Annotated in this window: 51 protein-coding genes, 1 tRNA gene and 2 pseudogenes (1 of these 54 running past the window's edge); 28 read left to right on the top strand and 26 right to left on the bottom strand. The window is 47.2% G+C overall.

Annotated features, from left to right (window positions below):
- Positions 1-997 carry the 5' portion of a polysaccharide pyruvyl transferase CsaB gene (gene csaB / locus AC5JR3_RS19155; protein ID WP_495848158.1) on the bottom strand. It extends 50 nt beyond the left edge of the window, so only the first 997 of its 1047 coding nucleotides appear in the window; its start codon is at positions 995-997; the stop codon falls past the left edge of the window.
- Between the two features lie 250 nt (positions 998-1247).
- Between csaB and AC5JR3_RS19150 the strand changes: the two genes are divergently transcribed.
- From AC5JR3_RS19150 to AC5JR3_RS19140, 3 genes are all read left to right on the top strand, one after another.
- Positions 1248-1601, top strand: coding sequence for a DUF2499 domain-containing protein (locus AC5JR3_RS19150; protein ID WP_495848157.1), 354 nt, complete (start codon positions 1248-1250; stop codon positions 1599-1601).
- Positions 1601-1900: a DUF3593 domain-containing protein gene (locus AC5JR3_RS19145; protein ID WP_495848156.1), complete on the top strand. Its 300-nt coding sequence runs from the start codon at positions 1601-1603 to the stop codon at positions 1898-1900. Before AC5JR3_RS19150 ends, AC5JR3_RS19145 begins: the two co-directional genes overlap by 1 nt.
- Before the next feature lie 132 nt (positions 1901-2032).
- Positions 2033-3190 (top strand): protein kinase domain-containing protein, encoded by a 1158-nt coding sequence (locus AC5JR3_RS19140; RefSeq protein ID WP_495848155.1) that lies wholly within the window; start codon positions 2033-2035, stop codon positions 3188-3190.
- Between the two features lie 223 nt (positions 3191-3413).
- On the opposite strand, the gene AC5JR3_RS19135 is transcribed toward AC5JR3_RS19140, so the two are convergent.
- Complete coding sequence (locus AC5JR3_RS19135) at positions 3414-6971, bottom strand: DNA polymerase III subunit alpha (protein ID WP_495848154.1); 3558 nt, start codon at positions 6969-6971, stop codon at positions 3414-3416.
- Between the two features lie 220 nt (positions 6972-7191).
- Between AC5JR3_RS19135 and AC5JR3_RS19130 the strand changes: the two genes are divergently transcribed.
- The gene (locus AC5JR3_RS19130; protein WP_495848153.1) at positions 7192-8076 is read left to right on the top strand and encodes a hypothetical protein; all 885 of its coding nucleotides are present in this window, start codon (positions 7192-7194) and stop codon (positions 8074-8076) included.
- A gap of 106 nt (positions 8077-8182) precedes the next feature.
- Here the strand turns inward: AC5JR3_RS19130 and AC5JR3_RS19125 are convergent, their stop codons facing one another.
- Together AC5JR3_RS19125 and recQ are read right to left on the bottom strand one after the other, a co-directional pair.
- On the bottom strand, positions 8183-8758 hold the full coding sequence (locus AC5JR3_RS19125; RefSeq protein WP_495848152.1) for an acyl carrier protein phosphodiesterase: 576 nt from the start codon (positions 8756-8758) through the stop codon (positions 8183-8185).
- 124 nt (positions 8759-8882) lie between these two features.
- Positions 8883-11012, bottom strand: coding sequence for a DNA helicase RecQ (recQ, locus tag AC5JR3_RS19120; RefSeq protein WP_495848151.1), 2130 nt, complete (start codon positions 11010-11012; stop codon positions 8883-8885).
- Positions 11013-11228: 216 nt separating this feature from the next.
- Between recQ and AC5JR3_RS19115 the strand changes: the two genes are divergently transcribed.
- The gene (locus tag AC5JR3_RS19115; protein ID WP_495848150.1) at positions 11229-11612 is read left to right on the top strand and encodes a hypothetical protein; all 384 of its coding nucleotides are present in this window, start codon (positions 11229-11231) and stop codon (positions 11610-11612) included.
- A gap of 144 nt (positions 11613-11756) precedes the next feature.
- On the top strand, positions 11757-12041 hold the full coding sequence (locus AC5JR3_RS19110; RefSeq protein WP_495848149.1) for a DUF427 domain-containing protein: 285 nt from the start codon (positions 11757-11759) through the stop codon (positions 12039-12041).
- 252 nt (positions 12042-12293) lie between these two features.
- On the opposite strand, the gene AC5JR3_RS19105 is transcribed toward AC5JR3_RS19110, so the two are convergent.
- The 4 genes from AC5JR3_RS19105 to AC5JR3_RS19090 form a co-directional block, all read right to left on the bottom strand.
- A complete protein-coding gene (locus tag AC5JR3_RS19105; protein ID WP_495848148.1) occupies positions 12294-12647 on the bottom strand; it encodes a hypothetical protein in 354 nt (117 codons plus the stop codon).
- A gap of 49 nt (positions 12648-12696) precedes the next feature.
- The gene (locus AC5JR3_RS19100) at positions 12697-13506 is read right to left on the bottom strand and encodes a hypothetical protein (protein ID WP_495848147.1); all 810 of its coding nucleotides are present in this window, start codon (positions 13504-13506) and stop codon (positions 12697-12699) included.
- A gap of 132 nt (positions 13507-13638) precedes the next feature.
- Positions 13639-14931 (bottom strand): DUF389 domain-containing protein, encoded by a 1293-nt coding sequence (locus tag AC5JR3_RS19095; RefSeq protein ID WP_495848145.1) that lies wholly within the window; start codon positions 14929-14931, stop codon positions 13639-13641.
- 170 nt (positions 14932-15101) lie between these two features.
- Positions 15102-16010 (bottom strand): metallophosphoesterase, encoded by a 909-nt coding sequence (locus AC5JR3_RS19090; RefSeq protein WP_495848144.1) that lies wholly within the window; start codon positions 16008-16010, stop codon positions 15102-15104.
- 146 nt (positions 16011-16156) lie between these two features.
- On the opposite strand from AC5JR3_RS19090, the gene AC5JR3_RS19085 reads away from it, so the two are divergent.
- Positions 16157-16939 (top strand): SDR family oxidoreductase, encoded by a 783-nt coding sequence (locus AC5JR3_RS19085; protein WP_495848143.1) that lies wholly within the window; start codon positions 16157-16159, stop codon positions 16937-16939.
- A gap of 22 nt (positions 16940-16961) precedes the next feature.
- Positions 16962-18185: a cation:proton antiporter domain-containing protein gene (locus AC5JR3_RS19080; RefSeq protein ID WP_495848142.1), complete on the top strand. Its 1224-nt coding sequence runs from the start codon at positions 16962-16964 to the stop codon at positions 18183-18185.
- 118 nt (positions 18186-18303) lie between these two features.
- On the opposite strand, the gene AC5JR3_RS19075 is transcribed toward AC5JR3_RS19080, so the two are convergent.
- Positions 18304-19044 (bottom strand): sulfite exporter TauE/SafE family protein, encoded by a 741-nt coding sequence (locus tag AC5JR3_RS19075; protein WP_495848141.1) that lies wholly within the window; start codon positions 19042-19044, stop codon positions 18304-18306.
- A gap of 119 nt (positions 19045-19163) precedes the next feature.
- Here AC5JR3_RS19075 and AC5JR3_RS19070 point away from each other — a divergent pair, with 119 nt between their 5' ends.
- On the top strand, positions 19164-19637 hold the full coding sequence (locus AC5JR3_RS19070) for a TspO/MBR family protein (RefSeq protein WP_495848140.1): 474 nt from the start codon (positions 19164-19166) through the stop codon (positions 19635-19637).
- Between the two features lie 65 nt (positions 19638-19702).
- Here the strand turns inward: AC5JR3_RS19070 and AC5JR3_RS19065 are convergent, their stop codons facing one another.
- Positions 19703-20515, bottom strand: coding sequence for an ABC transporter ATP-binding protein (locus AC5JR3_RS19065; RefSeq protein WP_495848257.1), 813 nt, complete (start codon positions 20513-20515; stop codon positions 19703-19705).
- 37 nt (positions 20516-20552) lie between these two features.
- A complete protein-coding gene (locus AC5JR3_RS19060; RefSeq protein WP_495848139.1) occupies positions 20553-21665 on the bottom strand; it encodes a branched-chain amino acid ABC transporter permease in 1113 nt (370 codons plus the stop codon).
- 276 nt (positions 21666-21941) lie between these two features.
- Between AC5JR3_RS19060 and AC5JR3_RS19055 the strand changes: the two genes are divergently transcribed.
- From AC5JR3_RS19055 to AC5JR3_RS19045, 3 genes are all read left to right on the top strand, one after another.
- The gene (locus AC5JR3_RS19055; protein ID WP_495848138.1) at positions 21942-22169 is read left to right on the top strand and encodes a hypothetical protein; all 228 of its coding nucleotides are present in this window, start codon (positions 21942-21944) and stop codon (positions 22167-22169) included.
- Positions 22170-22217: 48 nt separating this feature from the next.
- Complete coding sequence (locus AC5JR3_RS19050; protein ID WP_495848137.1) at positions 22218-22472, top strand: cytotoxic translational repressor of toxin-antitoxin stability system; 255 nt, start codon at positions 22218-22220, stop codon at positions 22470-22472.
- Between the two features lie 177 nt (positions 22473-22649).
- Entirely contained in the window at positions 22650-24236 is a 1587-nt protein-coding gene (locus AC5JR3_RS19045) for a glucose-6-phosphate isomerase (RefSeq protein WP_495848136.1), read from the top strand.
- Positions 24237-24302: 66 nt separating this feature from the next.
- Here the strand turns inward: AC5JR3_RS19045 and AC5JR3_RS19040 are convergent, their stop codons facing one another.
- Positions 24303-24467 carry a hypothetical protein gene (locus AC5JR3_RS19040; RefSeq protein ID WP_495848135.1) on the bottom strand — a complete coding sequence of 55 codons (165 nt, stop codon included), beginning with the start codon at positions 24465-24467 and terminating at the stop codon, positions 24303-24305.
- 132 nt (positions 24468-24599) lie between these two features.
- Here AC5JR3_RS19040 and AC5JR3_RS19035 point away from each other — a divergent pair, with 132 nt between their 5' ends.
- From AC5JR3_RS19035 to AC5JR3_RS19020, 4 genes and pseudogenes are all read left to right on the top strand, one after another.
- The gene (locus AC5JR3_RS19035) at positions 24600-25097 is read left to right on the top strand and encodes a cupin domain-containing protein (protein WP_495848134.1); all 498 of its coding nucleotides are present in this window, start codon (positions 24600-24602) and stop codon (positions 25095-25097) included.
- Between the two features lie 220 nt (positions 25098-25317).
- Positions 25318-25473, top strand: a pseudogene (locus tag AC5JR3_RS19030) (RRXRR domain-containing protein); the annotation flags it as partial.
- Positions 25474-25590: 117 nt separating this feature from the next.
- A pseudogene (locus AC5JR3_RS19025) lies at positions 25591-25914 on the top strand (RNA-guided endonuclease IscB); the annotation flags it as partial.
- Positions 25915-26150: 236 nt separating this feature from the next.
- Entirely contained in the window at positions 26151-26840 is a 690-nt protein-coding gene (locus AC5JR3_RS19020; protein ID WP_495848133.1) for a response regulator transcription factor, read from the top strand.
- An 11-nt stretch (positions 26841-26851) separates the two neighbouring features.
- Here AC5JR3_RS19020 and AC5JR3_RS19015 read toward each other — a convergent pair whose 3' ends face one another.
- Positions 26852-27343, bottom strand: coding sequence for a low molecular weight protein-tyrosine-phosphatase (locus AC5JR3_RS19015; protein WP_495848132.1), 492 nt, complete (start codon positions 27341-27343; stop codon positions 26852-26854).
- A 275-nt stretch (positions 27344-27618) separates the two neighbouring features.
- On the opposite strand from AC5JR3_RS19015, the gene AC5JR3_RS19010 reads away from it, so the two are divergent.
- Positions 27619-29007 carry an SGNH/GDSL hydrolase family protein gene (locus AC5JR3_RS19010; protein WP_495848131.1) on the top strand — a complete coding sequence of 463 codons (1389 nt, stop codon included), beginning with the start codon at positions 27619-27621 and terminating at the stop codon, positions 29005-29007.
- A gap of 87 nt (positions 29008-29094) precedes the next feature.
- On the opposite strand, the gene AC5JR3_RS19005 is transcribed toward AC5JR3_RS19010, so the two are convergent.
- From AC5JR3_RS19005 to murC, 3 genes are all read right to left on the bottom strand, one after another.
- Entirely contained in the window at positions 29095-29439 is a 345-nt protein-coding gene (locus AC5JR3_RS19005; protein ID WP_495848130.1) for a YbaB/EbfC family nucleoid-associated protein, read from the bottom strand.
- Positions 29440-29652: 213 nt separating this feature from the next.
- Entirely contained in the window at positions 29653-30642 is a 990-nt protein-coding gene (murB, locus tag AC5JR3_RS19000) for a UDP-N-acetylmuramate dehydrogenase (protein WP_495848129.1), read from the bottom strand.
- 103 nt (positions 30643-30745) lie between these two features.
- A complete protein-coding gene (murC, locus tag AC5JR3_RS18995; RefSeq protein ID WP_495848128.1) occupies positions 30746-32257 on the bottom strand; it encodes a UDP-N-acetylmuramate--L-alanine ligase in 1512 nt (503 codons plus the stop codon).
- An 852-nt stretch (positions 32258-33109) separates the two neighbouring features.
- On the opposite strand from murC, the gene AC5JR3_RS18990 reads away from it, so the two are divergent.
- On the top strand, positions 33110-33403 hold the full coding sequence (locus tag AC5JR3_RS18990; protein WP_495848127.1) for a hypothetical protein: 294 nt from the start codon (positions 33110-33112) through the stop codon (positions 33401-33403).
- Positions 33404-33615: 212 nt separating this feature from the next.
- Here the strand turns inward: AC5JR3_RS18990 and AC5JR3_RS18985 are convergent, their stop codons facing one another.
- Entirely contained in the window at positions 33616-34923 is a 1308-nt protein-coding gene (locus tag AC5JR3_RS18985; RefSeq protein ID WP_495848126.1) for a hemolysin family protein, read from the bottom strand.
- Positions 34924-35204: 281 nt separating this feature from the next.
- Between AC5JR3_RS18985 and mfd the strand changes: the two genes are divergently transcribed.
- Positions 35205-38708, top strand: coding sequence for a transcription-repair coupling factor (gene mfd, locus AC5JR3_RS18980; RefSeq protein WP_495848125.1), 3504 nt, complete (start codon positions 35205-35207; stop codon positions 38706-38708).
- Here the strand turns inward: mfd and AC5JR3_RS18975 are convergent.
- The 4 genes from AC5JR3_RS18975 to AC5JR3_RS18960 form a co-directional block, all read right to left on the bottom strand.
- Positions 38705-38914, bottom strand: a complete 210-nt coding sequence (locus tag AC5JR3_RS18975) for an LbetaH domain-containing protein (protein WP_495848124.1) — start codon at positions 38912-38914, stop codon at positions 38705-38707. The genes mfd and AC5JR3_RS18975 overlap by 4 nt on opposite strands.
- A 124-nt stretch (positions 38915-39038) precedes the next feature.
- The gene (locus AC5JR3_RS18970) at positions 39039-40109 is read right to left on the bottom strand and encodes a molybdopterin-dependent oxidoreductase (protein ID WP_495848123.1); all 1071 of its coding nucleotides are present in this window, start codon (positions 40107-40109) and stop codon (positions 39039-39041) included.
- 261 nt (positions 40110-40370) lie between these two features.
- Positions 40371-40955 carry a thioredoxin family protein gene (locus AC5JR3_RS18965; RefSeq protein ID WP_495848122.1) on the bottom strand — a complete coding sequence of 195 codons (585 nt, stop codon included), beginning with the start codon at positions 40953-40955 and terminating at the stop codon, positions 40371-40373.
- A gap of 169 nt (positions 40956-41124) precedes the next feature.
- Positions 41125-41919, bottom strand: a complete 795-nt coding sequence (locus AC5JR3_RS18960; protein ID WP_495848121.1) for a methyltransferase domain-containing protein — start codon at positions 41917-41919, stop codon at positions 41125-41127.
- 405 nt (positions 41920-42324) lie between these two features.
- Between AC5JR3_RS18960 and AC5JR3_RS18955 the strand changes: the two genes are divergently transcribed.
- A complete protein-coding gene (locus AC5JR3_RS18955; protein WP_495848120.1) occupies positions 42325-42666 on the top strand; it encodes a DUF760 domain-containing protein in 342 nt (113 codons plus the stop codon).
- A 45-nt stretch (positions 42667-42711) separates the two neighbouring features.
- Complete coding sequence (gene mutY, locus AC5JR3_RS18950) at positions 42712-43794, top strand: A/G-specific adenine glycosylase (RefSeq protein WP_495848119.1); 1083 nt, start codon at positions 42712-42714, stop codon at positions 43792-43794.
- 30 nt (positions 43795-43824) lie between these two features.
- On the opposite strand, the gene AC5JR3_RS18945 is transcribed toward mutY, so the two are convergent.
- A complete protein-coding gene (locus AC5JR3_RS18945; protein WP_495848256.1) occupies positions 43825-45036 on the bottom strand; it encodes a histidine kinase in 1212 nt (403 codons plus the stop codon).
- Positions 45037-45373: 337 nt separating this feature from the next.
- Between AC5JR3_RS18945 and AC5JR3_RS18940 the strand changes: the two genes are divergently transcribed.
- Entirely contained in the window at positions 45374-46963 is a 1590-nt protein-coding gene (locus AC5JR3_RS18940) for a glycoside hydrolase family 57 protein (protein WP_495848118.1), read from the top strand.
- Between the two features lie 177 nt (positions 46964-47140).
- Here the strand turns inward: AC5JR3_RS18940 and AC5JR3_RS18935 are convergent, their stop codons facing one another.
- A complete protein-coding gene (locus AC5JR3_RS18935) occupies positions 47141-48361 on the bottom strand; it encodes a family 10 glycosylhydrolase (protein ID WP_495848117.1) in 1221 nt (406 codons plus the stop codon).
- Positions 48362-48684: 323 nt separating this feature from the next.
- Positions 48685-48756: transfer RNA gene (locus AC5JR3_RS18930), tRNA-Gly, on the bottom strand.
- Positions 48757-49347: 591 nt separating this feature from the next.
- On the opposite strand from AC5JR3_RS18930, the gene AC5JR3_RS18925 reads away from it, so the two are divergent.
- Positions 49348-50223: an Npun_R2479 family HD domain-containing metalloprotein gene (locus AC5JR3_RS18925; protein ID WP_495848116.1), complete on the top strand. Its 876-nt coding sequence runs from the start codon at positions 49348-49350 to the stop codon at positions 50221-50223.
- A gap of 12 nt (positions 50224-50235) precedes the next feature.
- Positions 50236-51351, top strand: coding sequence for an ABC transporter permease (locus AC5JR3_RS18920; RefSeq protein WP_495848115.1), 1116 nt, complete (start codon positions 50236-50238; stop codon positions 51349-51351).
- Positions 51352-51474: 123 nt separating this feature from the next.
- On the opposite strand, the gene AC5JR3_RS18915 is transcribed toward AC5JR3_RS18920, so the two are convergent.
- On the bottom strand, positions 51475-52404 hold the full coding sequence (locus AC5JR3_RS18915; RefSeq protein WP_495848114.1) for a LysR family transcriptional regulator: 930 nt from the start codon (positions 52402-52404) through the stop codon (positions 51475-51477).
- A gap of 469 nt (positions 52405-52873) precedes the next feature.
- Here AC5JR3_RS18915 and AC5JR3_RS18910 point away from each other — a divergent pair, with 469 nt between their 5' ends.
- The 4 genes from AC5JR3_RS18910 to AC5JR3_RS18895 all read left to right on the top strand — a co-directional run bounded on the left by AC5JR3_RS18910 (position 52874) and on the right by AC5JR3_RS18895 (position 54977).
- Positions 52874-53308 (top strand): ferritin-like domain-containing protein, encoded by a 435-nt coding sequence (locus AC5JR3_RS18910; protein WP_495848113.1) that lies wholly within the window; start codon positions 52874-52876, stop codon positions 53306-53308.
- Between the two features lie 83 nt (positions 53309-53391).
- Positions 53392-54345: an FTR1 family iron permease gene (locus AC5JR3_RS18905; RefSeq protein ID WP_495848112.1), complete on the top strand. Its 954-nt coding sequence runs from the start codon at positions 53392-53394 to the stop codon at positions 54343-54345.
- Positions 54346-54349: 4 nt separating this feature from the next.
- Entirely contained in the window at positions 54350-54553 is a 204-nt protein-coding gene (locus AC5JR3_RS18900) for a hypothetical protein (RefSeq protein WP_495848111.1), read from the top strand.
- Positions 54513-54977 (top strand): hypothetical protein, encoded by a 465-nt coding sequence (locus AC5JR3_RS18895; RefSeq protein ID WP_495848110.1) that lies wholly within the window; start codon positions 54513-54515, stop codon positions 54975-54977. Before AC5JR3_RS18900 ends, AC5JR3_RS18895 begins: the two co-directional genes overlap by 41 nt.
- Position 54978: 1 nt before the next feature.
- Here the strand turns inward: AC5JR3_RS18895 and AC5JR3_RS18890 are convergent, their stop codons facing one another.
- Positions 54979-57081, bottom strand: coding sequence for a protein kinase domain-containing protein (locus AC5JR3_RS18890; protein WP_495848109.1), 2103 nt, complete (start codon positions 57079-57081; stop codon positions 54979-54981).
- Positions 57082-57671 lie beyond the last annotated feature (590 nt).

Genomic DNA, 57671 nt, shown 5'->3' with positions numbered 1-57671 from the left:
CTAAGGACTGAATTTGGGTGCTAGTGAGGGAGTCGCCATTGGTGTAGTGTTCTAGCCAAGCTTGACTGATGATGTTAGACGAGTTTGGTAATTGATCTAACTCCCAGCCGGGTAAATTTAGCTCCTGCATTAATTGGGTCACTTTGGGGTCGTAGCTTAGAGCGATGCAGCGACACTCGGCAGCGGCTGCCATAATCAAGCTGTGGTAGCGCATTCCGATCGCCATTTCCACCCCGCGAAATAATCCTTTTAATTTTTTGGGGTCTTCTAGGGTAAAAATTTTACTGGCACCTGTAAGTTGAGACTGAATCGATTCGGCGATCGCTAAATCTTGAGTGGCTTGAAATGGCACGAGCAAGATGCAGGTATTCGTCGCTTTTTGGAAGTCAACCAAAGCTCGAGTCAAGTTAGCGAGGCGTTGCGGCGTCAAGAGAGGATGCGATCGCAACGTCACGGCTACCCTAGGAGCAGGTAAATCCCACAACCCTTCTACTGGGGTACTATCCAACGCCCAGACTGGATCGGGAGCCTGGATAAAGGGAATCTGCCACTCGCTGAGGATAGCAGCAGAACCGGAATCGCGCACGCTCACCGCCGTACATCCGCCAAATGACTGCCGCGCCACGCGCTGCGTTAGTTGACGTTTTAGGGGGCCAATCCCCTGCGCCCAGGCGATCGTTTTTAAGCCCATACGCTGGGCTAATCCCATCAAGCCCGCGTAGTAGAGAGGGCTAATGGCACTGGTGGTGTCTTGAATTAAACTGCCGCCACCCCAGATAAACACATCTGAATTTCGCAATGCTCTAATGACAGGAAACGCTGACATGCGATCGCAACTCCACACCTTGTAGCGCTTCCGCGTCTGGCTGGGATTTCCTGACAACACCAACGGCGTTACATTCTCCGGTAACATTTGCAACAGCGACGCCAGTAGCGCCTCGTCGCCGCCATTGCCTTTGCCGTAATATCCGCAACAAACTGCTCGAATTTCCCCCATCTAGAAACTTTATCAGCTTTCGCACCCAGGAGTAGCATGGGAAGATAGGGAGATAGGGAGCAGGGGAGCAGGGGAGCAGGGGAGCAGGGGAGCAGGGGAGCAGGGGAGCAGGGGAGATAGGAAGAACCTCTTACCTCTCACCCTTCACACTAGCCTCCGGCAACGGCTTCGCCGAACATACTTCATCCTTTCTTCCCTACACAGGACTCCCTTCATACTTCATCCTTCATACTTCATACTTTTTCCAACTATGCACGCTCTTTCAATTCCTACCTGGATGATCCACATTTCCAGCGTCATCGAATGGATTGCCGCCATCTGGTTGATTTGGACTTATGGTGAAGTGACGCAAAACCGCGCTTGGTGGGGTTTATCCTTCGCCATGCTTCCCGCCTTAGTTGGTGCTATGTGTGCTTGTACCTGGCACTTTTTCGATAACCCTACCTCTCTAAATTGGCTCGTCACGCTACAAGCGACAATGACGGTGGTGGGTAACTGTACCTTGTGTATCGCCGCTTGGTGGATTTGGCGTACAGCCAAACGCCCGAAGATAGACAAGTCTATACCTACTAGCCCTCAAATTGCTGATTCTGCTACAGAATAATGATTTCTAAAGATACGCTGTTTGCTATTTCCCTGTTTCCCTACCTGGGGTTTTTGTGGTTTCTGACTCGTTCGGGGCAGATGCCACGTTTAGCGCTGATTGGTTTTTATGCCTTGCTAGTGTTTGTGGCAGTGACTATTCCCGCCGGAATTTATGCCAAGGTGGTGTATAACGAGCAACTAGCAAATATTGATTGGTTGCACGGGGGAGCGGAGATTTTTCTGACGTTTTCTAATATTTTGGTGGTGTTGGGCTTTCGGCAAGCGCTTGTTCAACAGCGAGAGGCATCTGGGAAGTAAAGATTCATGACATTTGTAATGAATTGGCGTCTGGGCGATCGCTTTTTCCGGGTATCTAATTTTCTCATTTGGCAGCAAGCTAGCAGTTAGTCAGGCAAAATTAAAGTTAAGTTGTCCGATCGCCTATATAGAATGAGCTACTGCCTCAACTCAAGCTGTCCATCACCCCACAATCCGACGGGGACGAATTTCTGTAACACTTGTGGTGCAAAATTACTGCTCAAAGAACGCTACAGGGCCATCAAACCGATTGGACAGGGGGGCTTTGGCAAAACCTTCTTAGCAGTAGACGAAGATAAACCGTCTCAACCTCGCTGTGTCATCAAGCAATTTTTTCCGCAAGCCCAAGGTACAAACACCGTACAAAAAGCAGCGGAATTATTTACCCAGGAAGCGGTACGACTTGATGAGCTAGGGAAACATCCTCAAATTCCCGAACTTTTGGCGTACTTTTCTTTAAATAACCAGCAGTATTTAGTGCAGGAGTTTATTGACGGAAGAGACTTAGCCCAGGAATTAGCAAATATTGGTGTATTTAATGAAACGCAAATTCGGCAAGTTTTAAATAATTTATTACCTGTACTGCAATTTGTCCACGAGCATCAGGTGATTCACCGGGACATTAAGCCAGAAAACATTATTCAAAGAAATCGAGACAAACAACTGGTGCTAGTTGATTTCGGAGCCTCAAAAGTGGCAACAAGTGCTACTTTGGGACGAACCGGAACCGTAATTGGTAGTGCTGGCTACGTCGCCCCCGAACAAGGCATTGGTAAAGCTGTTTTTGCTAGCGATCTCTACAGTCTAGGTGTTACCTGCATTCACTTATTAACCCAGCTTCACCCCTTTGAACTCTTCGATGTTAATGAAGGAGTTTGGGTGTGGCGAAAGTTTTTGAAAAATCCTGTTAATAATCAACTCGGTCGCATCCTAGATAAACTTCTAGAAGGGGCAACAAATCGACGTTATCAAACCGCTGCTGATGTCTTCAAAGACTTAAATCCTTCTTCCGCCCCAGCCGCCCCCACGGTAAAAGCCAAAAAACAACAACCACCACCCAATTCGCCAGCAACGCCCCCAAAAACGCGCAGCATTATTGATGACGAATTAGCAGAACTCAAGTCTCAAATTTTAGGCAATCCGACACCTAAAAATCCCAGCCAAAAACCAGCCTCCCCCACACCACCCAAGGCATCCCAATCTAAAAGTCAAATTGATCTGGAATTAGAAGAACTCAAATCCCAATTTCTCGGCTCTCCTAACCAGAAAAAACCTCCTTCCCAGATATAATACTGAGTGGCGTTCATCAGGGTGTAGCTTGGTTGGATGGGGTGATGAGGGTTTTATAAATAAACCACACCAGGCACACCAGAACGCAGAGGGAAGAGAAGGAGAGGGGATGGGAAGATGAGGTGATAAGGAGAAGCGAACCATAAGCTCTTACCCCTCATACTTCATCCTTTCTCCCCCACTCAGGACTCAGGACTCACCGACTCAGGACTTTGCTATAACATCAACTCTTAACTAAAGAAGATGCACGCGCAGAGAAACCTGCGGCATTCAGAGCGGCGATCGCGGCTCTATAATCTTGTACCCAGTACTTTGAGTCAAAACGCACATGCTGCTGATTTGAGGCGGCTATTCGTGCCAATACGGGGACTTTGGCGTGATTTTTTTCCCCGGTGTGCTGTTGCAAAATTGTTTTCAAGTGCTTTAGCTCTTGGTCGTTTACCCGTTGCGGCGTCAGTTCGACCATCACCATTTGTAGTCCATCAATCACCTCTGCATCCTCGATGATCATCTGAACTTGCTCATCTTTGCGGTCTACTTTCCCCCAGACAATCAACCGAGCATCCGCTTGAATTAGGGAGCCGATGCGATCGTAACTTTGCGGGAAGACTACACCTTCAGCTTGACCTGTTAAATCTTCCATCTGCACGATCGCCATCGGGTCGCCTTTTTTGGTGATGATCGGCTTTACGGCTGTCAGCATGACGATCGCGCTAATCAGATTTCGTTTTTTCTGGTCTTCTAGATCGCTGAGGTTAATGGGAGATAAAACTTTGGCGACTTGACGCGTCGATTTTAGTGGGTGATCGGAGACATAGAATCCTAGCAGTTCTTTTTCCAGACGTAATTTTTCCTGAGGAGAGAAATCGGCAACGCTGGTAGCTTTGGGAGCAGATTCCCAGGCGGAGTTGCTGTCATTTTCAGACGCCGCCGTATCTTTTCCTAGCAAGTCAAAGATATTAATCTGACCACTATCTCGGTCTTTAGCACGGCTTTGTCCCCAATTGATCACAGGCTCGAGGTTATGGATCAGTTGGTTGCGGTTCGACTCGATACTATCAAAGGCTCCACTGTGGATTAAGGCTTCTAAAGCACGGCGGTTAACCGTCTGCAAATCGACGCGATCGCATAAATCCGCCAGCGCTTGAAACTTACCACCCTGCTGGCGTGCTTCCAAAATACATTCAATCGCCCCTTGTCCCAAATTTCGGATCGCCGACATCCCAAACAAAATCTTGTCTCCCACCGGAGTAAAATCTACCTCTGAGCGATTAATATCCGGCTGCTCGACTTCAATCCCCATACTCGAACAGGTAGCAATGTACCTTTGCACTTTGTCCTGATTGCCGCTATTGGCTGTCAATAGCGCCGCCATATATTCAACGGGGTAATTTGCTTTTAGATAAGCGGTTTGATAGGTGACATATCCATAAGCCGTTGAATGGGATTTGTTAAAGCAGTACTCAGCGAACAGAATCATCTGTTCAAATAGATCTTCCGCAATTCGTTTATGTACCCCATTTTTAGCCGCACCATCAATAAAAGTTTCTCGATGTTTCTGCATCTCTGAAACCTTCTTTTTACCCATAGCTCTCCTCAAAAGATCGGCTTGACCTAGAGAATAATTTGCTAAATCTTGAGCCATCTTCATGATTTGCTCTTGATAGCAAAGCGTGCCATAGGTTTCATTCAGAATTGGTTCGAGGAGAGGGTGTTGGTACTCAACTTTTTCTCGCCCGTGCTTGCGGTTAATAAACTTGGGAATCAGTCCGGCATCCAAGGGGCCAGGGCGATACAATGCCAAAATAGAGGAGATATCTTCAATACTAGAGGGCTTCAAATCTCGAACAATCTGCCGCATTCCTGAAGACTCTAGTTGAAAGACTCCTTCTAATTCTCCTTCTTCTAGGAGTTTGTAAGTGTTTTTGATATCTTGAGGTATTTTCTTCACTTCCCCCTTAGATAGAATGTGAAAAGCTCGTCTTTCATCCAAGGGAAGTTGGTCTAAATCTAAGTCAATATTCCGGTTTTTTATGACTAGTTCAGCCGTTTTTTGAATCGTTGTGAGATTCTTTAATCCTAGAAAATCCATTTTTAGGAGTCCTAAAGATTCTAGATCCTCCATGAAATATTGAGTAATGACAGCACCGTCATTATTCACTTGCAAAGGAACAATCTCATCTAATGGCTCTTTGGAAATGACAACACCAGCGGCGTGAACGCCAAAGGTTTTGTTGGTTCCCTCAATTCGCATTGCCATATCAATCCAGTGCTGAACCTGAGGGTCTTTTTCGTATTTTTCTTTAAATTCAGGTGCTGGGGTTTTGTCGGAAATCATCACTGAGAGTTTCGTCGGTTTCCCCCGAACAACGGGAATTAATTTTGCCATTTGGTCAGATTCCCGATAGGGAATATCTAACACTCTAGCCACATCTTTTAAGACAGCTTTAGAAGTAAGACGGTTGAAGGTAATAATTTGGGCAACGCGGTCTTTGCCGTACTTGCGAGTTACGTATTCAATGACTTCATCCCGTCGTTCGATACAAAAATCTGTATCAATATCCGGCATTGATTTTCGTTCGGGATTTAAGAAACGCTCGAAAAGTAATCCATGATGAACGGGATCAATATTAGTGATTTTGAGGGCATAAGCGACGAGAGAACCTGCTGCTGAACCTCTACCAGGGCCAACAGGAATACCATTATCTCTGGCGTATTTAATGTAGTCCCAAACAACTAGAAAGTAGGTGGAAAACCCCATCTGTTGCATCATTTTCAGCTCGTACTCAAGCCGCTCTTTGTAGCCTGAGTTGAGGTCTGCACGAGAGCGGCAACGGAAGCGCTGCAACAGCCCTTCCCAGGTGACTTCTTCGAGGTAAGTGTCTGCTGTGTGTCCACTGGGAACTGGATAATCAGGGATGCGGGGTTCCCCCATGATTTCGTAGGGTTTGACTTTGTCGGCGACTTCTAGGGTGTTAGCGATCGCCTCTTGAATCACCTCATCCGGTAAATGATCGCAAAACAGTTGCGCCATCTCCTCAGCGGACTTGAGATACTCTGTCCCGCTGTAGCGCATCCGCTTATCTTCTGTGATCAGTTTCTTTGTTTGAATGCACAACAAAGCGTCGTGGGCTTCTACGTCGTAGCAGGAAATAAAGTGCGAATCATTCGTTGCGATCAGTTTGATGTCTAGTTCGCGGGCAATTTTAACAATTTCGACATTAACTACGCGGTCTTCAATCGAACCGTGGTCTTGAATTTCCAGGTAGTAATCATCACCAAAAATATTCTTGTACCACTGGGCAACCTCACGGGCAAGTGCCATATCGCCTTTCAAGATTGCCTGGGGCACTTCACCGCCAAGACAGGCGCTAGTAACGATCAAGCCTTCGCGGTACTGTTCAAGGAGTTCTTTGTTGACGCAGGGACGGGCAAATATGCCATTCCCTTGAAAGCCTTTGAGGTGAGAAATTGTGGTGATTTTAACGAGGTTTTTATAACCTTGAGTATTTTTCGCTAAAACTACCTGGTGGTATTTGCGACAACGCGTCTTCTTTTCGATATCGCCGTTGATTACATACATTTCGTTGCCGATGATCGGCTTGACATTGCGGCTGCGACAGACTTTAATCAGCTCGATCGCACCGTACATGACGCCGTGATCCGTAAGGGCGATCGCGGGCATTCCCAACTCCACGGCGCGATCCACCAAGGCTGGCAACTGAGACGCACCATCTAGCAGGCTGTAGTCACTGTGAATGTGGAGACCAACAAAAGACATAGGGCAATGAGAGAGCGCTTTGGGTTATGAGATTAGCAGCTTACTTATATAGTGCTAACACTAACCGAAGTATCTGAGGTAATATCAACTAACCAACTGAAATGTCCTGCCATCCGGATGTAATTTACCTAGCCTCTACACCACATCCTTGTCTCTACGTAAGTCCTGCTGATTGTCGCGAATATTTCAGGATTAAGGATGGAACAGTGTATATATTTATATGGATGCTCTTGGTTGTAGCCCTCATATGAATATGTCCAAGGAATTTTGCTTTTGTACTTTGGCTGTAGGCAATAGGTACCGAACCCATGCACAGATGCTAGCAAAGGATATTCAACAATATTCACCAGCTACCACCTTCGTAGTTCTAACCGATCGACCTACTGATTTTCAGGAATACTCTCACGTTCTTGCATTCAAACATCGGCTTCAAAGCATTAAAGGGTATCATGATAAGCGTTTTGCCCTTGCCAAAGCTCTGACATTGTTTGATACCTGCATATTTTTAGATTCTGATATGCGAATCATTGATTTTGTACCAACAGACATGGAGTGGCTTCCTGGAATTACAGCAAGAACTGGCTGCAACATCTTAAAACACAACGTAGATAGCAATAAGCGTAAAGCACTTTCAGTTATAGAAGAAGTGGCACAGAAGTTAGACCTTGATCTCCAGAAAACACAATGGTTTCACGAATTCATGTTTACACTGAGGAAGCAAGCTGGAGCAGAAATTGAGTTTTTAAAGCTTTGGGAGACAATTTCTTACTTCTTTGAGATGCAGGGAGTTTATAGCGGACAGGGGAATGTCATGGGATTGGCGGCTGCTAAAGCAGGGCTGGAAATTAGAATTGAATCGACAGATAGATTCCTTTTCTTTAAAGATAACTTGGAGAAAGAGAGAATTAAAAAAGGGCAATCAAAATTGAAGGAGAAACAGGTTTACTTTGATATACACAAAAAAATTGAATATCCAGAGCGCCCCATTTGGAGAAAAGGGATTGATAAGTTGATTAAAAAAGCAGGATTTATTTATCGATTATCAAGATTAAAAATTTTGGCAAAGCAGGATCACAATTTTCAAAAGCTTTTTGGCGTGGACTAAAACCCAAGGCGATCGCGGAGTATCTAAGGACTCTGTTGTAGGCATCGGCTACTTCGCTATACCAGCTATTTTTTTCTAAATCTTTCATAGTCGGTCAGCAAAGCAATTACTTTAACAGTTGAACGTAGTTGATTAAGTCTGGAAAGAAATTTTTAAAATCCAACTCCAGTTGTTGATAATTGTGGCTAAGTTCTTCTATCGCTTCTCCTAAAGTATTTTTTCTCTTTAGTCTTGCAGATATATTTTGCAATGCTTGTTGAATTCCTGCTAACTCTCTGTAGGAAACCAATAAATTGTTGTTAATAATTCTCGGCAAAACTAGTTGCATTTTAGGGGGAAGTACAGATTCGTTACTTTGCAAGATTATATAAACCTGTGTTGCAAATTTTTGTAATGGTATAGAAGAATAGGTTGACCAATTCTTAGCAAGAAAATGATCGTAAAAGATATCAACTAAAACGCCAGCATAACGTCGATTAGGGACGCTAATTAGCGCTTTACTTTGTTTGACCACTGGATGGGAATCTGTATAACTGTCAACTTTTCGATGTAAGCTGATTCCTTTTTGAATCTCCTGAGAGTAGTTCTCAACTTTTTGACCTTTGAGAAAATCCCCCAGAAGATTACCAAGAATAGATTCCGGTGAATCTTCTGCGAGATAGAGATGTGCTAGGTAGTTCATGCTGGGGATTTATGCTCAAATTTTGGTGGGGTAGACAGCTATATATCTTAAACAAACCATACGTGAAGGAGAGATCCCCGACTTCTTAAAGAAGTCGGGGATCTGAACCGCTAGATCTAATGCGCTAGCAATCTCTTTCTCTTCGCCACCACGCTCTTACTAGACGAATGTCTTCGTAACTGTAACTTTCTCCTAGATGTTCGCGAAGGTTTTTGAGGGAGTCGGCACCAATAGTTTGAATCGCTTTTAAGATGGGTTTTTGTTGTTCTGGTAATACTAATTGATTGAGGTCGATTGGCTGTTTCATCTCAATTAGTTCGCTTAAATGGGTGATGATGGTGCTGGTAGTAAAGCCGCGCTTTTGGGCAATTTCTTCAATATTTAAGCCTTGTTGGTAAAGTTGCAGCGTTGCCATCTGGGTATCTGAAGGGAGGGGAACGGGGAGTTGTTGTTCCTGGCAAAAGCCGCGAATTTCTGAGAGAAATTTATCGCCGTATTGCGTGAGTTTGTGAGTGCCGACGCCGGAGATTTGGGCGAATTCCTCTAAGGTTTGGGGTTGCTGCTGTGCCATTAGTTTCAGGCTGGAATCGGCAAAGACGACGTAAGGGGGTACAGATTGGGCGTCGGCTATTTGTTTGCGTAATTTGCGTAATCGCTCAAAGAGGATTTCGGCTTCAGCGGAGCGGGGGTTAATATCGAAGGCTTTAGCGGCGGGGGCTTGGGTGACAGCGATGTGGACTGAACGTTGCTTGCGTAGTACTTCCCAACTGAGTTTGTTTAGTTTTAGTACTCGATAGCCATCGGTGGTTTCGTCTACTAAGCCTTGATGTAGAAGCGATCGCACTAACATTTTCCAAGCATCAATGCTTTTATCTTGCCCTATTCCGTAGGTAGAAAGCAGGTGATGCCCGTACTGCTCAATCTTCTGCTTTTTTGAACCCCGTAGCACATCAATAATATGAGTTGCCCCGAAGCGTTCTTGGCAACGAGCAACACAAGAGAGAAACTTTTGCGCCTCAATTGTCCAATCTTCTACAGGTTTGGGAGAACGGCAATTATCGCAATTACCGCAGTTTCCTTGGAAGCGTTCGCCGAAGTATCGAAGTTGAATGGTACGGCGGCAATCTGTTCCCTCGGCGTAATCCAACACCTGACGCAACTGTTGACGGGCAACTCGCTGCTCTTTGGGATTGGGTTTTTGCTCGATCAGGTAGTCAATGGTGCGGATATCAGCCGCGCTGAATAAGAGAGTGCAGTTAGCCAGTTCGCCATCTCGCCCTGCACGCCCGGATTCTTGATAATAACTTTCTAGGTTGCGGGGTAAGTCGTAGTGGATGACGAAACGCACATCCGGTTTGTTGATCCCCATACCAAAGGCGATCGTGGCTACCATCACCTGTACGTCATCGCGGGTGAAACGGGTTTGATTGTCTGCCCTGTCGGCGTCATTCATCCCGGCATGATAAGGTAGAGCGTCAATGCCATCTTGCTGTAAGCGGGAGGCAACTTCATCAACCTTGCGACGCGACAAACAGTAGACAATACCGGAGCCGTTTTGAGAACGGATTTGTTTTAAAAGTTGGTTGTAGCTTTGGCGTTGCTTAGGTTGAACGTCGTAGTAAAGGTTCGGGCGGTTGAAACTAGCGATATGAATTCCAGGCGATCGCAGGGTAAGCTGCTGAAGGATGTCTTGTTGCACGCGCTTGGTGGCGGTGGCGGTGAGGGCAAGAATGGGTATATCGGGGTAACGCTGACGCAGTTGTCGCAGTTGTCGATATTCTGGGCGAAAGTCATGTCCCCACTCGGAAACACAATGAGCTTCATCAATCGCAAAGGCGGAAATGCCAATCCGCGATCGCAAAGTCTCTAAAAATGGCAGAAATCTCTCTCCCAATAAGCGTTCTGGAGCAACATAGAGCAGCTTAATCTTGCCATCTAAAATAGCGGCTTCGCGCGATCGCACTTGCTCATAACTCAGGCTGCTATTGAGAAACGTTGCCCCAATGCCATTATCTTGCAATGCACAGACTTGGTCTTGCATCAGCGCAATCAGCGGCGATACTACCACCGTCAATCCAGGCTTCAACAAGGCTGGTAACTGGAAGCACAAAGACTTTCCGCCCCCTGTGGGCATAATAATCAGCAAGTCCCGATTTTGAAGTGCTTCTTCAACAATCTGTTGCTGCCCTGGGCGGAACGTATCATATCCAAAGAAGTGTTTAAGTGCTTCTTCCAGGGAGTGCAACTGGTACATAGTTACTCTGCTTTGTGCTGCTGATCGTACAATGATTGTAAGATCTCCATTTACCATGTCAGTCGATTAACTGCAGTTTTTTGAGGGTGTTTGATTCTGGCGATAGATCTTCATCGCTCTTCTGAACTTCTCTTAAACCCTATGGCTCTAATGCAAGCCTCCTGCTAAAAAGAATGCAATTTCTCCTGTCACAATCTAAGATTGTGACAGGAGAAATTGACCCACATTGGCACGCAACCTTTAAATTTTTTTTGTAGATCCACCATAAGTATTATGCAGTCCTACGATTGGCTCGATCATGTTGTTGCTGAACTTGGTGCCTTATGCTTTGCAGATGATCAGCTCAAGGCTGAAATTCATACGCTCAAAGCAGAAGTTGAGGAACTCAAAGCTCGATCTACAAACATAGAGGTTGACTTAGAGGAAATGAAGTCTGAAACTGCCCAGCTCAAAATAGCGATTACTGAAGCGTGGGAAAATGCTGCTCAACTTAAAGCTGAGTCACTTCGAGTCAGAGCGAATGCACTTCGCACCAGAGTTGACTCGGCTCAGAAAAGAGAGCAGCGTGCTCAGCTCAGAACTAGGCAAAATTTCGACTAATTTTTCTGTACTAGAAATTCTCGGTGTAGAGGACAGAACAACATCAGTAAGCCATTGTGATGTGCCGCTTATTACATTAATGCAGTCATTTTTATAACTTCGCTTCATAATGATATTTGTAAAGCTCTGTTAAGAGAAAAGACTATGTCAAAAGCAACTTGGAACGGTGCCGTGCTGGCTGAGAGTGACAACTGCGAAGTCGTCGAAAATAACTACTACTTTCCTCCAGACTCTGTGAATAAAGAATACTTCACCGAAAGCAGCACCCATACTTCTTGCCCTTGGAAAGGACAAGCTAGCTACTACACCATCGAAGTAGATGGTAAAGAGAATAAAGATGCTGCCTGGTACTACCCTAGTGCTAAAGAGAAGGCGAAAAATATTGAAGGCTATATCGCTTTCTGGAAGGGTGTACAAGTTGAGAAGTAGTAAGTAGGAAGCAAGGGTGCGGGGGAGATGAGGGGAGCAGGGAAGCAGGGGAGCGGGGGAGCGGGGGAGCAGAGGTGCAGAGGTGCAGAGGAGATGAGGCGATGAGGCGATGAGGCGATGAGGCGATGAGGAAAACTGATAACCTCCTTCATACTTCACCCTTCACACTTCATACTTCATACTTCACACTTCACCCTTCATACTTCATACTTTCTTCCCTACTCACCGACTCACCTGACGCCAATCTCTCTATCATTCACCAAAACCCTGCCTAATCAGACTAAGCAGGGTTTCTTTGTAAGATTTCTCGTCTTTGAAGTCAACCTCAAAAACATTGCCTCCCATTTCTCGGGTTGCTTTGAGTTCATCGGTGAGCAGGGTATTAAGAATATCTAACTGAGCATCAAGAATTTTTGGGCGTTGTTCATACCAAGATGCGATCGCCTCTGATAGTTTTTCCTCATCATCCGGCAAACTAGTAACCAGCTTTTCCAAGCTAGCTCGATCTTGAGCAGAAAAAAGTGATGAGCCTGACGGTGCGCTTTGTTTAGGCTTCGTTCTCAACAATGAAATAAACGCTTCAATGTTGTGTTGGTGAAATGACATTGATCAACTCAGGGAAATTTTTTGATTTTACCCTGATACGTCTGCTGTTTTAGAGCGCCAGCAACAATGCCGTATAAATTGTGGCTCCAAGGGCAAATGACCAAAAGCGGCTTTGTTGCTCATCAGGTAGTTCTTCCTTAATTACATTCAAGATAATCCCACCAGCTAAGAAAGCAAACAGCATCGCCAGCGCTACCTCAGAGATTTGCGTCGCCAGTCCAATTGCCCAACCCAAAAACACTGCCCCAGCTAATACCCAGCGACCAATGTGGCGATAATTGTCCTTGTGATGTTCCCATAGGCTGTAGTCATTAACCCAAAAATGCAACGCCATCGCACAAAAAAACAATATAAGGTTCCCAAGTCCCAATTCCTCCCGATGCAGAAGCAAGTAGCCGATTAGGGCGTTGTAAAAGGCGAAAGAGCCGATGTGCACCCAGAAAACACTCGTACTGGTGGAATTTGGCTGGTTACCTTTCTGTTGGCGTCTGCGGGATTCTGTGGCAAGTCGTTCCAGCCCGTAAAAGATAGTTAAGCCCAACAGTGCTACGAGATAAACGTGATGTTCAAAAAAGCCCAAAATTGAGTTATTGCTCTGCTCAAAACTTTCTTGGCTCTGGCTGAGTTCTGGAAAAATATGTACAAAGACATAAGCCACGGAAGCACCGCCAGCAAAGGAAAGCCAACGACTGCGCGACAGGGCGTACACAAATTGCAGCTTACCAGCAAGCAGATGCACCAGCGCTAGTCCCGAAGCGAAGAGTAAGGTCAAGCTAGATGAAACTGGATTCGATGCTGAGGATTCTGCATTTGATGCTGAGGATTCTGCAACGGCAAGTATATTCCCAAGGAAACTCATAAGTAGGGTTCGTAAATAATTAGAGGTTTGTAGAAAGGGTTAAAGCTCTCACTACGAACCCATCAAAAAAATCATATTGCAGACAACGTTTGATTTATTCTCGCCTAGTTACTGAGTAAGGGAACCTTTTTACTATTGAATATTGATTTGAGCAGGTGGCTCCAATACGCTGACATCAACCAACGGTGTCACATTAAATCCCTGTTCTAGTAATTGCGCCTGAATCGCTTGGGTAAGTTGGGTACGAATCTCCTCCGCAGAGGCAGTAACGCCCGGAGCGCGCTGGACATAGACAACAACCAGCAAGGTATTTTGCTCCTCAATGTCGGCGCGGGTGAAGCGAACATTGGATTCTACTAACTTTGCTAGATCGTTTCTCTCCACTACCTGTTGAATCACAGCAACAACAGACTGGGCGCGAGTAGAGCGCTGAAACTCAGGACGGGAGGAAAACTGCCAGGTTAATAAAGCTGCCAGCGCCACGATTGTGACTACACCCGCAGAGCGAGAGATCCATTTTTTGCCGCGAGTATAGCGCGAACCCTGAGTCGATAGACCGCCATAGAAGCGGAAGAGGAGGGAGGCAGATACATTGATGGCAGCAAGTTGTAGCAGCAGCACAAAGAAGCCGCTTTTTGCCATATTCCACTCACCGAGCGCGATCGCCATACCAACAATCCCCGCAGGTGGTGCCAAGGAAGCCGCTACCAGAGCGCCAACTGCTGCACCAGAAACTAGGCTACTGCGCTCGGATTGTAGAAGGTTTAAGGCACCTGCGGCACCTGCCGCTATTGGCAGCAGCACCGCTACTGAGGCAACTTGACTCTGTTGCACCATTAAGGGAGTAGGAGCGTCTTGTAGGAGCAAGCTGAACAACCAAGTTACTCCAATCGTCACAGTTATGGAAGCAAAATAACGTAAGAGACTTTGCCTAAGCAATATATAATCACCGCGTGCCGTTGCGATCGCCGTGTTCATTGCTGGACCAGCAAATGGCGCAATCAGCATCGCAGCAATTAGCAAAAAAGTCGTATTTGTGTACAGACCAATCCAGACTACAACTCCAGCACACACTGCATAGCCCAAAAAGCCTTTCCAGGAGCCAATACTCTGTAGACCTCCCAGAAACACCTCAATAGAGCTACGATCTTGAACATTTTTAACTTGCTGCGGTGCCTCATTGTTTGGGGGCTGTAGGGCAATAACCCCCCTTGGCATGAAGGAAATCTGCAAGTTTTCTACATCGTTTAGTTTCTTTAACAGCTCCTCCACCTTGGCATTGGGGACATGAACAATCACCAGATCGAGCGCTCCTTCATGGTTAGTTGCCTCAAACTGAGCCAGGTTCATCCCATCACAATCCTTGGCAATGTCAAGAATTTTTTTCCCCTGTCCTCGTGGAACCTGAATCAATAATCGGCGCATTTATAAGGTGCCTAAGCTGTCAGTGGCTGTTGCGCTGCTAAGAGCGCCTGATACTAAGAATGTTTGCCCATGGTGCGTTCTGCCTTCCCCCAGAGGAAAGATTTTGCCCTGATCCTTTTAGGGAACTTCCGGGAAAAAGAGACGAAATTTTAGCGATCGCCCTACAGCACCTACCCTCTAGACTGGAGCGTAAATACAGTTATTTCGGGCGGACAGTTTATCCGTAGTGGAACACCGCTGAAGCCAATTCCTCGGTTTACGTAAAGCTCGTTTCCTGATGCCCCGTATTCATCAACAATCCAACCGTCGGCGTGTACCTTATCATCCTTTGCATAGGTTAACCAAGACCATGAAGGCAGGAATGGTAGGCGAATTTGTCCGCCGTGGGTGTGCCCTGCCACAGCCACAGGAGCAGTTGCTGGTGGAAATGCCTCAAATGAGTCTGGATGGTGCATCATCACAAATCTGGGTGCCCCGTCTGGTACTTTAGCTAGTGCAACGGCTGGTTTAGAGTTATCTGCCCAAAGTGACCCAATGCCTATCAGGTACAGAGGCAATTCCTCATCTGTGCCCGCTGTTTCTGGAGATTCCAGCGCTACGGCATCATTTTGAAGGACTTCCACACCCACCCCTTCAAGAGCTAAGACTAATTTGGCTGCCAACTCTTGGTTCGGCGGCTTATGCTTGTTTTTCAAGGCATAGTCGTGATTGCCCAGCACGGCATAAGTTGGGATGCCTGCTGCTGTCAATGGGCGAATCAGTTCAATGGCTTTATCAATCTCCTCACTGGAGTCTAGGGTTGCACCATAAATAAAGTCTCCAGCTATCATTACAACAGCGGGACGCTCCTCAATTAGTTCCTCCACAATGCGAGCGATGGTTGGAGTATTGTCCAGCCACATCCCAACTTGCCAATCTGCAACGACTGCGACTCGTTTTCCTTCCCAAGCCGGAGGAAGACCGGGAATTTCTGCAACTTCGACTTCTTTATCAATGAAATAGGGTTCTATCAAACCCCAAATTAGGAGAATACCTACTACTCCCAATAACCCTAATAGGGTGTACTTTATTTTCTGCATTCTCTTAGCTGCTATTAACTCTATATAGAGGGTGAATTCTCAGAGTGGTAATGGCGAGCCTCTCAGACTTCCCTCAGAAGAGGGATGTTAAGTTTTCTCGCTGTGTTGAACCATCTGTTTAATTAAGTTTAAAGGAGACAAGGGAGATGCAACTCGCCCAACAAGTCGCGCTAATCACGGGCGCAGGTTCAGGGATCGGCAAAGCCACTGCCTTGTTGTTTGCCAAAGAAGGGGCAAAAATCGCTGCCTTAGGTCGAGGGATGGATGACCTCAAACAAACCGTTAGCGAGATTCAGCAAGCTGGTAGCGAAGCAATAGCGATTAGCACTGATATCTCCCAGCCGGAGGAGATGCAACAAGCAATTGAGCAAATTATTAATCAGTGGGGGCGTCTTGATATCGTCTTCGCCAATGCAGGAATCAATGGCGTCTGGGCACCTTTAGAAGAACTTGACCCTGACGAGTGGCAGAAAACCATCGATGTCAATCTCACAGGGACGTACCTAACCGTGAAATATGCCGTTCCTCACCTGAAAAAACAGGGCGGTTCAGTGATTGTTACCTCCTCGGTTAACGGCACCCGCATGTTCAGCAACACGGGCGCAACCGCTTATGCTTGCACCAAAGCCGCTCAGGTTGCCTTTACCAAAATGGTTGCCCTAGAACTTGCCAAGCATCGCATCCGTGTCAATGTCATTTGTCCAGGAGCGATTGACACAGATATCAACTCCAGCACAGACCGACAGGATTTAGACGATGCTGGCGAACCCGTTGAGTTTCCCGAAGGAAAGATCCCTTTAACAGACGGCAAATCTGGTACATCTGAGCAGGTAGCCCAATTGGTTCTCTTCCTTGCCTCAGACGCCTCTAGTCATATCACGGGTACGGAAATGTGGATTGATGGCGCTCAGTCATTACTGCAAGGCTAAACCACCGTCACCCTAGGTAATCGTGAATCAACTCAACATTGCCCTAACCGCCATCAGCTTACTGATTTTAGTTGTGGGGCTAATCTCCAAACCGATACGGCAATCTTATGTCTCAGATGGAGTTATCGCTCTGGTGGTGGGCATCCTGTTGAGTCCAGACGCTCTGGGGTGGCTTGACGTAACAACCTGGTGGGGCAACAGAGAAACCTTTATTGAGGAAGCGGCTCGCCTGACTGTTGCCATTGGTCTGATGGGGGTCGCCCTGCGGGTACCAAGAGGATATGTCTCCCGACAGTGGAAGTCTTTGGCGGTGGTACTGGGGTTAGTGATGCTCCTGATGTGGGTAATCAGCGGCTTGTTGGTGTACTGGCTGTTCGATCTGCCCTTTTGGGTGGCGATGCTGATTGGGGCGATAGTTACACCGACTGACCCAGTTGTCTCTACAAGCATCGTCACGGGTGTAGTGGCTCAAGAGAATATTCCCGACAGGCTGCACCATTTTATCTCTACAGAGTCAGGGCTTAATGATGGTTTAGCCTATCCGTTTGTCCTGCTCCCGATTCTGCTCCTAACGCGATCGCCAGGAGAAGCTTTAACTCACTGGCTGCTCAACAGTGTACTTTGGGGAGTCGGTGCTGCTGTTGTGGTGGGCGCACTTTTGGGCTACGGGACGGGTCGGTTGCTAAATTGGTCAGAAGAAAAGGAAATTATTGAGAGAACGTCGGTTCTTGCTTATACCGTTGCCCTCTCTCTGCTGGCGGTGGCAGTTGTCCATCTGATGGGCAGCGATGGTATCCTGGCGGTTTTTGTGGCGGGACTCTCCTTTGATGGCATCGTCAATATCAAGCGAAGAGAGGAGTCAGAAAATATACAAGAAGCGGTTGAGCGCTTCTTTACCCTGCCAATTTTCCTATTGCTAGGTTTAATACTGCCGTGGCAAGACTGGTTCCAACTAGGATGGAAGGGCTTGCTACTAGTGATAGCTATCCTCCTGCTACGCCGACTCCCAGCCGTGCTGGCTCTGCGTCCTCTAATTAAACCCCTGCATGGTCTTTCAGATGCTCTGTTTGTCGGCTGGTTTGGCCCGATTGGTATTGCGGCTCTCTTCTACTCCCATCTGGCGCTGGGCCGTACCGGAATTCGGGAGGTCTGGACAATCAGCAGTCTGCTTATTGTTGCCTCTATCCTCGTCCACGGTATGACTGCAACGCCCTTGAGCCGACTCTATGGCAAGAAGACCAAGTAGAATATAGCCGGCAGTAGTGTGGAAGAAAACTATTGATGCCATTTGTCTAGGAGCGATTGAGACAGAACTGCAAAGCTAAACCACCAGCACCATAGGGAAGGGGGAAAATTGCGGTTACTTACCAAAAACCAAAAAAGTTGCGTTCGTCCCAGAGGATCAGCAATCCGCTGATGGTAATCAGGGTAATTGCTAAGTGTCGGAACTGTTGCTCATTAATCTTTTTTAGAGCTAGCTGACCTAAATAATTAGCTGGGATCGCTGCCAGCCCAATAACAAAACCGTAGCCCAGATCGTTAACAGTCATTGCTCCCAAGGCAACATAGGTGATGATTTTAACCGAATGCACAACTAAAACATGGGCGGCTTTGGTGGCAATCATCTTTTCTTTGACCAATCCGTAATTTAGGTAAAACGGATTGAGGATAGGGCCAGCACTACCGATGAGTCCGGAAACAAAAGCATTCACAAAACCGGCAGGTAAGAAAAACCAGCCAGGAACCTGAAAGGATTGTTCTTTTTTTCCCAGCTTGAAACTGAAAACGGAACTTACGAGAAATAATCCCAGCAGGATTTGTAGCCAATGCAATCGAGTTTGGGTAAAGGCAAACGAACCACACATTGCCCCCGACACCGCTCCTGGCAAGTACCACCAAGTCAACCGCCAATCAATGTCTTGCCAAAATAGCAAGACTCTGTGGCAATTACTGATTAACATCCCCATGGTGACAACTGGCGGCACTGCTGATGTATCCAAAAGGAAATTGACCATCGGCAGGATAATGAACGGACTACCGCCACCAGCGATGCTGCTGATGAACCAAGCGATGAAACTTGTCAGTGTCAAAAAGAGGATGGTCATAAGGCGTGCTTTGTTCAGACCAAGGAGTGATTACAGGGACTCTCTCAACCTGCCACAATCGCCTCATGTTGCCTACCCTAACTGAAAAACATCGGTAGGCTTTTGCAGGGGAGAAGGGAATGATTCCGTCGTGGCTGGTGATTGGGGGCGTAACGTTATTAGTTGGGCTACTGGGAGGTTTAATTAGACCAGAAGATACTAGGTGGTTCAACCGTTTACGACGCCCGGACTGGCTGACTTTTGAGCGGGCAATTCCCATTATCTGGACTGTGGTTTTTATCTGTGGTGCTTGGTCTGCTTACATTGTTTGGGAAAATGACCCTGGTAGTACAAGAACCTGGGTATTTATGGGCTTGTACCTGTTACTAGAACTGATAACGATCGCCTATACGCCAGTGATGTTTCTCATGCGTAGTCTGAGAGTGGGCACGGTTATTGGTGGTACGGGTGCCGTTTTCGCAATTATCTTGGCATTGCTTGTTCTGTCTGTGAACCTTTGGGCATCTGTGTTGCTGCTTCCCTACATCATTTGGAGTCCCATTGGCACCTACACCACTTGGCAAATGCTCAAGCTGAATCCTGGAGCGGCTTAAATGAGCTTTGATCCCGATCGCTCCTGCTCACTTTTGTTATCGCGTTAGTTTGACGTGGGAGGAGGTTATTGACCGAGGTAGGCTTCTAAAACGGCGTTGTTTTGCTGAATTTCGGTTGGGGTGCCGTCAGCGAGATTGCGTCCTTCTGCTAATACCCAGACGCGATCGCACAACGACATAATCACATCCATATTGTGTTCGATAATCAAAAACGTCATTCCTTCCCGATTCCACCTCACTACGTGCTCGCAAATTTGATTAATCAGCGTCGGATTCACCCCAGCGGCGGGTTCATCCAGCAAAATTAACTTGGGTTGCGTCATCAATACCCGGGCAATTTCCAACAACTTGCGCTGCCCTCCTGACAACGCCCCGGCATAGTCCTCTGCCTTACTCGCCAAGCCCACAGAGTCCAAAACCTCCATTGCCTGACGTTGCAGTTTTCGCTCCTCTTGTCGCAGCTTCCGGGGTTGTAACCAAACGTTCCAGAAGTTCTCTCCGGTTTGTTTTTGAGCGGCCAGCAGCATGTTCTCCATCACCGACATCCGAGACAGCACCCGCGCCACCTGAAATGTCCGCACCATTCCCTGCTGGGCAATTTGATGGGGTTGCAAGTTCTGGATGGGTTCTCCATCAAACAGGACTTGTCCGGAGTCAGGTTGGATAAAGCTTGATAACAGATTAAATAAGGTCGTTTTCCCGGCACCATTGGGGCCAATTAGCCCGGTAATGCTGCCTTGCGGCACCTGAATTTCCGCATTATCCACCGCTCTAACACCGCCAAAGCTTTTGCTAAGTTTACTAGCTGCTAGTAAGGGCGCGGCATTAGGTTTTTGCTGTCTTACTGCTGCTACACTAGCTTCTTCACTTTGACTCAAGGGAAGATTAATGTCCCAGTTGGGGGAAGTAGATGAATTATCGACCAAGGGTAAGTTCCTCCTTTTTCCCCAAGATACCCTGGGGTCGCCAAAGCATCAGCAGCATTAAAATCAAGCCAATTATCATAATCCGAAAGGCTCCCAAACGGTCAGCCTCGATGAATGCTAGTTGAGGTAAGAAAAAGCGAGTCCCCTCGGAATATGCCCAGAAAATTATCGCCCCTAAGATAGCCCCGGCATTGCTACCTGCTCCACCTAAAACGACGATTGTCCAGGCATAGAAGGTGATTAGCGGCTCAAAGTTAGTTGGATAAACCGTGGTCAGTTGCCATGCATAGAACGCTCCGGCAATTCCCGCGATCGCTCCTCCTAACATCAACGCCTGTAACTTATACCAAAAGACATTTTTTCCCAAGGCTTTAGGGACTTGCTCATCTTCACGGATGGCTTTGAGGATTCTACCCCAGGGCGATCGCACGGCGATTTCCAAAAGCCAGTACACTACCGCCAACGTCATCACCGACACCAGCATTAATCCGGCTCTAGAACTGTAGTTGTAAAGTGCAATCACCCCTGCACGGTACAGTACTACTCCACAAATGGCGATCGCCGCCGCGAGTACAATCAAGCCGATGTGTTGATAGTTTTGCTTCTCTTGTTGACTTTGCAGTGTCTGCCAGTGCCGCTTGACTACCCTCCCCAATCGCCAAAATGCAAAAATGACCACCAGTGTCAGCAGGGCAATCAAAATTCCCTTCCCCAACAGGTTCGGGCGAAAATCTGCTAAGGGTAAGGGGTAGTTTTGCACCCCAAATGACCCTCTAGTCAGCCACTCTTCATTTAATGCCACCAGACGCACGACTTCCGAAACGCCAATTGTGACAATTGCCAGGTAATCTTCCCTTAAGCGCAAGGTTGATATTCCGATCAGCAACCCCAACCCCGCTGATAAAACCGCACCGATTAACACGGCGAAAATCAACGGTATTCCCGCTGCCGTCAATAAAACTGTGGCATAAGCCCCTATTGTCATAAAGGCAACATGACCGAAGTTGATCAGCCCCGTATAGCCCCACTGCAAATTTAAGCCCAAGCTAAACAGCGCGAACGTTGCCGCAGAAATGACTAAAAAAACTAGATAATTAACCATTACCTTGCAAACCTGACAAATTAACTCGCCCATTTTTTGAAAAGAAATGAGCAATCGGGAAATATAGCAATTCTAGATGATTGATCAAATATCTATGGCGGTGTAGGGGCATATAGCTCCCTATCATGCGCGATCGCCAATGATTTAGGACTGCTATGGCATCGTTTACAGATGGCGATCGGATTGTACCGCAGTAGCTGGATTAGCCCTATAGAAAATCACTCCTCAGACTTTCTTTCGCTTAAACCATTGAAAGTTCTTTCCTAGAGATATGCCATGAATTTGCTTAGAGATCGATTACAGCACCTGATAGAACAACTCCCTGACGTAATTGCTCAACTGAGCGACGACAACTTGGAAGATGCATGGAGTGCCTTACAACCGCTTTATTATGACCTTTACATGCTCAGAGCCGTTCAGGAAGCCAAGCGAACGATCAGCCCAGGTGATATCCTGACTCACGAAGAAGCACTACAAATACTACATTTTTTTTTAAAGGGCTGATGGGAAGCCCAAGCTGGGAGAGGTCATTAATTTTCAAGGTGTACTGGTGTGAGCATTGAAGTGCGCTATGCTCGGTCTTTTTTGCGCGACCTGAAAAATTTAGAGTCTGCTGCCTATCAACGGATCTATGAATTTGTCTTTAAAGAGTTCAAGGAGATCGAGCTTCAAAATCTGCCAGAACTACATCGTCTTAGCTCCAATGCAATTTTTTACCGATTTACAATCGATAACTACATCATCGCCATTGAAGTGACAGGGCACATTGTTAAGTTCCTGCGGGTTTTACCAAAACCAAACATCTAGAGTTGACATTAGTGCTGAGTGCTGAGGAGGGGTGAAGTATGGAGGAGGTTATCAGTTCTCCTCATCTCCCTAACCTCTATTCATCGCGATCTTTATATTCCCTGTATGCAAGTTCGGATAGACAAGGGCGTATCTTAAACTTGTGAGTGAGAAAAAACGAAGATTGAGAGCTACTTTATGGACACCGCTGCACTCTGGCAACGTTACCAGGACTGGCTTTATTACCACGAAGGATTAAATTTTTATCTTGATGTCAGCCGTATACGATTTGATGATGCCTTTGTGGAGGCGATGCAACCTCAGCTTGAGAAAGCATTTAAGGATATGGATGCCCTAGAGAAGGGGGCGATCGCTAATCCTGATGAAAATCGCATGGTTGGTCACTATTGGCTGCGTGACCCAGATTTAGCTCCCTCCCCAGAAATCCGGCAAGAAATCATTTCCACCCTAGAAGAGATTGAAGCCTTTACTGCAAAGGTTCATTCCAGTGCGATGCATCCGCCAGGAAGCTTCAAATTTACTGATATTATTTCGATTGGTATCGGTGGTTCGGCTTTAGGGCCGCAGTTTGTCTCTGAGGCGATCGCTCCCCTCTCTCCACCCATGGTGCTTCACTTCATCGACAACACTGATCCCGCTGGGATTGATGCTACTCTCACCAGACTACAAGACCGCCTTGACCGCACGCTAGTTCTTGTCATCTCCAAGTCAGGAGGGACGCCAGAAACCCGTAACGGCATGAGCGAAGTTAAGAAAGCCTACGAGTCACAGAACCTTAACTTTGCTCCCCACGCTGTCGCCATCACGGGGAGAGACAGTAACCTCGATCAACTCGCTAAATCGGAAGGCTGGCTGGCAAGATTCCCCATGTACGACTGGATTGGCGGACGCACCTCAGAAATGTCCGCAGTGGGACTCCTCCCGGCGGCACTCCAAGGCATCAATATTCGCGAAATTCTAGCGGGTGCCAAAGAAATGGATGCTGCCACCCGTATCCATGACATCAAGAAAAATCCGGCTGCCTTGCTAGCTTTATCCTGGTACTTTACTGGAAATGGCAAGGGAGAAAAAGATATGGTCGTCTTGCCCTACAAAGATAGCTTGCTACTTTTTTCCCGTTACCTGCAACAGTTGGTGATGGAATCTCTAGGGAAGGAAAAAGACTTAGATGGCAATACCGTTCATCAGGGAATCGCGGTTTACGGCAACAAAGGCTCCACCGATCAACATGCCTACGTCCAGCAACTGCGAGAAGGTGTTGCCAATTTCTTTGCGACTCTCATTGAAGTGCTAGAAGACCGTAAGGGAACCTCTCCAGAAATTGAACCCGGTGTCACTTCTGGGGACTATTTATCCGGTTTGTTGCAGGGAACTCGCAAAGCACTCTATGAAAATCATCGAGATTCTATCACTCTCACCATCCCCCAGGTCAGCCCTAAGACTGTAGGCGCGTTAATTGCACTTTACGAGCGTGCTGTGGGACTTTATGGTTTCTTGATCAACGTCAATGCCTACCACCAGCCAGGGGTGGAAGCCGGGAAGAAAGCAGCAGCAGCGATTCTAGACTTACAAAAAAGGGTGATGGAGGTACTCCAGGAAGCTGATGCCCCGATGCCTCTCACCGTTGTCGCCCAGAAAGCCGGGGCAACTGAGGAGATTGAAGCCATTTACAAAATCCTCCGTCACCTCCAAGCCAACAAGCGGCACGTCGTCTTACAAGGCAATATAGGAGAACCCAGCAGCTTGATGGTGTCTGCTAGTTAATCGCCAGGTTGTGAAGTACTGCTTGAGAACTGCACTCAATTCACTGACAGTACTTCACCTACTCAATCAAGTCACTTTTTTTAGCTGTAAACGGTGTTGTTGAGCCGCCATAACGCTGATGATATTGGGTGGGGTTTGGCAACGCTGGCAAGTCATCAGGTGAATACTACTGTGTGATGCGGGGTTGAGAAATGTGTTGAACACAGCCGACGCGATCGCCACTTTGCCCACCCAAACACAACCACAAGTCTCATTTTTTCGTTTCTATACCACGAAGACGCACGGATTGTCGTTTCAGTAACAATATTTTAGATGTTGCTGACTTAAGTTAGAGCTTAGGCTCAACTTAGTAGGATGCGTGGTATGGCCTTAATTAATGGGATAGAGGTTCGTCTACTGGAGAGTATCAAAGGAGGAATGACTGAGTTTTACACCCCTCAGTCCAGCCATGAGACGATGCTGGTACAGATTCCAGCAGCAACCGTTGATGATTTATTTGTCCATCGCTTTCAGACCGATCAATTATTAGTCGTTCGGGGAAGTTTTATACTGGTAGTGTTGCAGAACCGCTGCTATCAGTACATTCCTTTGAGTGAATATCAGCCTATTTTGGTAAAAATTCCTCCGGGTGTTCCTCATGGGGCAATTAACCTTAGTTCTGAGCCTCGTGTACTGGTGAATGCTGTACTGCGTCACGGGTCTGCTCACGAGCGAGATTATCGCCCTCTTAAACGACCTTTTCCTTACGATTTAGCAGTTGCTCAGGCAAAGTTGACCGAACAGCTTAACTACACTCAACATTCAATTTTCATGTCTGAAAGACCTGTCATGAACCCCATGCCTAAAGGCAGGGGCTTGTAGACTGCCCGATTCTAGCGGGATACAAGCCACAACATGACCAGCCTAAGACCTTCGAGGTCTACGTTTTCACGCGTCATGATACCTACAAATGCGTCGCTAGTTTGTAGCTCTATCGTTGGTTGTTAAACATCTGTAGTGGGTTAAGGAAGTGCAGCCAACCCAACAAGCCTGGAAAACATTGGCGAAGCGAACGTTACGAGCAATTAGAGGAGACGCAACAATGTCTAACTTTGTCTTTGTAGTGGATACCAATCGCCAACCGCTCTCACTCTGTACAGCCGGGATGGCAAGGTCATTATTAAAAGCGGGAAAAGCAGCGGTATTTCGCCGCTATCCCTTTACGATTATTTTGAACAAGGCAGTGGTCACTGAGCACTTCGACAAGCTCAGTGTTCCACCTTGCCGAAGTGTGGTCACTGACCCTTCCCTTCGACACGCTCAGGGCAATGCGACTGCCCTTCGGCAAGCTCAGGAACCACGCTCAGGCCGAAGTGTCGATTCGCTTGAAGTGCTGACCTCAAAACCGTTGCTGATTGCGGCAAAAGGGCATGGAACCCGCCAGATGTGCGGCACTGATAAGTATGGGTTTCCCACTCGGCATCGCTCACGGATGCAGATTCATAAAGGCTTTCAGACTGGAGACCTTGTTGCAGCAACAGTTACAACAGGTAAGAAAATCGGCTTCTATGTGGGGCGGGTTCTTTGCCGCGCTTCTGGCAATTTTGATATTGCCACTTCATCGGGAAGAGTGGCTGGTATTAGCCACAAATATTGCCAAGCAATTCACAAAAAGGATGGTTACTCCTATGGATTCTGATTCAAGGCGACTGAAGTCACTGCCGCTTTCCTCCCTATGTCTAAAGCCAAGGGCTTCTCGCTCGTTTTCTGGTGAGGTAAGTAAGCTTGCTCAGTGGCATAGATTTTCAGTTAGGCTAGGGAGGCGGTAAGTAGGCTCGTTAATGATCGCGTCTTTACAGGAATAATTAAAATTTCCTGCATTTATGAGCAGACTTGACCTAGCTTAAGAATAGATTTGCTTTTATTCGGTATCTTATGCCATTGCTCATCCTGGTTGCCGATGACAACCTGGGAACCCGCCTTTCTGTCAGCGATTACTTGGAGATGTCTGGCTACTCAGTCGTTACGGCTGAGGATGGTCAAAAGGCGTTGTCCTTGATCGATACCTACCATCCTCACCTGATTGTCACAGACATCAACATGCCGAGGATGGACGGTTATGAGTTGGTGCGTGCAGTTCGCCAGCGTCCTGTTTTTCGGCTTTTACCCGTGGTTTTCCTCACGGAACGCAGCACTACAGAGGAACGAATTCGCGGTTATCAATTGGGATGCGATATGTATTTACCTAAACCCTTCGAGATGCAGGAGTTGGGAGCGGTAATTCGCAATCTGTTAGAGCGATCGCAAATGATCCAGTCGGAGTGGCGTTTTTCTTCACCTGAGGGGAACGCTCCTGCGGAAAAATCGGCAGCAACGTCAAAAAATTCCCATGAGTTGCACAAGCCAAGCGCCTCGCCTATCGCTGAGGACTTTCATCTCACCAAGCGAGAACAGCAAGTTTTAGATTTCCTGACGACAGGACTATCTAACCCCGAAATTGGCAATCAACTCCACCTCAGTCCTCGAACAGTAGAAAAGTATGTGTCTAGTCTCCTGAGAAAAACCCAAACCAATAATCGTGCCGAACTTGTCCGCTTCGCGATGGAAAACCGTTTAGTAAATTAACGAGTTGTCTGTTATCCCTTAGAGACTAATTGCTCTTGCTTAACAATCTGCTTGAGTAAACCCTCACAAGCGTCTAGCAGTAAACTGATTACCTGATCAAAACCTTCTGCACCGCCATAGTAGGGGTCAGGAACTTCTTGGGCGTTGTGATGGGAGGCAAACTCACACATTAGTCGTACCTTGTCCTGATAGCGACCTGTTGGATCTAGAGAAAGAATATCAGTGTAATTCTCCCGATCCATTGCCAAAATTAAGTCAAAATCCTCAAAATCAGACGTTTGAAATTGCCGTGCTTTTCCTCGGAGGAAAATGTTTCGACGCTTTGCAGCGGCGGTCATTCGTTGGTCTGGGGAAGCGCCAATATGATATCCTCCTGTACCAGCAGAGTCACAAACGATGCTTTGACTCAGTCCTGCTTGCTCAATCAGGTGGTTCATGATATTTTCTGCCGAGGGCGATCGGCAGATATTTCCTAGGCAGACAAAAAGTAACTTGTAAGGCATCAGTCAATATTGATTGAGACGACAATTAGCAAGGGGGTGGGAAAACTAGATCCTTTTCCCGGATCGGTGTCCGGCATTAATGTTAAGTTTAGCAACGAAGCTGCCCCACATTGGTATGGCAGTAATAACGGATATCGCGATCGCACATGGTATTATTTCTTGCTCTCTAGTTACTCTCTAGCTGCTGATCCCCAGCCCTAGTAAGCTGGAGCAATGTCGTTTTTCTCCCCCAGAGAGGCGGCTTTTAATTTGTAGATGATTTGAGGAAATTACTGATGTTTACATCCCGCCGAAACTCTTACAGCAAAAATCGGCGTTGGCGAAGTTCGTCACAGACATCGCGCCAGAAGCCTCTCATCATTCTTCTGTCTATCCCCCTGATTTTGATTCTTCTGGAACTACTGGTAAGGCTTTTAGTTGGTGTGGCTGGAAAAAATGCAGAACTAGCCGCCTATGAAGGGGAGAGCGCTATTATTACGGCTTACAACTTGAAGTTTCTTAGCCCTAGCCAGCAGCCCTATCAGGGTTTACCAGATCAAGGAAGCCTAGCTGCTCAACGGAGTCTAGCTGGCGGCTACAGCTTAATGGGCAAGCAAGAAAGTAATTTCTGGAGCATTAATGAGCAAGGTTTCCGTGATGACCAGCCCGTACCGTTGGCAAAACCTGAAAATGAGATTCGGATTTTTCTGTTAGGTGGCTCTACAGCTTTTGGTCAGTGGAATGCCAGTAATCAAGCCACTTTCGCGAGTAAGCTAGAAAAGCGTCTCAACGAACGGGTAGCACAACAAAAGCGTTCTCCAGAGAAGTATCGCCCGTTAACATCGCCCTACTTTAAATCGGAATTGGACAAAGCGCTTACCTTGCCGCCACGGATTCAAGAAGGTCAGTACCGGGTGATTAATGCTGCTGTACCTGGCTACGCCTCTGGCAATGAGATAGCACAGTTGGCGCTGCAAGTTTTGCCCTACAGCCCAGATATGATTCTGGTTTTGGATGGCTACACTGACTTGATGTTGCCGAGTCAGAATGTGGCAACAGATATTCCCAAAAGCGAAGCTTTCCTCAATAACGCGCCAGGGCATTTTTGGACGTATCTGAAGCAGCAGTTGGATGAGGCGATCGCAGATACTTATTTAGTCAAAGCCACGCAATACTGGATATTGCGTCCTCAACCTTCTGTAAGTCGGCTGAGTTTAGTGGCAACGGAAGAGACAATACCCTTGGCAAAACGTTTAGCCGCTGATGAGGAAGAATTAAATCGTCGAGCAGCCCGCTACCGTCAGCACATCAAGCAAATCATCCGCTTAACGACGGGGGCAAATATTCCTTTAATCGTGGCAGTGCAGCCTGAAATTACCGGACGCGGCACTAGCCAGATTGATCCTAGAGAACAGGAAATGCTCTCGGAACTCGGTTCGGACTACAGGGAACGAGTACAACGGGGGTATGCTGCCTTAGAAACTTCTAGACAACAGCTTCAAAAGACGTATCCCAACAATGTCAAAACCCTAAACTTTTACGATTTGTACGAAGACTTTCCTGAGCGTGCCTTTTATGATGCGGTGCATTTGACGGAAGCAGGACATTCTGTACTAGCGGAGCGCTTTTATCAGGCGATCGCGGCAGTACCAAAACTGCAAGTTTCTTTTCCTAAGCCGGAGTGACATTGAAAGGCAAATCTCAAAAATTCCATCAAATTATCTCCCCCAGAGCATAACGTTGGGGGAGACAATTACTAGAAACGATATTACTTACATTCCCGGTAGATTTAGCCCACTGGTTAGCTCTTCCATACGTTCCCGCATGGTGGCGGTGGATGTGTCATAGGCAGATTTCATTGCCGTGGTGACACTAGCCGCAAGTGCTTCTGCTCCTTGCCCTAGAGCATCCGGCGAAATTTCTACCCGCAGGGGTTCTTGGTTACCACTCATGACAACCTTAACTAGTCCATCATCGCTGGTGCCTTCTATCTCCATCTGCTCCAGTTGTTCCTGAAGTTCTTTGGCACCTTGCTGTACTTGCTGGGCTTTTTTGAATGCCTCGGTTAGTTCTTTCATCTTGCCTAAACCGAAGCCGAATCCTTGTCCTTTTGCCATAACTATCTAACTCTGTGTGAATTGGTCACTGATGTCGCGTTAGTTTTCAGTCTAGTTTATATGACACCCTAAGCAGCAATCGGATCTGGGATATTCAATAGACAGACAGCATTAAAGTAGCGATCGCTGCTTGGGTGAGCGGCACACTGACTGAACAAAGCGTTAGAGCCTGGGAGCGTGGCAACTTTAGTCTGATGAACCGAGTGACTACCTCTAAGCCAGTTGAAAATCGCCTAAGATTTTCACTTCTGTCTCTAGAGAAAGCGACCAGTGTTGTTCTACTTGTTGCTGTACATGGCGAATGATCTGGAAAATATCACTCGCTTTTGCACCACCACAATTAAGAATAAAGTTGGCATGACGCTCGGCAACTTGAGCCCCGCCAATTGTGTAGCCTTTTAGCCCAATTTGTTCAATTAACCAAGCCGCTGGGTGAGGGGTGGGGTTCCGGAAAACGCTACCGCAGCTTGGCAAGTGATAGGGCTGAGAGCGCTTGCGTTGTTCTAAATGATTGGTAGTTGTTGCCAAAACTTGGACGGGATCGGCACCAGGCTGCAACTGAAAAGTCGCCTGAGTTACCAGACGACTATCTCCTTGTAAAAGTGAGGAACGGTAGCTAAAGCCTAAGTCTTGGGGAGTCAGTGTTTGAGTTGTGCCATCCGCACAGAGAACTTGCACCTCTACCAAGATATTGGCAGTGCAGCTCTGGTGAGCACCAGCATTCATGACGACGGCACCGCCAATCGTTCCTGGAATACCGACTGCCCACTCCATACCTTGCCAACCGCGTTCGGCAGCTTGCCAAGCTAAGCGGGCAATGGGTTCGCCTGTGCCCACGGTAACGCGCCCCGTTTCGGGATCAAATTTGGTATGCCGCAGGTGGCGAGTCCCAAGGACTAAACCGGGAAGTCCACAATCGCTCACTAACAGGTTAGAACCAGCACCTAATAGGGTTAGGGATAAACCCTCGGATCTCGCCCACTGGTAACTGGCTTGTAAATCTTCAATGCATCGGGGAGCAACGTACCATTCTGCCGGGCCTCCTACTCGAAAAGAGGTCAAGCTGGCTAGGGAAACTTGCGATCGCAACGCACATTGAGTTCCGGGTAGGTACAGTTCTGGCGGCGAGAAGAGGGAATTTTTCCGCTTGGTGAAGCTAGAGGTAGCGCATTTTACGCTTTTTGATTCATGAGACAGGGTCATATAGCTAGGCGTGCTTGATGCCGATGAGTCTACGCGATTGAACTGGAGAGCTAAAGAGCTGCTTGAGAAGCAAGAGTGAATCCACCTTACCTGTGTCAGCCTGTTAAGTGGCTTTGTGAGCTTCTTGGTAGAAGCCGATCACTTCTGGAATGATTTGATTAAGATTGCCTGCTCCCAGGAAGAGCACAAAATCATTCGGTTGAAGAAGTTTTGTCAAACGCTGATAAATAGCGTTTAAAGAGGGTTCGTAGTACACATTGGGCTGGTGAGCGAGGATCGCTTTAACAAGCTGTTGCGCGTTAACTTCCCCTAAATCAGGTTCCCCTGCACTATAAATATCACTAACAACCACCAAGTCGGCACTATCAAAGGATTGAGCAAATTCTTCTAAAAAGGTGAGGGTGCGGCTGTAACGGTGAGGTTGGAAAATCGCTACAACTCTTCCGCCTTCCTTGACTCGCAAACGAGCAGCCGCGAGGGTGACACGGATTTCGCTAGGGTGGTGGGCGTAGTCATCGATAAAGGAAATACCGTTGATTTCACCCCGATACTCAAAGCGGCGTTTGGCTCCTTCAAAGCTGGCGATCGCTGAAGAAATGGTTTCAAACTCTAAGCCCAACTGACGCCCCACTGCAACGGCTGCAAGCGCATTGCTGAGGTTGTGCGAACCCAGTAATTTAACCTGTAGTTCACCCAAAATTTCGTCATTTTCCCAGACTCTCGCCGTCGTCCCACTGGAGTCATAGCGGATCAGATCGACACTGTAGTTAGCTCCCAGATCCCGCCGCAGGCTGTAACTAATAGTCGGCTTGGTTTTTTCTCTGACTACATCGCAATCAATACAACCCACTAGAGTTTGACAGCGATTTGCAAAGGTCTGGAAGGTTTTAATAACCGCATCCAACGACTTGTAGTGGTCAGGATGATCCAGCTCTATATTGGTAATTACGCCAATCTTGCCAGAGAGTTTGGCTAAAGAGCCATCCGATTCATCCGCTTCAGCCACTAGATAGGGGCCATGACCCAGACGGGCATTTCCTTCCCAAGCCTTGACTTCACCACCCACTACAATTGTCGGGTCTAGCCCTGCTGCCAGTAGCATGTACCCGATCAAACTACTGGTGGTTGTTTTGCCGTGAGTCCCAGCAACAGCAATGCTTTGGTAATCTTGAATCAAGGCAGCCAGTACATCTGAGCGATGAAAAATTGGACAGCCTTTTTCAATTGCTGCTTGATACTCCAAATTAAGGCTGTTGATGGCTGTTGAACAAATTACTTGAGGTAGGCTTGCTGCCACTTTCTCAACTGCCAAGGGAATGTAAGACTTTGGCTTTCCTGTCGCGACTTCAGTTGTTACCCTACTACCTACCGCAGTCGGTACCTCACTGGATTTGTCGGTGACTGATTGAAAAAATTCAATGTTAGTAGCATCTTGGCTGCCAAACAGACGCGCGCCGACGGCTTCTAAGCGTTGAGTAATATGCGATGAACGAATGTCCGAGCCAGATACAGGGAGCTGGCGCTTTGCTAGAACGTAGGCAATGGCTGACATTCCAATCCCACCAATACCGATGAAATGGAATGGCTTACCACTAAAATCAACAGTATTCGGCATCTTCTCTCCTTACACACCACACCAAACATGCCCACCGTGTCAATGACACGCGCTATCATATCAAGAATTGATTTTTCAAGATACATCAAAGTATAGATCTAGGCGAATTTCCTAGTTTTTTCCGTTTCAGATGCCTCTTTTGCCCGGTCGCCATACATAATTTTTCTTTCCTCAGACTGTTTTATCAATAGACAGAAAGAATTGGAATTAGTCAGGAATTTTTCTCCCAAAAAGGACATAGTTAATTGAAATTCCAACGGTCAGACTCGAAGTAGTAGCTCGCCACATTAAGAAAGTAATTTTCTGGATGGATAATGTGCGATCGCTCTTCAAATCGCCTCCTAAAAGGAAAGTGCCTCTCTGGTGTTCTGTAGAAACCTTTGATTAGCCTGACTCAAGTGATTGGGTGGGTTACGTCCTGACGGAACGCTACACACTCACGAAGTAGTCTATACGCTAAAGCTGCCCTACAGCGTGACTTAGCTAAATTAGTTTAAATTTCGCAGGATTTATGCACTAGCTGAGGCTGGGTGTGTTGAGGCGCGATGGGATCTGGCGTTTATTCATACCCAGCCACTGACGGGCTTTGGGCGATCGCCTGCATCATTAGCTTATTTGTCTAAAAAGATCTAAATTCATCAGAAATTCTTTAGGTTTGATTTGGAATTTTTATGATTAGGTATAAATCCCTGTCTAGAAAGACTTGCAGGTTGATCAGTTAGACTTTGAGAGGGGGGTGTACCTCTTTGGACTTATGGCAAGAAAGTGAAACATTTCTTAATTTAGGAAAACAAAGGAGGGAAGGCATCAATCAACCCCCTTAAGCCTGTAAATTACCCTTCCTTAAGAGTGATGTTAGAAAACACAGCAAAATCAACCACCAAGCAGCAACCCTTAGAACAGTCTGTTTTCCTAGGTAAGCTCAGAAATGCCATTTGGCTTTTTGGCATCTCATCTTGGCTTTTTGGCATCACAGATAGAAGCATTGCTTCCTTCTCTGACGGCTACTTATCCGCATGGGATCTGATCCAACTGTCTACAGCCTCTTTCTTTTTTGTCAGTTGGCTGTTCTTGAAGCCTGTAAGAACGACTCAGCAAGACGATATTGTCGAATCAGAACGTGAACAGCAAAGTGCCAACGGATAAGATTCAGGGAAATAGCGATCGCTCATGACAAAATTGGTCTTGCTGATTGATGGGGAAACCCCTCGCTTACAGCAACAGAGAAACCATCCAACGGATTCAACTCGGTAGACTGGACTTGCTACACAAGTCATAGAACCTTGCTTGAGGTGTTCCTGGGCATTTCCTTTATGGATATCAATAGGGATGGAGTTTTATTGGTGATTTTTTACCCACTATTGGTCATCGGTGTTGAACACGACTAGCACCTTATCAACCCGATTGCCATCCATGTCCATGACTTCGATTCGCATTCCCCGCCAATCAAAGTAATCAGCGGCTGTAGGGATACGTCCAAGTTGAGTGACAACGAAGCCTCCAACCGTGTGATAGTTGTTGCGTTGCTCTTTAGATAACTCTGTGACGTCAAACAGTTCAAAAAACTCTTCCACAGGTACCATGCCATCGACTAGCCAAGAACCATCCTCCCGTTTGACGACTTGCGGTTCGTCAATTTGCTCAATGGAGGGAATATCGCCAACAATTTCTTCAAGAATGTCGTTTAGGGTAACTAAACCCTGAATCACCGCATACTCATCAACCACAAGCGCGATGTGGGTGCTGGATTGCTTGAACAACTCCAAAATTTTCAAAGCGGGTGTGCTTTCTGGTACGTACAACGGGCGTCGCAATTCTGCTGTCAGATCGAGGGGTTCATTAACTAGACAGCGAGCGAGTAAGTCATTGACTTTGATGATCCCCAAGACGTTATCCAGTTCTCCCTGGCAGATCGGAAATCGCGTGTGGGTAGTATTCAGGATAATTTGGCGATTGCTTTCAAAGGAATTGTCTAGGTTTAACCAAACAATCTCCGGACGTGGCGTCATCAAAGCACTAACTCGGCGATCGCCTAAACGAAACACTCGATTAAGCATTTCTTGTTCTGCTTCTTGCAACGTTCCTGCCTCAGTACCTTGCTCAATGAGGATCTTGATTTCTTCCTCAGTGACTTCTGGCTCGGCAGAAGGTTGAACGTTCAAAAAGCGCAGCACCATATCTGTGGAGTAGCTCAACAAATTTACAATGGGTGCAGCGAGTGTGGCAAAAACACGCATGGGTGCCGCCACCGTTACGGCAATTCGTTCTGGGTTACTTAATGCCAGACGCTTGGGTACGAGTTCGCCAATGACGAGAGAAAGATAAGCGATGCTGACAACAACGAAAACTAGCGCGATCGTTGAGGCATTAGCGGCGAGAAACGGAATCTGTCTCAACTTAATGGCTAGCTTCTCAGCAATGGTGGCACCCCCATAAGCACCAGCTAACGTGCCGATGAGCGTAATTCCAATTTGAACTGTAGAAAAAAATTGATTAGGGGAATTTGCTAACTCTAGAGCTTGGAGAGCTTTGGCACTGCCTTGATTTGCCAACTGTTGCAGGCGAGCTTTGCGGGCGGAGACAATCGCCAGCTCAGACATGGCAAAAATGCCATTAGCAAGGATGAGCAGGAGAACGAAAAGAATTTCGACGGTGACGGAGAACATGAGCGAGTTATGAGTAGAGGCGATAAGTCTGCCTAATGTTCTAGTATCCAGTATTAAAGGAAGACAAGTATCACCCCTTGATAGAGTCAGACTTTGAGAGTTGGTTAAGACTTCTACAATGGTTGAAACAGGTAGACATTCTCGAAGTTTAAAAATCATCCGGCGTCCGCAGTTGGTCGTTGGTGATTAGACTCGATATTTTCATCTCCTGCACCTTGTGGGTAAAAGCCCATTAAGGTCTATCGTTCGTTTACTCACTGCGTTACATCTTCTGCGAACACATGGCATTCTCTTCGATCATCCGCACCCTAGAGCGATCGCCACTGACCAAAGAACTGCTCTCCAAGCTCCATCAGCAGCAAGTGTTGCGGCTCACGGGCATTCCTCGGTTACCCAAAGGATTGGTTGCCTCAGCACTCGCCAAAGCCCAGGCACAGAACCTATTTGTCGTGTGTGCCACCTTGGAAGAAGCCAGCCGCTGGACAGCCCAACTAGAAGCAATGAACTGGGGAACGGTGCATTTTTACCCCACCTCAGAAGCATCGTTGTATGAGCAGTTTGACCCCGAATCAGAAATCACTTGGGGACAAATGCAGGTCTTGGCTGATTTAGTTAGTGCTCAGTCATCCGTTGCCAAAAACAACAGGCGAACCGCAATTGTAGCGACGCAAGCGGCACTACAAAAACACTTGCCTCCCGTTGCTGATTTCGCGCCCTACTGTCTCACTTTGACACGGGGCATGACTTGGGACTCGAAAAGCGTGGATGAAAAATTTGCCCGTTTGGGTTATGACCGCGTGCCATTGGTGGAAACGGAAGGTCAATGGAGTCGGCGCGGTGACATTGTGGATATCTTCCCAGTAGCCGCAGAGTTGCCCGTGCGGCTGGAGTGGTTTGGGGATGACTTAGAGCAGTTACGGGAATTTGACCCCGTGACTCAACGTTCTTTGGATAAGATTGAGCGCCTAGTGCTGACGCCAACGGATTTTGGCACCATTGTGCTCGATGCTCTAAATCAGGCTGGAGGGGAACAAGTCAAAGCTTATCTTTCTCCAGAAGAACAAGAGGCTTTGGACGCAGGTACTCCTCCAGAAGGAATGCGTCGCTTTTTAGGCATAGCGTTTGAAAAGCCCGCCTCCTTACTTGACTATCTGAGCATCGATACGCTGGTTGCCATTGATGAGCCAGAACAATGCTGTGCCCACAGCGATCGCGCTTGTGAATATGCAGACGAACAATTAGCGGCAATTACCCCACCCTTGCCCCGTCTGCACCGCCGTTTTGACGATTGCCTGCTAGATATGAGACAACCGGCAATTTTGCATCTTTCAGAACTCGTAGAAGAGTTGCCAAATCGAGACTCAGGGCTGAACTTAGCCGCACGTCCGATTCCCACTACCCCGCATCAGTTTGCCAAGTTAGCCGAGGTGTTGCGGGGAGAACATAGTGGCGACGGACTGCGTAATTTTGCGATTTGGCTAGTTTCTGCCCAGCCGAGCCGTTCCGTTGCCCTATTGCAAGAACATGACTGTCCGGCTCAGTTTGTCCCCAACCCCCGCGACTATCCAGCCATCGATAAGTTACAAGTTCAACACGTCCCTGTTGCGGTGAAGTATTCCGGCTTGGCAGAACTGGAAGGCTTCATCCTGCCCACCTTCCGCATTGTGGTGGTGACAGACCGCGAATTCTTTGGGCAGCACACCCTAGCAACGCCGGGTTATGTCCGCAAGCGTCGCCGCGCCGCCTCGAAGCAAGTTGACCCCAACAAGCTGCGTCTGGGGGATTATGTGGTGCATAAAAACCACGGCGTCGGCAAATTTCTCAAGCTGGAAAGCCTCACCATCAATAACGAAACCCGCGAGTATCTGGTGGTGCAGTATGCCGATGGGTTGCTGCGAGTGGCGGCCGATCAGTTGGGGGCTTTGTCGCGGTTTCGGCATACTGGCGATCGCCCGCCAGAACTCAACAAAATGTCGAGCAAAGCCTGGGAGAAAACGAAAAGTCGCGTTCGCAAGAGCATTAAGAAACTGGCAGTAGATTTGCTACAGCTCTATGCTCAACGCGCCCAACGTCCCGGTTATGCCTATCCTGAGGATTCTACCTGGCAGGAGGAGTTGGAAGATTCGTTTCCTTACCAACCCACTCCCGATCAATTGAAAGCGGTGCAGGATGTGAAGCGAGATCTGGAAAGCGATCGCCCCATGGATCGTTTGATTTGTGGAGATGTTGGTTTCGGCAAAACCGAAGTGGCAATTCGCGCCATCTTCAAAGTCATTACCGCCGGAAAGCAAGTTGCTGTCCTAGCTCCCACTACCATCCTTACCCAGCAGCACTACCACACCCTAAAAGAACGCTTTGCCCCCTACCCCATCAACGTCGGCTTACTAAACCGCTTCCGCAGCGCTGAAGAACGGCGAAATATTCAAAGCCGCTTGATGACAGGAGAACTAGATGTGGTAGTCGGGACGCATCAATTGTTGGGGAAAGGCGTGGAATTCCGGGAGTTAGGGTTGCTAGTAGTGGACGAAGAACAGCGATTTGGGGTTAACCAGAAAGAGAAAATTAAGGCGCTCAAAACTCAGGTAGATGTTCTGACTCTCACTGCCACCCCCATTCCCCGCACCCTCTATATGTCCTTATCGGGAGTGCGAGAAATGAGCTTGATTACCACCCCACCTCCCTCTCGCCGTCCGATTAAAACTCACCTGGCTCCCTACGAGCCGGAAGCGATTCGCAGTGCAATTCGTACAGAACTCGACCGAGGAGGACAGGTGTTTTATGTCGTACCCCGGATCGCGGGGATTGAAGAGATCGCGACTCAACTCCGAGAAATGGTACCAGGGGCAAGATTGGCGATCGCTCACGGTCAAATGGATGCCGCTGAACTGGAATCGATCATGCTTACCTTCAGTTCTGGGGAAGCGGATGTCCTTGTTTGCACGACCATTATTGAGTCCGGGTTAGATATCCCTAGAGTTAACACGATTGTGATTGAAGATTCTCAAAAATTGGGTCTTTCTCAGCTTTATCAGTTGCGGGGACGAGTCGGTCGTGCAGGCATCCAAGCCCATGCCTGGTTGCTGTACCCGCGAGCTTCTGTGCTGTCCGAAGCTGCCCGGAAGCGCCTGCGAGCGATTCAGGAATTTACACAACTCGGTTCCGGCTACCAACTGGCAACCCGCGATATGGAAATCCGGGGCGTTGGTAATCTTCTGGGGGCTGAACAATCTGGGCAAATGGAGGCAATTGGCTTTGATCTCTATATGGAAATGCTGCAAGAGGCGATTCGGGAGATTCAAGGGCAAGAAATCCCCCGCGTTGATGATACGCAAATTGACCTCAACCTCACCGCCTTCATTCCCGCTGACTACATCCCAGATTTAGACCAGAAGATGAGTGCTTACCGGGGAGTGGCTTCTGCCAACTCCAAAGAAGAGCTAGTGCAGCTAGCGGCGGATTGGAGCGATCGCTACGGTGCTGTGCCTCCGGCTGCCCAGCAACTGCTGCGCGTCGTGGAACTCAAACAACTGGCGAAAAAACTCGGCTTTTCTCGCATCAAACCCGAAGGCAAACAGCACATTATTATGGAAACCCCCATGGAGGAACCTGCCTGGAACTTGCTGCAAGAGAAATTACCCCAACATCTCAAAACCCGCTTTGTCTACAGTCCTAGTAAAGTTACCGTCCGAGGCTTAGGTGTTCTCAAAGCAGAACAGCAACTCGAACAACTCATTAGTGCTTTAGAGAAAATGCAAGGGGCGTTACCAGAACTTGCTCCCGTTTAAGTTGACAAGGCATTTGCCTGCTCCTGAGTGGCGATCGCTGCTCCTTTGGGCACTTGCACTCCATCGCGCAGTGTCACGCCAACGACTATCGCTCCAGTCCCAATGGTGACGTTATCACCAAGCTGAGAGCGAAATAGCACGGCATCATCCCCGATTGTGAGGTGATCTCCGACTTCAAGCGGGCCATGAAGCACAATGAGTGTCATCTGTGTTTAGGTTCTTGCCGATACGGATACTACGCGAGTATAGCGACTGTGCTAACTCTACTTGAGCCGCTTGCAGGCGATCGCGCTTGATGGTTCCCTCAATTACTTTGGGAAACAGAAAAGGCTAGTAACCAACTTCCAGTTCCTCAACGAAGCTTAGCCAGCGTCGGTCATCCGATGTAGCTTTACAAGAATTAGGAAGAGCAAGAGTTAGAGGGCCGCCCATATTAGCGGGGATTGGTTTTCGGTCGTCTCCCCAATGAGTCGCCAGCATCAGACTACAGTTTTTGATTTCGGCAGCGTCTAAGCGAATTGGGTAATTAGAGTCGCGGTAAATTGGTGCTTTTCCACGAACAATTGCAGCACCCTTTGCCGGAAGCATTACTCCCGCCGCCGCCAGAGCATCACTGACGCGCACGCCATGGAGTTTTACCTTACCGATGGGCCAACCAATTCGGTAGCCAACGGCTTGATTAATGGTGACTTGGGGCAGTTTCGCTAGAGTGTCCGCCGTCAGGACTTTGGTATTGTTCCGGCTAGCGTGGCGATCGCCTTTTGGGCAAGAGCGACGGCAATCGCTAACTTTCAGCTGCAATGGTTCAGTTCCCACGATCATGTTTGTGACATAAAAGGCCCAATAGCGATCGCTATACTTTGCTTCAATTTCCGGGAATTCTGTATAGGGAAAGATCAGATAAAGGGGCCCGCCTTCAATGCGAGAGATTTTTTCGCGATCGCGTTCCATGGCGATCATGAGCGGGTAGCGACGCAAATCGGCAATCTTGACAGTGACGCGGTAAGCGTCGTGGGAAACAAAGGTAACCTCGGTGACATTAGGGGCAACACCAAACAAGTCAAGCAATTCAGAAACAGGAACCCCACGGAAGTTGAACACTTGTTTAGGGTTATTGGTATTGTACGGATCGCGAGTGCGGGTGATGGTTGTTGCCAGTGCATTCAGTTCCAGCAAGCTTAAGTAGGTTGGCGTTTGGCGAGTGGTTTGTCCCTGAATCTCCAATTGCCAGTTGCGTCGCTCTATATCCGGCTCTCGGAGAGTATTCATAGCAAAATTGTGGGCGATCGCATCTTTCCGCCAAGCCTCCAATTGCTCTGGGCTTGGTTGGTTCGTACACCCACACACCACCATCACTATCAAGCTGAACAAAACAAGCGGCAGCCCGAAGCTCTTAGGCATTAAAAGCGCTCAGTTAAAGAGAATTGACGATCAAGATGGAGAAGAAACGGCTAAGCCCCAAGTCCAAGTTAGGGGATGAGGGGATGAGGGAGAGAAAAACTGGTAGTAAATCTCTCAAACTTCATACTTCATACGTTCGGCTGAGCGTTCGACTGCCCTTCGGCAAGTGGAACACTGAGCTTGTCGAAGTGCTCAGGAACCGCGCTCACGCCGAAGTCTCACGTCGAAGCCTTCACACTTCACCCTTCCCCCCCCATTAGCTTAAACCCCAAAATAAGCAGGTTCATTCCCTGGCTTCCACTTGATGTTGCAGCCAATACTAGGTTTTTGTTCGGGGTTCACGGATTGAGATTCCAGCAGTGAATCTAATGCCGATCGCAAATCTTTACCTGTTACAGGGCGGTCATTTCCGGGGCGGCTGTCATCCAGTTGACCTCGGTAAACTAGCTTTTGTTCAGCGTCGAAGAGGAAGAAATCTGGAGTGCAAGCGGCGGTGTAAGTTTTGGCAACCTCTTGACTTTCGTCGTAGCAAAACGGAAAGGTAAAGTCTAGCTCAGTTGCCATTGCTTTAAGCTGTTCCGGTGCATCGTCAGGGTGCTTCTCGGCGTCATTGGCACTAATTGCCACAAGCGCCACATTTTTATCAGTGTAATCTTTACCGATTTGTGCAAGTTCTGCCTGCACATGCTTGACAAACGGGCAATGACGGCAAATAAACATCACGAGTAATGCTTGTTTGCCTTGAAAGTCCAAAAGAGAAATTGTTTTGCCAGAGACAATATCCGGTAGCTGAAAATCTGGGGCTTGGGTGCCCAAAGGCAACATCGTTGAGGCGGTTTTCACCATTCTTTTATCTCCTTAAAAGGTACTACGCTGCCCCTTATGTTCCTCCACAGGACGCGAAAATTCCAGCAGCAATTGTTAACTTTGGCGACTCAATGCTTGACTTGGCGTTCTCTAAATTGAAGCAGAGCTACTCAAAGAGCTAGCCCTGGGGCGCGAAAATTCCGAGGTGCTAACCTTTGCGCCCTACCACCTCGCACCAAGCTTGAGCAAAGAGTCCGTCTGGATGCTGGCTCCACTTTCTTAAGGCTTGACTCATCACTCCTAGCGACTCGGCATCTGTCCAACCTTTTTGCACGGCAAGATCGACTGTATCAGAGGACTCGATCCGCAGTGCTAGATATTCAGCAATTGTACTCAGATCTTCATAGCATTCGTAGGAGCCTGAAGCTTTAATATCTGTAAATCCTGCTTCTCGCAGTAAGGCGCGTAGGTGTCTGCCGACATAAGGATTGCCGCCGTTTTTTTCCTGAAGAAGTTTGTAATAGGTAATGGCTCGATCTAATTCTGGGTTGGACGGTGCAATCAGAAAGCCGCCCCAATCTGGACTGCGGAGTCCCAAAACTCCCCCAGGTTTTAGCACTCTAAACAATTCCTGTAAGGCTTTGAGGGGAGATTGCAGATGCTCGAAGACGGCATGAGAAAAGGCAGCATCAAATGCGCGATCGCTAAAGGGTAGCTCGTAAACGCTCCCTTCTCGAAACTCAACGTTACTAATGCCTTGGCTTTGGGCATTTTCCCATGCCAAGCCGACTTGAGAGGATTCTATATCCGTGCCGATGGCTGTACTGGGAGCAATAATTTTTGCGAAACCGAGAGTAATTGTGCCAGAACCACAACCACAGTCCAGCAACTTCATTCCTGGTTGCAAATAAGGTTTAAAAAAGGCTGCATGGCTATCAACATTACGCTTTGCCATAAAGCTTGTAGCATTTGAAGAATATCCAGGAATATATTTTTCAACCATCGAGAGTAACTCCTACCGCTAAAATTCTCGCTGGGGCGATTGAGCGTACTACCGTACAAGCAACGCGACAAGCTGGTTACTAGATTTAGCGATCGCCTCTGATCTAAACAAACGCTAAAATATACAACAATAATACTACATGCGTAGTATCTAGTAAATTTGCTGACTATTAAACTCAGCTAGAGTAGGCAACAAGCAGCAGATAAGTGACACCAGCTTGTTAACAAACCCTGGGTGCGAGAACCGGATAATCGGGGTTCGGTTCCACTGACTGACTCTAGAGAGAATACTTGTTACATTAATTTGCATAGACTCACAGTAGAAATAGATAACGTCAGTAACTACTCCGCGCTAAAAGAAAGGCAAGTGCCCGCGTCGAGATTCGCTAACGTACTTGAGGTAAATATGAATAACAGATCTAAAAACGTCCATGAGCTTTTTGAAGGTGATGCTGATCGCAACTTGCTGTGGCAGTACCTACAATCCATGAGCCCAGAAACGATCGCCCAGCTCTCCAAGCCAGGTTCTTCAGAAGTGTTTCAAGTCATAGAGCGCAATGTTATTGGATTGCTAGGCAACTTACCTTCAGAAAACTTCGACGTTACTATCAGCACCAGCCGCGAGGATCTGGGGCGGCTTCTAGCCTCTGCAATGGTAAATGGCTACTTTCTCCGCAATGCCGAACAACGCATGGTATTTGAAAAATCCTTGCAAGCCGCTGAAAGCTCTTTTCCAGACGCTGAATAAGAAAGTAGACCTTGGTGATCGCACCGCATCCCGACGGACTAGTCGATGAGTTTCTCGGTTCCAACTATTGAGGAAATGAGGCGATCGCTCTTACAGTGGTACGTACAGGTCGCACGCGATCTTCCTTGGAGACGCGATCGCAATCCTTATCAAATTTGGGTTTCGGAGATTATGCTCCAGCAAACCCAAGTGAAAACGGTCATTCCCTACTATCAGCGCTGGCTTGACCAATTTCCTACCCTCACACACCTCGCCACCGCTGACTTACAGCAAGTGTTGAAAGCATGGGAAGGTCTGGGATACTATGCACGGGCGCGGAATTTGCACGCATCAGCTCAACAAATCGTGCAGCAGCATGGAGGAATTTTCCCTAGCCAGCTATCAGAAGTTTTAGCCTTACCAGGAGTGGGTCGCACCACAGCCGGAGGTATCCTCAGCGCCGCTTTCAACCAACCTGTGGCAATTCTTGATGGTAATGTTAAGCGAGTTTTGACGCGCCTTATCGCTTCTCCTGTACCCCCGGTTAAGGCAAGCAAACAACTCTGGCAACTATCGGAGGCACTCCTCGACCGCGAACAGCCCAGAGATTTCAATCAAGCCTTAATGGATTTGGGGGCAACTGTTTGCACTCCAAAAAATCCTGATTGCAGTCGTTGTCCTTGGACAATACACTGTCAGGCTTACAATGAGGGAGTTCAATCCCAACTACCCATGCGTGAAACTGCCGCCCCTCTTCCTCACAAAATTATTGGCGTTGCTGTGATCTGGAATGAGCAAGGACAAATTTTAATCGATCGCCGACGTGCTGAAGGATTACTCGGCGGCTTATGGGAGTTTCCTGGCGGCAAAGTGGAGCCAGGTGAAACCATGGAGGAATGTATCAAGCGAGAAATCCAAGAGGAACTGGGAATCGAGATTGAGGTAGGCAAACACTTGATTACTATCGATCATGTGTATAGTCATTTTCGCGTCACCCTAACAGTGCATCACAGCCGCCACCTCAGTGGTGTTCCTCAACCGATTGAATGCGACGAAATCCGTTGGGTTAGTTTAGACGAAATTGATCAGTATCCCTTCCCAAAAGCGAATGTGCAGATTATCGCTGCCCTGCGCCAGGGTAATAATTAAAAGTCAAGAGAGCTACTGCTGTTTTTTGAGTTAGGCGCGATAAACAGGCAAGGTGAAGTGAAAACAGCTTCCTGTTTTAGAATTACTATCTACCCAAATTTGACCGTAGTGGGCGCGGACTACCCGTTGACAGAGGGATAAACCTAAGCCGTAGCCCTCTGTTTTTTCGTCGCGCTTCAGGCGGAAGTGGTCTTCAAAAATGCGATCGCATAGTTCTTCAGGAATGCCAGGGCCACTATCAGAAACACTAACTTGAATTTTTTGACTTGTCCGGTGGAGAATCGCGATGTGAATTTTGCCACCCTCCGGTGTGTATTTAATCGCGTTATCTAGTAGATTCACTATTACCTGGCGCACCCACTCTCTATCAGCATAGACCTCTGGTAAATCATGAGGAATATCCGTATCTAGCTGCTGCAACTTCCTATGAAATTGATTGTTCATCTGTGCGAAAACGCTCTGGCATAATTCGCTGATCTGCAATTTCTGTGGCTGGATATTAAGGTCAGCGCTTGCTCCCTTGGCACTTTTGAGAATATCCGTAATCATCCGCTCGATCGTGCGAAATTGGTTACGAGCCTGCTTGAATAGCTGCGCTTTGAGAGCCGGAGACAGTGACATCCTACGACTATCCTGCGGCTGCTGCTCTAATTCCAGAGTATCTAAGGCAATTGACGCCGCTGTTAGGGGATTGCGGAGGTCGTGCGCCAACATGCCAATCACCTGGTCTTTAAAACGCAACTGTTCTAAAAGTTTTTCTTTTTCTTTTTTTAGGCGAAAGATTTCGTCAGCTAGTCGGATTGATTCTGCCGAATAGCTGACAGAACTAATATTCCGGCGTGGCGCTTCGGTAGTTGAGAAATCAGGTTGTGGCAGCGAGGGAGCATTTCTGGCTTTTTCGCGATCGCATTCTTCCGCACTCTTGTGCCAGCGCGGCCACCAGTTTTTGAGCTGGGCAACTAAGTTACTCCCAGTCAAAATTTGCCGAGGCTCCGGATAAATTTTAATCAGCGCAGGAGTTGCTACTAATTTGAAGTGTTCCGCCAAATAGGGCTGTTCCCCGACATAGCTCTCCATAAGCTCAAACGGATATTCTGCCCTCAAAGTTCCCAGATAATCGCGGATGCGCTGAATGTGGCTCCGGGAACTTAAACGGTCATCAATAAATAGCAGTAACTGTAGCGATGATTCCGAGCTGGTGGGCTTTTCAGTAACAACCTGCATGCAATTTGGCTTGAGAATGAAAAATCGGTGACGCCTTGAGCAACGCCAAGATTGCCCCTCTCTTACTAAAGGTTGATGCTCTGTCTTAAATTTAATATCTATTTCATATTTTAAGTATTCTACAGGCTTAAAGGCACTAGATTCGGACGAGAGTGTCAATTATTTGTGTCAGTAACACCTATCAAACGAAACGTGCTTAGGTGAAGGCAGTAGCGTATTATGCGTTTAGGTCAAGGCATAACCAGCGAGCAGGTATACTCTATCACCGCCCATTTCATCATAAGATCTCAAAATACTCATAAATTTCTTGACTTCTGCTTCAGTTCTATAATTGATCCACGACGCATAAATCATCATGGTTACTGGCTACGTTGCCCTTGTACTGCACGCTCACCTGCCCTTTGTAAGACATCCAGAGAGTAATTATGTCCTAGAAGAAGAATGGTTATTTGAAGCCATTACTGAAACCTATATTCCCTTGCTGCATACCTTTGAGGGATTAAAGCGAGATGGTATTGACTTCAAAATAACCATGAGCATGACACCGCCTTTGGTGTCGATGCTGCGCGATCCTTTACTGCAAGAGCGCTACGACAAGCATCTGGCTAAGTTAGAACAGCTAGTCGAGATGGAGGTTGAGCATAACGAGCATAACGGGCATATTCGTTATCTTGCTGATTACTACGTCAAGGAGTTCAGCACGATCCGCAAGACCTGGGAGAGTTATGGCAGGGACTTGATCGCGGCATTTAAGAAATTTCTTGACAGCAACAACCTAGAAATCATCACCTGCGGAGCAACTCACGGCTACTTCCCGCTGATGAAGATGTATCCCCAGGCGGTATGGGCACAAATTCAAGTCGCTTGTGAGCATTACGAGCAGAACTTTGGACGTCCTCCTAAGGGAATTTGGCTGCCGGAATGTGCTTACTACGAAGGCGTCGAGCGGATGTTAGCCGATGCGGGGTTGCGCTACTTCCTCACTGATGGACATGGTATTTTATATGCTCGTCCTCGCCCTCGCTTTGGTACCTATGCTCCTATCTATACGGAGAGTGGGGTTGCCGCATTCGGTCGCGACCATGAGTCGTCTCAACAGGTTTGGTCGAGTGAAGTTGGGTATCCTGGAGCAGCAGAATATCGGGAGTTCTACAAGGATTTAGGCTGGGAAGCAGATTACGAGTACATCAAGCCCTACATTATGCCGAATGGGCAACGGAAGAATACAGGGATTAAGTATCACAAGATTACAGGTCGTGGTCTGGGATTAGCCGACAAGGCACTGTACGACCCCTATTGGGCGCGGGAGAAGGCAGCAGAACACGCTGGGAACTTCACCTTCAACCGAGAGCAGCAGGTGAATCATCTAGCGGGCATTATGCACCGTCCGCCGATTGTGGTTTCTCCCTATGACGCCGAGTTGTTTGGTCATTGGTGGTACGAAGGTCCCTGGTTTATCGATTACTTGTTCCGCAAGTCTTGGTATGACCAAAACACCTTTGCGATGACTCACTTGGCGGATTATCTCCGCATGGAGCCAACGCAGCAAGTCTGCAAGCCGTCTCAATCTAGTTGGGGTTATAAGGGCTTCCATGAGTACTGGCTCAATGAGACCAATGCCTGGATTTACCCCCATCTACACAAAGCGACGGAGCGCATGATTGAGCTGAGTCGCCGCGAACCTGTTGATGAGCTGGAGTGGAAGGCGCTAAACCAGGCAGCGCGAGAGTTACTGCTGGCACAATCTTCTGACTGGGCATTTATTATGCGTACTGGGACGATGGTTCCCTATGCGGTGAGAAGGACGCGATCGCATTTGATGCGTTTCAATAAACTCTATGAGGATATCAACAAGGGCAAAATTGACAGCGGTTGGTTAGAAAAGGTTGAGGAAATCGACAATATCTTCCCGGAAATCAACTACCGCGTCTATCGTCCGTTGTAGAAGTCGGTTTTTTAGCAGGATAAAACGCAAAGATTCGCCAAACGCAAAGATTCGCCAGATGTTGTGAGGTGGCAGTACTGTCACCCTACTTAAATTTACTTCCAGAAGACAATTCTTAAGCAAGGGGTCAAATGATTCCTTGCTTAATCATTTCAGCTAATCTATTAGATTCTTGCCCTAGTTACTTGTTGAAGTCAGTTTTTTGACAAGAGCTGCTGCCTCTTCTGGTTTTCCAGAGGAGGGAAACACTAAAACACTTTTGATTTTGGGATTATTAACCAGTTCTTTTAAACGATACAACTGCGTATCTGAAATTGCTACTCCCGCATAATTTTGGGCATAATCTAGCTCTTGGTTGAAATTAGCATCGTTATAAGTTTGAATGAAAACTCGATCTATATTCCAATTTTTCCAATCAGCTGCAAAATAACGTTTACCCCAATAAGGATTGTGATGGCAAAGGTCAAAACTCACGGTGGGGTTAGCTTTCTTGATGTCAGCTCTCATTTCTCGCACAAATTTAGTTAAATGGGCTGTGCGATCGACTTTGCCGGGTAATTCAGCATGATAACCTAGGTAATCGTCCCACTGAACTGCATCGATGGTTGGATACTTTTGGACGAACTCTACTGAGATTTTTTTGAATAAATTAGCAACTTCTGGAACCTCTACATCCAGAACATAATGGTCGATGCCAGCGTAGGTTTTATCGACCCCAGGCACAAGCCATCGTTTAGAAATTGCTAAGTCAAAAATTGGGCTATTTTTATCGATTTTAATCCCCTTCTCAAAATAGGCATGAACTTGCATTCCCTGCTTGTGCGCCTCATCAATTAACCAATCTAACCATTGATCTTGAAATTGGTTGGGACAGCTTTTGTATCCAAATGTTTGCTGCATAACCTCACTGTTATACATCGTGCAACCATTACCCCACACCCCATGAATAATTGTATTTATTCCTTGAGCGCGATAATAACGAACTCGTTCGCGAATCATTTGTTCGCTAGCATTATTAGTCGCTTGGTACCGACTTAAATAAATTCCCCTTATTTGCTTTTTCTCCCAAGGAGTTTGAGGTGATGGTGATTTCTTGGGTGTTACAGGTGATGGTGAAACTTGGGGATTGGTTGTCGGTGTCTCAGTCGGAATAACTTGCGGAAGGGGAGAACTGACAACAGGTACGGGCTGCGTCGGCGCAGGAGTCAAAATAGGAGCAGTTGGTTGCTGATTATTAGGCAATAATTGGCTGATATCTAGATTATTAGGTAAGAATTGGCTGATATCTAGATGATCTAAATGCCTAAAGCCCCAATAACCAGCACCTAACAAAACTATGATTAATGAAAATGGAATACTCGCACATCCACATCCATCATTTTCTTTTTTAGACGGCATGGCAACAAAGGTTATTGTTCAACAATGACAGCAACTTTCTTAGCCCAATCGGGGCTTGCTTGTAGTACCCAATATTCTTGAAGTGCAGAAGGAATAATTTAGGGCGAATGATGCTACATTAAGCTACTTCACTTCGCGATCGCTCAATTCCGTATAACATTTGACACTTCCATGTGCTCTCTTAGCTTGACTTTATCCATTTCTGAAACTTTATCAACATGCGTTCACGAAGAGTGTGCGAAGCGCGATCGCCCCAAAACGGAACAACAAACAGCAATCTGTCACCAATGACAATTAATTAGTCACTGTATATTTGGTATATAAGCGGGTAATCGGACTCGAACCGACGACATTCACCTTGGGAAGGTGACGTTCTACCACTGAACTATACCCGCGTAGGCACTAGTATTTAGTATAGGGCTTCTTGCTAGCGAAAATATCATCCCTTGAAGAAACGAAACACTCTACTGGTGAAGTAGTGATCGCGGAAACAGTTTCTCTTCTACAGAAGTCTGATGCTCTACAAAACCCTAGACAGCTTACGCCAAGAGCAACCCAATCGAGGCATAGGGGTTTGTTTTCCCTCTGGCTTATCCGGTTTCAGCCAGGAAGATGATCTAGAGGATAAACTTGATTTTAAGATGCTCAACCAGGTCTGAGTTTTTTAGCAAATCCGGGTGTAATCGTGCTACTCACTGTCTTCTTATGCCGTTCAGCTACCGCTTGTGATAACAAACACAACGCGATCGCGATCGCCCACAACTCAGTCTCTGAAATTTTGTTGCATCCTATTAAGGTATAGAGGTTGTATCTGTTTTTTCCCCATTGCCAAGGCTCAACGTTGTTCTAACGCTACAGGCATGGCATGGTATTACACCCAGCATTAAGAATAGAGGGAATGAATCTTGACAGCCTTCTGTCAGATTATGGCTCTAACTTCAACAATGCCCTGATTACATTGCACTCAGTACGAGCGAGTACCAAGGATGTTTAACGCAACTGAGCTTTTAATAAATTCGTTCGTTCAAAGGCTTCGGGAAGGCTACTGCCGTACCTATGGGGGACTGAAAACGGACTACGAAGACATTATTGCCTGGGCAGGAAGCATGGCGATGGAAAATATTGCCAACAGTGACGCCCTCTATCACAACGTCGAACACTCAATTCTCGTCGCCCTAGTGGGGCAAGAAATCCTCCGGGGCAAACATATTCGCGAAGGCGGAGTCTCCTGTGAAGACTGGTTGCATTTCATCATCTCCCTAGTCGGTCATGATATCGGCTATGTCAAAGGAGTGTGCCGCCAGGATAGAGAGACAGAAAGGTTGTATGCTACCGGACAAAATGGCGAAATGGTGCATTTGCCGCCTGGAGCTTCCGATGCCGCTTTGACGCCTTACCACGTAGACCGGGCAAAACTTTTTATTGATGAGCGATTCTGCGGTCACAAACTGATTGATGCGGAAATAATCAAGCACAACATTGAACTGACCCGTTTCCCAGTCCCCAATCAGGACGACCACAAAGACACTGCCAACTATCCAGGGTTAATTCGCGCCTCTGACTTAATCGGTCAACTTAGTGATCCGCGCTACCTTAAGAAAATTAGTGCCTTATTTTATGAGTTTGAAGAAACTGGCGTCAACAAAGCATTAGGATATCGCCATCCTGGAGATTTACGGCGAAACTATTCCAAGTTTTACTGGAACGGTGTTTTCCCTTATATTCAGGATGCCCTCCGCTATTTGTCTCTGACGCAGCAAGGCAAACAAATCATTGCCAACCTCTACTCCAACGTGTTCGTTGTTGAACATGAAAAAACGGAAGAGGAACATAGGCAGCTAGCAGAACAAGTTCACTCTTGATTCTTTAACTTTATGAACTGGTGGCAGAAACTTAAAAACAATCCCCTGGCACGCTTTGGGGCAATACTGCTATTAATCTTTTACATTGCTGTATTTGCCGCAGATTTTGTTGCCCCCTACGACCCTTATGTCTCACAGCCAGAGGGTTCGCTTCTGCCTCCCACCCAAATCTACTGGCGGAATACCTCTGGAGAATTTATTGGCCCCCACATTTATCCGACAACCCAAGGGCCAACTGATTTAGAAACGGGTCAGCGCGAACTGAAAATAGACAGACAAAACCCTTCACCTGTGCGCTTATTTGTCCGTGGCGAACCTTATCGGCTCTTTGAACTGCGCCTGCCCATTGGGGAGAATTTTCAGGAAGTCGAAGTGTTTGAGGGAATTCCAGGCAATCTGCACCTGTTTGGTACTAATGGCGAAGCCAAACTGAACTTGTTAGGTACCGATGAGCAAGGTCGCGATCAATTTAGCCGCCTGCTGCATGGCGGACAGATTAGCCTCAGTATTGGTTTAGTCGGGATTGCTATTTCCTTTCCTTTGGGTTTGTTAATTGGGGGAATTTCTGGCTACTTTGGTGGTTGGATTGATGGAACCTTGATGCGCTTAGTAGAAGTGCTGATGACAATTCCCACTATCTACTTGCTGGTGGCATTGGCTGCTGTTTTGCCGCCAAGTTTAACCAGTTCTCAGCGATTTTTATTGATTGTCCTGATTACGTCTTTAGTTAGTTGGTCGGGCTTAGCACGGGTAATTCGCGGACAGGTACTATCGATTAAAGAACGAGAATTTGTCCAAGCATCCCTTGCTATGGGTGCCAATCCGTTCTACATCATCGTGCGTCACGTTTTACCTCAGACCGCAACTTACGTAATTATCTCGGCAACTTTGGCAATTCCCAGTTTTATTGTGGCGGAATCTGTCCTCAGCTTGATTGGTCTGGGGATTCAGCAGCCTGATCCTTCCTGGGGAAATTTGCTGTCTTTGGCAACAAACGCTTCGATTTTAGTGCTACAACCCTGGCTAATTTGGCCGCCAGCACTTCTAATTATTCTTACCGTGTTGGCGTTTAATCTGCTGGGTGATGGTCTGCGGGATGCCCTCGATCCCCGCAGTTTACAGCGATAAGCTTCCCCCTAGGACTACAGGCTCGGAACATCCCGAAGAATTCCTCTCTGGCTCTCTTTCCCACAACGGGCAAGGGAGCCAAAATATTTCTACTTCTCTCCCTAAAACGGCATCGCGCATTGCTTAATCAACGAGCTTTTGTACAGCCGTCTTGTTAGCAAGTTGCTTTCCTTCTTGCAAAAGATACTCAAAAAATGTGCGGGCGACTACAGACAGTTGTTTGCCATTGGGGTATATCACACACCAATGTCGTCGAATGGGGAAGTTTTCCACATCCAGTATGGCTAGTTGACTGGGTGAACCTTCTAGAGCAAGGGTATGACGAGAGAGAACGGATATTCCTAATCCTCCCGCGATCGCTTGCTTAATTGCTTCGTTACTTCCCAAATCGAGCCGCACTTTTAGATGAATATCATGCTCTTCAAACAATTCCTGCACAGCTTGACGTGTGCCAGAACCCGGTTCGCGCATAATAAAAGGCTCATCTGCAAGGCGTTTGAGAGGAATATTCTTTTCTTGGGTAAGGGGATGATCGATAGGAGCTAGCACTACCAATGGATTTTCTAGAACAGGATGGCAGCTCACCTCAACATTTTCTGGGACTTGGCTAACGATATATAGGTCGTCCAAATTCTCATTCAAACGCCCAGTAATTTGTTCGTGGTTTGTCACCTGCAGAGAGATATCAATACCTGGGTAACGCTGGCAAAAAGGCCCTAACAAACGAGGCACAAAATACTTTGCTGTTGTAATGACGGCAAGACGTAAGCGCCCTTGCTTCACGCCCTTCAAATCCGCCACTGTCATTTCAAATTGGTCTAAGTCATCAAAAATCGAACGGCAAGTTTTGACTAGTTCCTCTCCTGCCTGGGTAAGGAAAAGACGCTTACCCACTTGCTCAAATAAAGGTGTACCAACGGCTTTTGTTAGCTGCTTCACCTGCATTGAAACAGTCGGCTGCGTGAGAAATAGTTCCTCTGCCGCTCGTGTAAAGCTATTATGCCGAGCGACAGCTTCAAAGACCTTTAATTGATGCAGTGTCGCTTGCTTCAACAATGCTTCTCCTTGACCGCTAGCATAGATTTAATTTATTAAAATTAGCGAAATAAGCAATTTCCTTTATATTGTATGGCAGGTAGTAAGCGAAGAACACTCAGAACTTGCTCTTTGCTTGTCTCTCTACAAAGTTGCCGCAGTAGGCACAGGGTATGCCGTGCCTGAGGAATATTTTTGAAATTTGTTAAATTTGCTTGATACACAATATTCAAAAGCGATCGCGATCGCTTCACACCATTAAACCGTTAACTAGTTCTTACTTATATCTCACTTAAGAGTATTGACAAAAGAGCCACGATTAAAAATTAAATTAGACCAAGGCGAGACAGCTCGTCAAAACTGAGAGATATTACTTCAAAGCTTTCTCAATTAATTAATTCCTCAGCGATCCTTTAATTGTTAGAGTTTTTAGATACACCACGGGATAACCGTAACCTAAGCAAATTTACCAGCGAATTAAAAAGTGATGAGAGAGCTTGACCTAAAAAAGACAGTTGACTTGCTAAATTCCATTATGGAGTTTGAACTAGCTGGAGTCGTGCGCTACACCCATTACTCCTTAATGGTCACAGGGCCAAATCGGATTCCAATTGTGGATTTTTTCAAGGCGCAAGCAGCCGAGTCTTTGATACACGCTCAGCAGGCGGGAGAAATCCTCACGGGTTTAGAAGGACATCCCAGCCAGCGAATTGCCCCTATTGAAGAAACTTACAAACATTCCGTGCGCGATATTCTCGAAGAAAGTCTCAACCACGAGAAAACAGCGCTACAGATGTACAAGCAGCTCCTGACTGTTGTAGAAGACGCCAGCATTTATTTGGAAGAATTTGCCCGTACCCAGATCGGTCAAGAAGAAATGCATAACCTAGAAATCAAAAAAATGTTACGGGACTTTAGTTAATTAGTCATTAGTTACTAATGGGTAATGCCTTGGGGGTGATAATTCATTGCCAGTGTCTCTAAACAACACACAACTAACAAGCTATGAATTTTAGGGCCGCGCTACCGACCTTTGTTATCACCCTCCGGGAAGGAGTTGAGGCAGCTTTAGTGGTAGGGATTGTGCTGGCTTGCTTGAAAAAGGCTAAGGCAGAGCAGCTAAATTCCTCGGTGTATAGGGGTATTTGGGCGGGGATTTTTGCCAGTGTCTTAGTGGGTGTCTTTTTTATTTGGGGCATTCAGTCGTTGAGTACGACTTACCCTCAGTATGCGACAGTGATTGAGCCACTGTTGGAAGCCGTGTTTGGCGTCATTGCGATCGCCTTACTCAGTTGGATGTTGATTTGGATGACGCAGCAGGCGCGATCGCTCAAAGCAGAAATCGAAGGGAACATTACTTCGGTACTTCAACAAGGCAATCGTGGTGACTGGGGCGTCTTTAGCTTAATCTTCATTGCCGTTTTACGAGAAGGGTTTGAAACCGTTGTCTTCATCGTTGCCAACTTTCAGCAAGGGATTTTACCTGCTGTAGGCGGCGCACTGGCAGGTTTAATCGGAGCAGTTGGAATTGGTGCGCTTTTATTTAAATGGGGCGTCAAGATTAATATCCGCACCTTTTTCCAAGTGATGGGGTTTTTTCTGCTGTTGATTGTGGCAGGTTTAGTCGTTGGTGCTTTGAAGCATTTTGACGAAGCGGCTGCCGCTTTAGCGCAACTCAATCCTCGGTTTGCTAGTTTGTGCTTCTACTACGGTCACTTTGATCAAGACCCCTCTTGCCTACTAGGGCCAATAATTCCAAATAGAACCAAGGTCTTACCAGACAACGAATTTCCGGGTGTAGTCCTCAAAGCTCTCTTTGGCTATCGAGCTAAAATTTATCTTGTTCAAGCCGTTGCTTATCTGCTATTTTTGTTCGCCGTTAGCAGCCTTTATTTCCGCAGCTTAATCGTGCCAGCAAGTGAAGTGCGTCAATCGGAGCAATCGGTACAGAAAAATTAAGTCCATGAAAGTAGTATCTTTTCCACTTTGGCAGCGTTGTCTATTGGCTTTGCCGATTGCCGCTTGGGCTGTTGTCAGCAGTATTGTAGAGGTTTATGCCCGTCCGGCTAGTGTCTTTACCCCCCATTTACAGGATAATTCAGACTCGCTTGCCCTATGGAGTGGTGATGCGCTTACCTGCTGCCATTCCACTGAGTGGTGTCTCTGATATTGAACCTAGCCGCCTTCTGATTGGGGTCTATACTTCCGAAGTGCCGCCCAACTTGAACGTGAGTTTGTTGACGACCTGCCAAAATAAGATTCAGCCTTGCTTATTAGGTAGCTTTATCGTTGATAACCAATCCTCTGCTAGTGCTTTGAGGGATTTGAAACGACATCAAGAAAGAGGCGATCGCATTACTTTAGCCCCGGATGTACGGGGATACCTTTTAGAAGCAACTCAACAAACCTCCCCTTACGGCTTCTCAACCATGATGTGGCAGCAAGGGGGAATGATTTACACCATTAGTTTCTCAGCAATCGAACGTCAAAACCTGTTGTTCATGGCACAGTCGATGGTGAACGGACAGCCGATTTATCGCCGATCTTCGCCTCCAACTCCCTCTATTGGTATTGGCTCGCCTCGTTTGTAACCTAATTTTCTACCCCCTCCCTTGATGGCACTTCGGAAGCCTCAGGAGAGGGTGGATTTTCAACCGTGAGATTGAGTTGATAATCAATAGGTTCTGAAGCCTCAGAAACCACCGTAAATTCGTAAAAACCGGATTCAGGCAATCTTCCCACCCAACGGCGATCGCGGGAATCTTCCAAGATAGCAACTTCCCCTGTAGGGCTATAGACGGAAAATAGGACATTTTGAGTAGTATCCAGCCGTATCTCCATTGTTTGCCCTTGAGACAGTTCTGCAACAAAGGCTTTCCCCTCTCCCGGTCTCAAAGTCCCCCTGCTTTGTTTGCTCACAGCTCCTGGATCGAAGACGATACGCTCATAAGCAGCCCCTGTTCTTAAAGCACTAACGCTATCGGCAACGTAGGCTTGCCAGACCTGGCCCACTGGTGACTCAAGGAAATCTTTCCCCCGTTGTTTGGGAAAATTATGGAAAAACTTGGCATCTGCTAAGTCATACAAAGCGCGGCTGCTGAGGCGTAGTTGATTAGCTTCTGCTTTCCAGCGGGTGCGGTCAGCTTCCCTGTAGTTTCCCAGCCCCCGCCGTGTGGCAGCACTCAGTTCTGCTTGGGCAATTTTCTCCAATTGTTCAGCCGCGATCGCATCCCATTGTTTTCGTAACTGAGCATCCTCGGAACCAGTACCTAACCGTCGTCCACGTTGATTGGGGTACTGAGTCCAAAATACTTCATTAACCCAGTCAACATAAAAACGATAGCCAACCCCTAAATTTAAACGGCGTTCTCGTAGGGTTTGTTTGCGCTGGCGTTCCTCAGCCGAAAACTGTGACGGTGGTTCGGGTTCCGGCTCATCTGATGGTGGCGCTTGGGCATCATCTGTGTTTGGCGGCGTAATGATTTCCGGTGACTGAGATTGTATCCAAGAGTTACCTGCCCACCAGCCTAGTCCACTGGCTGATGCAATCAAGGCTATTGCAATGACAACTTTCCCCAGCCAGCCGAAGGAGTTATCGCGCTTCTGATGCGGTACTGGGATAACAGGCTGATTGACGATTGGTTTAACTGTAGCCGCAACAGGAGGTGAGGCAATTGCTACTGTTGCAGCTGTTTTGGGTGCTACGGGCTGGGTTGGAGGAAAGTAGGCTGGGGCGAAATTACCTGTCATAGCTTGCAGAATTTCTCCGGCGCTTTGGTAGCGATCGCTAGGAGTTGGTTGCAGCATTTTATCCAGAATTTCCGCTAGTTTGCCGCTCAGGCTGACCTCTCGCCGCCAGTCTAAAGCTAGAGTCTGGGGGTTGATTAATTGCTGTGGTTCTTTTCCAGTAAGCAACACCAATACAGTGACGGCCAATGCATAACAATCACTATTGGGAGAAACAATTCCCCTCTGCATCTGTTCTACAGGGGCATAGCCGACCTTGCCTAACTGCGTTGCCACAGCAGGTATTCCTACCCCAGATACTGATTCCCGAAATTGAGAAGCCAAGCTAGCTGCCACTTGCTTGACACCACCAAAATCAATTAGCACGGGCAGTCCATCGTTATTTCGGAGCATCAGGTTATCAGGAGAGATATCTCGATGAATGACTCCTAAAGAATGGATGTACTCTAAAACAGGCAGGATTTGTACTATTAGTTGGGTGACTTCTGTTTCACTAAAGCGCTGTCCTTGACGCCGTCGCCTATCTAGTAACGCCTGGTAGGTTTGTCCTTCAACAAAGTCTTGGACTAAGAACAAAAAGCCTGAGTGCTCTTGTTTAACGCGAAATAATTCTCGAAAGCGAGGGATTTGGGGATGCTGCAATTTGTAAAGTACGCCCGCTTCTCGCTCAAATAACTCCTCAGCTTTTTGTAAAGCATAGGTGCCTCGCACTTGCGGAGCAAATTCTTTTAACACACAAGGTTCGCTGAACCGGTTGAGGTCTTCGGCTAGGTAGGTACGCCCAAAACCGCCATGTCCAAGTTCCCGAATGATGCGATAGCGATCGCCCAGAACCATCCCTGGTGAGACACGTTGTAAATTAACCTGCGGCAGTTTTTCGCCACACTGCTTGCAATAGTGGCTTCCAGGCGAATTTTCGTGACCATGGCTGCAATAGAGGGGCATCATCTGCTTTTTTAGCTCTCCCGTGAGGGTTCTGTAACTACTTCAACAAATTGCTTCAGTTTTGACAAATCAATTCCTTTTGATGCGCCTAGTTATCCCTCTTCATTAGCTTCAACAGCAATGTCCAAAAATCCTGATATTTGCCCAGAAGTCACAACCAACAAGGAGATTAGAGCTAGAGACTAGGCAAGAAGGATAATTATCATTCATCGGTGATGGCAATAATGCCACGTCACCGCTTTATATGAGAGTGGGCTGAAAAGCTATTTTTCTCCTGCGTCCCCTATGACTCACTAAATGGTTCGGGTTCGATCCGGATAAAAACAAGAGTCTTAGTTATCCTGTGGCGATCGCCTCTTAGACCCTAAAAAGAGAACTACAGATCTAGTGTGATTGTTCCCTATTCTTGAATCAGTAAGCCGCAGATGGATGGGGGCGTAGCTCAAATCTCTTTCCTATATTGAAAAAATGCAGCTTGAAAGCTCCGTAATTACGCCATTTCAGAGAATTTCCAGCCTACCTCAAAAAAAATTCCCAAAAATAGTTGACAGAAGGATTTATTGACGTTACATTAGGAAAGCGCTCAAGAGAAG

It is taken from the genome of Kastovskya adunca (genome assembly GCF_059505785.1).
Note: the sequence above shows the minus strand (reverse complement) of the source record. Positions and strands in the feature narration are given on the sequence as shown.

Excerpts from the sequence above, each read along its gene's own strand:
- AC5JR3_RS19150 (WP_495848157.1), top strand. The coding sequence starts at position 1,248 with ATGCACGCTCTTTCAATTCCTACCTGGATGATCCACATTTCCAGCGTC.
- AC5JR3_RS19145 (WP_495848156.1), top strand. The coding sequence starts at position 1,601 with ATGATTTCTAAAGATACGCTGTTTGCTATTTCCCTGTTTCCCTACCTG.
- AC5JR3_RS19140 (WP_495848155.1), top strand. The coding sequence starts at position 2,033 with ATGAGCTACTGCCTCAACTCAAGCTGTCCATCACCCCACAATCCGACG.
- AC5JR3_RS19135 (WP_495848154.1), bottom strand. The coding sequence starts at position 6,971 with ATGTCTTTTGTTGGTCTCCACATTCACAGTGACTACAGCCTGCTAGAT.
- AC5JR3_RS19130 (WP_495848153.1), top strand. The coding sequence starts at position 7,192 with ATGGATGCTCTTGGTTGTAGCCCTCATATGAATATGTCCAAGGAATTT.
- AC5JR3_RS19125 (WP_495848152.1), bottom strand. The coding sequence starts at position 8,758 with ATGAACTACCTAGCACATCTCTATCTCGCAGAAGATTCACCGGAATCT.
- recQ (WP_495848151.1), bottom strand. The coding sequence starts at position 11,012 with ATGTACCAGTTGCACTCCCTGGAAGAAGCACTTAAACACTTCTTTGGA.
- AC5JR3_RS19110 (WP_495848149.1), top strand. The coding sequence starts at position 11,757 with ATGTCAAAAGCAACTTGGAACGGTGCCGTGCTGGCTGAGAGTGACAAC.
- AC5JR3_RS19105 (WP_495848148.1), bottom strand. The coding sequence starts at position 12,647 with ATGTCATTTCACCAACACAACATTGAAGCGTTTATTTCATTGTTGAGA.
- AC5JR3_RS19100 (WP_495848147.1), bottom strand. The coding sequence starts at position 13,506 with ATGAGTTTCCTTGGGAATATACTTGCCGTTGCAGAATCCTCAGCATCA.
- AC5JR3_RS19095 (WP_495848145.1), bottom strand. The coding sequence starts at position 14,931 with ATGCGCCGATTATTGATTCAGGTTCCACGAGGACAGGGGAAAAAAATT.
- AC5JR3_RS19090 (WP_495848144.1), bottom strand. The coding sequence starts at position 16,010 with ATGCAGAAAATAAAGTACACCCTATTAGGGTTATTGGGAGTAGTAGGT.
- AC5JR3_RS19085 (WP_495848143.1), top strand. The coding sequence starts at position 16,157 with ATGCAACTCGCCCAACAAGTCGCGCTAATCACGGGCGCAGGTTCAGGG.
- AC5JR3_RS19075 (WP_495848141.1), bottom strand. The coding sequence starts at position 19,044 with ATGACCATCCTCTTTTTGACACTGACAAGTTTCATCGCTTGGTTCATC.
- AC5JR3_RS19070 (WP_495848140.1), top strand. The coding sequence starts at position 19,164 with ATGATTCCGTCGTGGCTGGTGATTGGGGGCGTAACGTTATTAGTTGGG.
- AC5JR3_RS19060 (WP_495848139.1), bottom strand. The coding sequence starts at position 21,665 with ATGGTTAATTATCTAGTTTTTTTAGTCATTTCTGCGGCAACGTTCGCG.
- AC5JR3_RS19055 (WP_495848138.1), top strand. The coding sequence starts at position 21,942 with ATGAATTTGCTTAGAGATCGATTACAGCACCTGATAGAACAACTCCCT.
- AC5JR3_RS19045 (WP_495848136.1), top strand. The coding sequence starts at position 22,650 with ATGGACACCGCTGCACTCTGGCAACGTTACCAGGACTGGCTTTATTAC.
- AC5JR3_RS19035 (WP_495848134.1), top strand. The coding sequence starts at position 24,600 with ATGGCCTTAATTAATGGGATAGAGGTTCGTCTACTGGAGAGTATCAAA.
- AC5JR3_RS19020 (WP_495848133.1), top strand. The coding sequence starts at position 26,151 with ATGCCATTGCTCATCCTGGTTGCCGATGACAACCTGGGAACCCGCCTT.
- AC5JR3_RS19015 (WP_495848132.1), bottom strand. The coding sequence starts at position 27,343 with ATGCCTTACAAGTTACTTTTTGTCTGCCTAGGAAATATCTGCCGATCG.
- AC5JR3_RS19010 (WP_495848131.1), top strand. The coding sequence starts at position 27,619 with ATGTTTACATCCCGCCGAAACTCTTACAGCAAAAATCGGCGTTGGCGA.
- AC5JR3_RS19005 (WP_495848130.1), bottom strand. The coding sequence starts at position 29,439 with ATGGCAAAAGGACAAGGATTCGGCTTCGGTTTAGGCAAGATGAAAGAA.
- murB (WP_495848129.1), bottom strand. The coding sequence starts at position 30,642 with ATGACCCTGTCTCATGAATCAAAAAGCGTAAAATGCGCTACCTCTAGC.
- murC (WP_495848128.1), bottom strand. The coding sequence starts at position 32,257 with ATGCCGAATACTGTTGATTTTAGTGGTAAGCCATTCCATTTCATCGGT.
- AC5JR3_RS18990 (WP_495848127.1), top strand. The coding sequence starts at position 33,110 with ATGTTAGAAAACACAGCAAAATCAACCACCAAGCAGCAACCCTTAGAA.
- AC5JR3_RS18985 (WP_495848126.1), bottom strand. The coding sequence starts at position 34,923 with ATGTTCTCCGTCACCGTCGAAATTCTTTTCGTTCTCCTGCTCATCCTT.
- mfd (WP_495848125.1), top strand. The coding sequence starts at position 35,205 with ATGGCATTCTCTTCGATCATCCGCACCCTAGAGCGATCGCCACTGACC.
- AC5JR3_RS18975 (WP_495848124.1), bottom strand. The coding sequence starts at position 38,914 with ATGACACTCATTGTGCTTCATGGCCCGCTTGAAGTCGGAGATCACCTC.
- AC5JR3_RS18970 (WP_495848123.1), bottom strand. The coding sequence starts at position 40,109 with ATGCCTAAGAGCTTCGGGCTGCCGCTTGTTTTGTTCAGCTTGATAGTG.
- AC5JR3_RS18965 (WP_495848122.1), bottom strand. The coding sequence starts at position 40,955 with ATGGTGAAAACCGCCTCAACGATGTTGCCTTTGGGCACCCAAGCCCCA.
- AC5JR3_RS18960 (WP_495848121.1), bottom strand. The coding sequence starts at position 41,919 with ATGGTTGAAAAATATATTCCTGGATATTCTTCAAATGCTACAAGCTTT.
- AC5JR3_RS18955 (WP_495848120.1), top strand. The coding sequence starts at position 42,325 with ATGAATAACAGATCTAAAAACGTCCATGAGCTTTTTGAAGGTGATGCT.
- mutY (WP_495848119.1), top strand. The coding sequence starts at position 42,712 with ATGAGTTTCTCGGTTCCAACTATTGAGGAAATGAGGCGATCGCTCTTA.
- AC5JR3_RS18940 (WP_495848118.1), top strand. The coding sequence starts at position 45,374 with ATGGTTACTGGCTACGTTGCCCTTGTACTGCACGCTCACCTGCCCTTT.
- AC5JR3_RS18935 (WP_495848117.1), bottom strand. The coding sequence starts at position 48,361 with ATGCCGTCTAAAAAAGAAAATGATGGATGTGGATGTGCGAGTATTCCA.
- AC5JR3_RS18925 (WP_495848116.1), top strand. The coding sequence starts at position 49,348 with ATGTTTAACGCAACTGAGCTTTTAATAAATTCGTTCGTTCAAAGGCTT.
- AC5JR3_RS18920 (WP_495848115.1), top strand. The coding sequence starts at position 50,236 with ATGAACTGGTGGCAGAAACTTAAAAACAATCCCCTGGCACGCTTTGGG.
- AC5JR3_RS18910 (WP_495848113.1), top strand. The coding sequence starts at position 52,874 with ATGAGAGAGCTTGACCTAAAAAAGACAGTTGACTTGCTAAATTCCATT.
- AC5JR3_RS18905 (WP_495848112.1), top strand. The coding sequence starts at position 53,392 with ATGAATTTTAGGGCCGCGCTACCGACCTTTGTTATCACCCTCCGGGAA.
- AC5JR3_RS18900 (WP_495848111.1), top strand. The coding sequence starts at position 54,350 with ATGAAAGTAGTATCTTTTCCACTTTGGCAGCGTTGTCTATTGGCTTTG.
- AC5JR3_RS18895 (WP_495848110.1), top strand. The coding sequence starts at position 54,513 with ATGCGCTTACCTGCTGCCATTCCACTGAGTGGTGTCTCTGATATTGAA.
- AC5JR3_RS18890 (WP_495848109.1), bottom strand. The coding sequence starts at position 57,081 with ATGATGCCCCTCTATTGCAGCCATGGTCACGAAAATTCGCCTGGAAGC.